At 48.1% G+C, this 48,945-nt stretch carries 39 protein-coding genes and 1 rRNA gene; 25 read left to right on the top strand and 15 right to left on the bottom strand.

Going from position 1 to position 48,945, the window contains the following annotated elements; genetic code table 11:
- The first annotated feature begins 318 nt into the window (after positions 1–318).
- The 13 genes from LQ229_RS20895 (at position 319) to LQ229_RS20955 (ending at position 12,596) form a co-directional block, all read left to right on the top strand.
- Positions 319–2,127 carry a hypothetical protein gene (locus LQ229_RS20895; RefSeq protein WP_230192806.1) on the top strand — a complete coding sequence of 603 codons (1,809 nt, stop codon included), beginning with the start codon at positions 319–321 and terminating at the stop codon, positions 2,125–2,127.
- A 392-nt stretch (positions 2,128–2,519) separates the two neighbouring features.
- A complete protein-coding gene (locus LQ229_RS20900) occupies positions 2,520–2,873 on the top strand; it encodes a hypothetical protein (protein ID WP_230192807.1) in 354 nt (117 codons plus the stop codon).
- Positions 2,874–2,886: 13 nt separating this feature from the next.
- Positions 2,887–4,005, top strand: coding sequence for an FAD-dependent oxidoreductase (locus tag LQ229_RS20905; RefSeq protein WP_230192808.1), 1,119 nt, complete (start codon positions 2,887–2,889; stop codon positions 4,003–4,005).
- Positions 4,002–4,979 carry a glycosyltransferase gene (locus LQ229_RS20910; protein ID WP_230192809.1) on the top strand — a complete coding sequence of 326 codons (978 nt, stop codon included), beginning with the start codon at positions 4,002–4,004 and terminating at the stop codon, positions 4,977–4,979. Before LQ229_RS20905 ends, LQ229_RS20910 begins: the two co-directional genes overlap by 4 nt.
- Positions 4,980–5,003: 24 nt before the next feature.
- Complete coding sequence (locus LQ229_RS20915) at positions 5,004–5,768, top strand: pyridine nucleotide transhydrogenase (protein WP_230192810.1); 765 nt, start codon at positions 5,004–5,006, stop codon at positions 5,766–5,768.
- The gene (locus tag LQ229_RS20920) at positions 5,769–6,578 is read left to right on the top strand and encodes a sugar phosphate isomerase/epimerase family protein (RefSeq protein WP_230192811.1); all 810 of its coding nucleotides are present in this window, start codon (positions 5,769–5,771) and stop codon (positions 6,576–6,578) included. It abuts the gene before it with no gap.
- Between the two features lie 21 nt (positions 6,579–6,599).
- The gene (locus LQ229_RS20925; protein WP_230192812.1) at positions 6,600–7,457 is read left to right on the top strand and encodes a glycosyltransferase family 2 protein; all 858 of its coding nucleotides are present in this window, start codon (positions 6,600–6,602) and stop codon (positions 7,455–7,457) included.
- A gap of 94 nt (positions 7,458–7,551) precedes the next feature.
- Entirely contained in the window at positions 7,552–8,295 is a 744-nt protein-coding gene (locus LQ229_RS20930; protein WP_230192813.1) for a sugar phosphate nucleotidyltransferase, read from the top strand.
- A gap of 11 nt (positions 8,296–8,306) precedes the next feature.
- Positions 8,307–8,855 (top strand): dTDP-4-dehydrorhamnose 3,5-epimerase, encoded by a 549-nt coding sequence (gene rfbC / locus LQ229_RS20935; RefSeq protein ID WP_230192814.1) that lies wholly within the window; start codon positions 8,307–8,309, stop codon positions 8,853–8,855.
- A 13-nt stretch (positions 8,856–8,868) separates the two neighbouring features.
- Positions 8,869–9,876: a dTDP-glucose 4,6-dehydratase gene (gene rfbB, locus LQ229_RS20940; protein ID WP_230192815.1), complete on the top strand. Its 1,008-nt coding sequence runs from the start codon at positions 8,869–8,871 to the stop codon at positions 9,874–9,876.
- Between the two features lie 9 nt (positions 9,877–9,885).
- Positions 9,886–10,740: a dTDP-4-dehydrorhamnose reductase gene (gene rfbD / locus LQ229_RS20945; protein WP_230192816.1), complete on the top strand. Its 855-nt coding sequence runs from the start codon at positions 9,886–9,888 to the stop codon at positions 10,738–10,740.
- A gap of 12 nt (positions 10,741–10,752) precedes the next feature.
- Positions 10,753–11,682: a glycosyltransferase family 2 protein gene (locus tag LQ229_RS20950; protein WP_230192817.1), complete on the top strand. Its 930-nt coding sequence runs from the start codon at positions 10,753–10,755 to the stop codon at positions 11,680–11,682.
- Between the two features lie 50 nt (positions 11,683–11,732).
- Positions 11,733–12,596, top strand: a complete 864-nt coding sequence (locus LQ229_RS20955) for a glycosyltransferase family 2 protein (RefSeq protein WP_230192818.1) — start codon at positions 11,733–11,735, stop codon at positions 12,594–12,596.
- 51 nt (positions 12,597–12,647) lie between these two features.
- On the opposite strand, the gene LQ229_RS20960 is transcribed toward LQ229_RS20955, so the two are convergent.
- Entirely contained in the window at positions 12,648–14,141 is a 1,494-nt protein-coding gene (locus LQ229_RS20960; protein ID WP_230192819.1) for a sugar transferase, read from the bottom strand.
- A gap of 140 nt (positions 14,142–14,281) precedes the next feature.
- On the opposite strand from LQ229_RS20960, the gene LQ229_RS20965 reads away from it, so the two are divergent.
- The gene (locus LQ229_RS20965) at positions 14,282–15,421 is read left to right on the top strand and encodes an acyltransferase (protein WP_230192820.1); all 1,140 of its coding nucleotides are present in this window, start codon (positions 14,282–14,284) and stop codon (positions 15,419–15,421) included.
- Here LQ229_RS20965 and LQ229_RS20970 read toward each other — a convergent pair.
- Positions 15,377–15,799: an HI0074 family nucleotidyltransferase substrate-binding subunit gene (locus LQ229_RS20970; protein ID WP_230192821.1), complete on the bottom strand. Its 423-nt coding sequence runs from the start codon at positions 15,797–15,799 to the stop codon at positions 15,377–15,379. The genes LQ229_RS20965 and LQ229_RS20970 overlap by 45 nt on opposite strands.
- Complete coding sequence (locus LQ229_RS20975; protein WP_230192822.1) at positions 15,726–16,082, bottom strand: nucleotidyltransferase domain-containing protein; 357 nt, start codon at positions 16,080–16,082, stop codon at positions 15,726–15,728. Before LQ229_RS20975 ends, LQ229_RS20970 begins: the two co-directional genes overlap by 74 nt.
- A 251-nt stretch (positions 16,083–16,333) precedes the next feature.
- Between LQ229_RS20975 and LQ229_RS20980 the strand changes: the two genes are divergently transcribed.
- From LQ229_RS20980 to LQ229_RS21005, 6 genes are all read left to right on the top strand, one after another.
- Positions 16,334–17,020, top strand: coding sequence for a heptaprenylglyceryl phosphate synthase (locus LQ229_RS20980; protein WP_230192823.1), 687 nt, complete (start codon positions 16,334–16,336; stop codon positions 17,018–17,020).
- Positions 17,021–17,246: 226 nt separating this feature from the next.
- On the top strand, positions 17,247–19,586 hold the full coding sequence (gene pcrA, locus LQ229_RS20985) for a DNA helicase PcrA (RefSeq protein ID WP_230192824.1): 2,340 nt from the start codon (positions 17,247–17,249) through the stop codon (positions 19,584–19,586).
- A 58-nt stretch (positions 19,587–19,644) separates the two neighbouring features.
- Positions 19,645–21,642 carry an NAD-dependent DNA ligase LigA gene (gene ligA / locus LQ229_RS20990; RefSeq protein WP_230192839.1) on the top strand — a complete coding sequence of 666 codons (1,998 nt, stop codon included), beginning with the start codon at positions 19,645–19,647 and terminating at the stop codon, positions 21,640–21,642.
- Positions 21,643–22,228: 586 nt separating this feature from the next.
- On the top strand, positions 22,229–22,777 hold the full coding sequence (locus LQ229_RS20995; RefSeq protein ID WP_216540143.1) for an ECF-type riboflavin transporter substrate-binding protein: 549 nt from the start codon (positions 22,229–22,231) through the stop codon (positions 22,775–22,777).
- 9 nt (positions 22,778–22,786) lie between these two features.
- Positions 22,787–24,514 (top strand): ABC transporter ATP-binding protein, encoded by a 1,728-nt coding sequence (locus LQ229_RS21000; RefSeq protein ID WP_230192825.1) that lies wholly within the window; start codon positions 22,787–22,789, stop codon positions 24,512–24,514.
- A complete protein-coding gene (locus LQ229_RS21005) occupies positions 24,507–25,334 on the top strand; it encodes an energy-coupling factor transporter transmembrane component T (RefSeq protein WP_230192826.1) in 828 nt (275 codons plus the stop codon). Before LQ229_RS21000 ends, LQ229_RS21005 begins: the two co-directional genes overlap by 8 nt.
- 127 nt (positions 25,335–25,461) lie before the next feature.
- On the opposite strand, the gene LQ229_RS21010 is transcribed toward LQ229_RS21005, so the two are convergent.
- The 7 genes from LQ229_RS21010 to LQ229_RS21040 all read right to left on the bottom strand — a co-directional run bounded on the left by LQ229_RS21010 (position 25,462) and on the right by LQ229_RS21040 (position 34,862).
- A complete protein-coding gene (locus LQ229_RS21010; RefSeq protein WP_230192827.1) occupies positions 25,462–26,655 on the bottom strand; it encodes a hypothetical protein in 1,194 nt (397 codons plus the stop codon).
- 206 nt (positions 26,656–26,861) lie between these two features.
- On the bottom strand, positions 26,862–27,866 hold the full coding sequence (arcC, locus tag LQ229_RS21015; protein ID WP_230192828.1) for a carbamate kinase: 1,005 nt from the start codon (positions 27,864–27,866) through the stop codon (positions 26,862–26,864).
- A 90-nt stretch (positions 27,867–27,956) separates the two neighbouring features.
- Positions 27,957–29,318 (bottom strand): ankyrin repeat domain-containing protein, encoded by a 1,362-nt coding sequence (locus LQ229_RS21020; RefSeq protein ID WP_230192829.1) that lies wholly within the window; start codon positions 29,316–29,318, stop codon positions 27,957–27,959.
- Between the two features lie 54 nt (positions 29,319–29,372).
- Entirely contained in the window at positions 29,373–30,920 is a 1,548-nt protein-coding gene (locus tag LQ229_RS21025; protein WP_230192830.1) for a xanthine permease, read from the bottom strand.
- A 116-nt stretch (positions 30,921–31,036) separates the two neighbouring features.
- Entirely contained in the window at positions 31,037–32,464 is a 1,428-nt protein-coding gene (locus tag LQ229_RS21030) for a DUF1116 domain-containing protein (RefSeq protein ID WP_230192831.1), read from the bottom strand.
- A 1-nt stretch (position 32,465) separates the two neighbouring features.
- Complete coding sequence (gene fdrA, locus LQ229_RS21035; RefSeq protein WP_230192832.1) at positions 32,466–34,010, bottom strand: acyl-CoA synthetase FdrA; 1,545 nt, start codon at positions 34,008–34,010, stop codon at positions 32,466–32,468.
- Positions 34,011–34,013: 3 nt separating this feature from the next.
- Positions 34,014–34,862, bottom strand: coding sequence for a DUF2877 domain-containing protein (locus LQ229_RS21040; protein ID WP_230192833.1), 849 nt, complete (start codon positions 34,860–34,862; stop codon positions 34,014–34,016).
- Between the two features lie 33 nt (positions 34,863–34,895).
- Here LQ229_RS21040 and LQ229_RS21045 point away from each other — a divergent pair, with 33 nt between their 5' ends.
- Together LQ229_RS21045 and LQ229_RS21050 are read left to right on the top strand one after the other, a co-directional pair.
- The gene (locus tag LQ229_RS21045) at positions 34,896–35,186 is read left to right on the top strand and encodes a hypothetical protein (protein ID WP_216540101.1); all 291 of its coding nucleotides are present in this window, start codon (positions 34,896–34,898) and stop codon (positions 35,184–35,186) included.
- A gap of 99 nt (positions 35,187–35,285) precedes the next feature.
- Positions 35,286–36,974 carry a PucR family transcriptional regulator gene (locus LQ229_RS21050; RefSeq protein ID WP_230192834.1) on the top strand — a complete coding sequence of 563 codons (1,689 nt, stop codon included), beginning with the start codon at positions 35,286–35,288 and terminating at the stop codon, positions 36,972–36,974.
- A gap of 885 nt (positions 36,975–37,859) precedes the next feature.
- Here LQ229_RS21050 and LQ229_RS21055 read toward each other — a convergent pair.
- The 5 genes from LQ229_RS21055 to LQ229_RS21075 all read right to left on the bottom strand — a co-directional run bounded on the left by LQ229_RS21055 (position 37,860) and on the right by LQ229_RS21075 (position 44,885).
- On the bottom strand, positions 37,860–39,638 hold the full coding sequence (locus LQ229_RS21055; RefSeq protein ID WP_230192835.1) for an alpha-glycosidase: 1,779 nt from the start codon (positions 39,636–39,638) through the stop codon (positions 37,860–37,862).
- A 20-nt stretch (positions 39,639–39,658) separates the two neighbouring features.
- Entirely contained in the window at positions 39,659–41,332 is a 1,674-nt protein-coding gene (locus tag LQ229_RS21060) for an alpha-amylase family glycosyl hydrolase (RefSeq protein WP_230192836.1), read from the bottom strand.
- Positions 41,329–42,177 (bottom strand): sugar ABC transporter permease, encoded by an 849-nt coding sequence (locus tag LQ229_RS21065; protein WP_216540098.1) that lies wholly within the window; start codon positions 42,175–42,177, stop codon positions 41,329–41,331. The genes LQ229_RS21060 and LQ229_RS21065 overlap by 4 nt, the downstream gene beginning before the upstream one ends.
- A complete protein-coding gene (locus LQ229_RS21070; protein WP_230192837.1) occupies positions 42,174–43,487 on the bottom strand; it encodes a sugar ABC transporter permease in 1,314 nt (437 codons plus the stop codon). The genes LQ229_RS21065 and LQ229_RS21070 overlap by 4 nt, the downstream gene beginning before the upstream one ends.
- Before the next feature lie 84 nt (positions 43,488–43,571).
- Positions 43,572–44,885, bottom strand: a complete 1,314-nt coding sequence (locus tag LQ229_RS21075; protein WP_230192838.1) for a maltose ABC transporter substrate-binding protein — start codon at positions 44,883–44,885, stop codon at positions 43,572–43,574.
- A 463-nt stretch (positions 44,886–45,348) separates the two neighbouring features.
- Between LQ229_RS21075 and LQ229_RS21080 the strand changes: the two genes are divergently transcribed.
- From LQ229_RS21080 to LQ229_RS21090, 3 genes are all read left to right on the top strand, one after another.
- Entirely contained in the window at positions 45,349–46,380 is a 1,032-nt protein-coding gene (locus LQ229_RS21080) for a LacI family DNA-binding transcriptional regulator (protein ID WP_216540095.1), read from the top strand.
- Positions 46,381–46,385: 5 nt separating this feature from the next.
- A complete protein-coding gene (locus LQ229_RS21085; protein WP_230192840.1) occupies positions 46,386–48,347 on the top strand; it encodes a glycoside hydrolase family 15 protein in 1,962 nt (653 codons plus the stop codon).
- Positions 48,348–48,845: 498 nt separating this feature from the next.
- Positions 48,846–48,945 (top strand): 16S ribosomal RNA (locus tag LQ229_RS21090); the annotation flags it as partial.

Below are 48,945 nucleotides of genomic sequence, written 5' to 3' on the forward strand. Positions count from 1 at the left end.
TGCCGGAAAGTCCAGTCCCAGATGAAATTTTCAAAGAACGAGCCTGGAAATTTCGAGGCCGTTTTCCATCCCCCTCAGGGGATGGAAACTAACCTATAAGAGCTTTCAAAAGATACTATACGAGGAGTTTAATTAATGAAATCTAAAAAATAAAGAGTCTTATATAAAATTAAGCATAGATTCAACTATGCTATCACTTATAAAAAGTATCTTTATGGGACAGCAAAAATTGAGCTATATATCTTCATTGCTTTGTTTGGAAATAAGTGGGTTTAAAATAGTCAATGAATTTCATGCACAGGGAGCTGAGAGAGAACTATGCCAAGAATTTCCAAAAGATCTTTTGCTAAAAGGGATATAATGACTTTATTTAGTTTTTTATTAATGGGTATTACAATATTATTTTTGATTCGTTATCAAATCTTATTGCTAAATTATCGTGAGTTTGGGGATGAAAGTGAAACAATTGTCGTAACTAAAATGATGGCCAATGGGAGCTTATTATATAGAGATATTTTTAATCATCATGGCCCGTTGACTTTCCTTTTTGGATATATTATAGAATTATTTGGTAGCTTTGGGGTTAGTGTTCACAGGATACCGATAATGATTTTACAATGGTTGGCATTAGCAGCGATTTATTTCTCGCCTATTGTGAATAATAAAGTTAATAAAAATTTTAATTTTATTATTGTTGCCACTATTATTGTCGTTTTTTTTCCGGATATATTTGGTCACATGTACATGTATCAAACATTAGCAGGTATTTTTTCTGTTATTATATTCTCACAGTTCACGTTGCCAAGTGTATTGGGATACTCACAACCAAAAGTGATTTCATGTATAGGGGCGGCGTTAGCTGTCTCGTTACCTTTTTTGGCTATCACATATTTACCAGCAGCATTACTATTTCTTATTGCATCCATTAGAAAAAACAACTTTAAGATCTCGCTAATAGGAATTTTTATAGGATTAGTTTTCAATATATTATTTTTATCTATATTTGGATCAATAAACGGTTTTATAGCTTATCACATATATTTGAATTTGAATATCTTATCACCTGGTCAAGGAATTTTAGAATTAATTCTTAACGTATTAAAATTTGCAACAGGTAGTTTTTTTGATTTCTTCACAATTATTTATATATTAATTATAGCAAGTATGATAAATAAAAAATCTACTGAACCATTATTTTGGAGGGGATTAATTGTTTCATTTATTATAGTAAGCTTTTGTGTAAGAGGAGCAGGTTTCGGTTTCTCGGGACTACCGTATTATTACTCCTTACTAGCTGTTTCACCAGTATTATTTATGTGGGATTTGAAATTCAAAACAAATGAAGGACCTAATCCATTTTCCAAACAGTTGGATGCTTTGTTTAGGTTTATGCCGGTGATAATCATTTCTATCATTTGTATTATTAAAGTAACTCTTATTTTGCCTAACGATTTATCCCGAATAAAGTCGACTACAGCTCCCGAAAAAACAGATTTTAGTGTTTTAGCTAAATCAATAACTGAAAAAGATGATAAGATACTAGCACTTACCTTTGCCAATTATGAATATATTGCGGCAGATCGCCTTCCAGCAAGTGCTCATTTTTTCTATCTACCTTGGCAAGCAAAGTATAATGAAAATCCGATTTTGAATATTTATTCGAGTTTATATGATGATATTTTAAATAAAAAACCCAAAATAATATATGCGGATAAATGGAAAGTTTGGGATTTATATGAATGGGAAAGTTATGCTAGTGATATAAATGAACTGCTAGAAACATACTACTATAAAATAAATGATAAACCTTACTATATACGTAAAGATATTAATTTGGAGGATTTTGGTATAGATAAGGAGACAGGTATAAATCTAAAAGACTTTTTTGTTACAGACGAAAATTGGGATAACGGGCTCTTAAGACAAAAAGCGGGTTTTATGATGCCTAATTCTAAATATAATGTTGATAAATATAAAATTGGTACCAAGATTAAAGTATCGAATAACGATATAAGGAAAGTAATAGATGTAACTCCAAATGGAAAGTACCTAATGATTTATATTGATGGAGAACCTCTTGATTATTATATAACAGGTCTACCGACACAATTCTCAGTTTTGGAATAACAAAAGTAAAAGATTATGCATAGAAACGTTGGATTTGGACCGAACTGGCGATAACTTTGCCCCTCTTCTTTGCTATCGCAGTGGATGCGCGGGCCAGCAGAGGAGGTCGCTTTTGTAACGTTTTGATTTTTTTGTAGCAAGAACATCAGGTTTATTGGTAAATATGGAAAAAAGGTTGCGACAGAAATCATGCTTGAACTTGTTTCCGTGATCTTAGGGTTTTCGAGTTCGAGAAATTAATATTGTTTCCTTTCTTGCTTGTTTTACGTGACACTTGGAAACTGGCCAAATGAGGAGACAATGCAAACACACAACGACGAAGAAGTTGTACAATAGTGATAAGACCTGGCCAAGGCCGAGAAGGAAATTTACCAAAAAGAAGGTAATTTATAATGATTTTGATTTTCTTATTGATCTTAGCAATGATTTTTAATATATTTGCCCAAATTACATTAAAATACGGAATAACTGCAATTCAATTGAATGGTATTTCGGTTCAATCATTATTCAAAATGATTTCATCGCCGTATATATGGATTGGTGCTATACTATATGGAGTAAGTTTTATAGTTTATGCTTTTGCTTTATCAAAAGGAGAACTAAGTCGTGTGTCCCCTGTATCTCAAGCATTAACAACGATTGGAATAGTTACTATATCTACTTTAATTTTTCATGAACCAATCACAGCCTTCAAGATAATAGGTGTATTACTATTAGTGGCGGGGACGATTATTATTTTCTTTTAAACGGGGTTTTTACATGAATACTAAAAAATATGATTATGTCGTGTTTGGAGCCGGAATATACGGACTATATGCAACTCGATTATTAGCAGAACGTGATTTGAAGGTCGCTTTAATAGAGGTTGATTCCAAAGCTATGCAAAGAGCTAGCTATATTAATCAAGCACGGGTTCATAATGGTTATCATTATCCAAGAAGCGTTTCAACAGCTTCAAAATCAGCAAGATATTATGAAAGATTTGTAAATGATTTTTCATTTGCGATTAATAATCGTTTTAGAAAAGTTTACGCGATTTCAGCTACGGATTCACTCACAAACGCTGAGCAGTTTGTGAAGTTTTGCGAATATGTTCATATCCCTGCGTTTGAAATAAACAGTCGTCAATATTTTAATCCAGGTGCGGTTGAGGCTGCTTATGAAACAATCGAATATAGTTATGACGCAAATATTATTAGAAACTGGTATGTTGAAGAACTAAAGAAATTTAAAAACGTTGATCTTTATTTCAATACTAACTTAAACGAAGTCATAAAAAATGATCGTTTTTTATTGTTTTTCTCAGATTCTTTAATATTGGAAACACCCAAAGTTTTAAATGCTACATATGCTAGTATAAATCAAATTCTAGGGAAATTTGGATTTGGGCTGTTTACAACTAAATATGAAATATGTGAGGTAATATTAACAAATGTTAGCACCAACCTTAAAAATGTTGGGATCACTGTAATGGATGGTCCTTTTTTTTCAGTCATGCCTTTTGGATTATCAGGCATGCACTCGTTGACTTCAGTAGGGCATACGCCACATGAATCTTCTTTTGATGAACTTCCTAACTTTTCGTGCCAACAAAATAATAGGAGTTGTTCATCACGTCAGTTGCAAAATTGTAACCATTGTAGCGCAAGACCTAATTCTGCTTGGTCGCGAATGAATCAATTAGCTAAAAAGTATCTTGCTCCTGATATATCAATTCAGTACAATAAATCCCTATTTGCGGTAAAAGCGTTAATCAGTTCTTCCGAACTGGATGATTCTAGACCAACTATAATAAAACAGTTTTCAACAGAACCTTCTTTTGTTTCTGTTTTTTCGGGTAAATTCAATACGATATATGATTTGGAGGAAGTACTATGAAAGAACAAACCTTTGCTTCCGTTGTTTTATATGCCCATAATGATGAGCAATTTATCGCTGATTCTTTAAGGAAAATTGATAGTGCTATGAATAATCTCTTTAAAGATTATGAGATTATAATCGTTAATGATTATAGCCAAGATCGAACCTTAGAAATTACTCGTAAGGCAATTGACGATCTAAGAGGAGATATAACGATTATCAACTTATCTCGCAAACATGGGGTTGAACATGCAATGATGGCAGGATTAAATAGGTCAATGGGCGATTTTGTGTATGAGATTGAAACAGCAATTATCGATTTTAAAACGGATATGTTTCGTACACTTTATGAAACTGCTACACAACAACGTTCTGATATTGTTGCTGCTTCCTCTGATCGTACGTCAATTACCTCTAGTTTATTTTATAAATTAATAAATAAATTATCGTATTTGGATTTATGCTTATCTACCGAACCCGTCCGATTAGTTAGTCGAAGAGCGTTAAACGCTATGTTGGGTTTGAAGGAAAAAGTGAGATACCGAAAAGCACTATATAGTTTTACTGGTTACCCAAAACAAGTTGTCCACTACGAGGCCGATCGTTCTGTTCCATTAAAGTCGAAAAAAATAAATCGCGAAAACATCTCTCTAGCCTTAGATGTTATTGTTTCGTTTTCGAATGGTGGGTTAAAACTTGCTCATTACTTATCCTTCTTCTTCTTTTTATTTTCGATTTTTATGGGTGGATACGCTCTTTATAATTATGCCTTCAACAAATCAGTAGTACAAGGTTGGACAACTCTAATGATCTTAATATCCGCTGGATTTGCAGGTCTTTTCTTTATTGTTGGTTTAGTTGGCGAGTATATTTCAAGAATATTGATTGAGATTCAGAATCGACCTTTTTATAGTACACACTCTGTTGAACTATATAAAGAAAAACAACCCAATTTGCAATTAGTTAAAAAAAATGAAAAAATTCCACAATAAACGAGTTAGCAAAAGGAGAAAAAAATGAAAACCTGTTTAATAGGACATACTGGATTTGTAGGAAGTACTCTATTAACACAAAACCAATTTGATGATTTATATAATTCTCGAAATATCGATCAGATTAAAGGTAAATTTTACGATATGGTTGTTTGCGCTGGAGCTCCTGCAGTCAAATGGAAAGCAAATCAGGAACCTGAAGAGGATTTGGAGAATATAAACTATTTAATCAATAATTTACAGGAAATCAATACCAAGTTATTTATACTAATCTCCACGGTAGATGTTTATAAGCACCCAGTAATGGTCGATGAAGACACTGTGATTGTACCAGAGGATACAGATCCATATGGTCGGCATAGGTACTATTTGGAGAACTTTGTTTCAAAAACATTCGATAACTATTTAATAGTTCGTTTGCCTGGATTATTCGGAGATGGATTGAAAAAAAATTTTATTTATGATCTGATTCATAATAATTGTTTACATTTGACCCATGGTGACAGCGTCTTTCAATTCTATCCATTGCATCGATTGTGGTCAGATATTCAGACTGCGGTAGATCACTCTTTACGTGAGGTTAACTTTTCTACAGAACCTGTTCAAGCGAAAGAAGTAGCCCGTCATTGTTTTAATTTGAACTTTGACAATAGGACAGAAAAAGCACCCGTTCATTATAATATGCTAAGCAAACATCATAGAATCTTTACATCTTCGGGCTCGTACATGTTAAGTAAAGAAGATGTGTTACAACAGATATCGGATTTTGCGAGGAGGCAAACTTTCTGAATGAAAATTTCTATTTCTAATATCGCTTGGGATTTTAATGAAGAATTGGATGTTATAGGAATTCTCCATGAATATAACATTAAAGGTGTGGAAATTGCTCCGACAAAAATTTGGGAAAAGCCATTAGATTGCCCTCAACAAGACATCGTTAATTATCGGGAATTTTGGAGCAGACATGGGATTCAGGTTGTAGCCATGCAATCCTTATTATTTGGAAGAAACGATTTGCAATTATTTGAAGATGAAAAGAAAAGGGAAGAAATGAAGTTTTTTCTCTCCAAGATGATTATGTTGGCGGGGAGGCTAGGCATAAAAGTTTTAGTTTTCGGTTCCCCAAAAAACAGGTCAATCGGTTCGTTAAAACTAAATGAAGCTCTAAATATTGCAATACCTTTTTTTCGTCATTTAGGTGAAGTAGCGTGGCAAAATGGTGTCTATTTTTGTATTGAGCCTAATCCTCCACAATATGGATGTGATTTTATCATGAATGCTGACGAAGGAATAGCACTTATCCGGGAAGTAAATCACCCAGGGTTCGGATTGCATTTAGATGCCGCTCAAATGACCCTTTCGGAAGAGAATTATTTTGCTATTATTGAAAAATCATTTCCATATATAAAGCATTTTCATATTAGTGAACCATATTTAGATTTAATAGGAAGTACGGAGACGAATCACGAGGAGATCTCCAGATGTTTAGAAATGTTACACTACGATAATTGGGTCTCAATCGAAATGAAAAACAATGTGATGCCTTCAAATCTAGATAGTGTCAAAAGAGCACTTGAGTATGTTTCTAATATTTATTAAAAATCAAGGGGACATTATTAGATGAATAACAAAGTGATAACCAAAGATTGGCGAATCCCCAAATTTGTGTCTAGCGAGTTTCGGGAAAAGCGTACGAAATATTGCGTTTGTATACCGGTAATCAATGAAGGCGAAAAGATAAAGAAACAATTGGAGAAACTGTCCTCTTTTTCACATTTAATTGATATTATTATTTTAGATGGTGGGAGTACTGACGAATCTGTAAAGCCAGAATTTTTAATAAAAAATGACGTAAGAACTTTATTAACAAAACAAGATACAGGTAAATTAAGCAGCCAACTAAGAATGGGATTTGCGTATGCTATTCAACAAGGTTATGAAGGGATAATAACTGTTGATGGAAACAATAAGGATAGTATGGAGTCAATCCCTGATTTTATAGAATTGCTTGATCAAGGATATGATTTTATACAGGGTTCCAGGTACGTTCCTGGCGGGAGAGAAATTAATACGCCATTTTCCAGAAAATTTGCAATTAAATTAATTCATGCCCCTTTCATTTCGATCATATCCGGTTTTCGGTATACAGATACAACCAACGGTTTTCGCGGGCACTCATCAAAATTTTTACTTGATGAGCGAGTACAACCATTTAGAGAAATATTCAACACTTACGAACTACTTGCCTATTTATCGGTAAGAGCTCCAAAATTAGGATATCGTGTTATAGAAACTCCAGTAATGCGATCATATCCAAAAGGTAAAATCCCTACGAAAATTAGTCCTCTAAGGGGAAATATTTTGTTATTAAAAATATTGTTTCAATTGGCGACTGGTAGATTTGATCCGAGAAATTCTGCTCATAACTTAGTTAATAAACAAGATTCAGATAAAATGGGCCATAGCAATTCGATGTAACTATACTTCTATAGGTTGAAAAAAAATTATATTTCTAAATTTTGTTTTGCAAAAGTAGGGGATTCTAAAATATATGTAAAGGATGTGTGATATTTTGAAAGGTATCATACTTGCTGGTGGTACAGGCTCACGCTTATACCCCTTAACGAAAGTCACAAATAAACATTTACTACCTGTCGGTAAATATCCAATGGTTTTTCACGCTGTTTATAAACTTAAAGAGTCAGGAATAGAAGATATTCTTATTGTCACCGGCAAAGACCACATGGGTGATGTTGTTAATTTGCTCGGCAGCGGCCATGAAATGGGAATTACCTTCACGTACAAAGTCCAAGATGAAGCTGGGGGGATTGCACAAGCGCTCGGATTGGCCGAACAGTTTGTCGGTGACGATCAGATGGTTGTTATACTCGGGGACAATGTTTTCTCCGACGATATCGCATCGTACGTTCAAAATTTCCGTGAACAGCAAAAAGGCGCGAAGATTCTTATCCAAAAGGTTCACGATCCGCAGCGTTATGGTGTCCCCGAACTTAATGGAGATAAAATTGTATCCATCGAGGAAAAGCCTAAAAATCCAAAAAGCAGTTATGCTGTGACGGGTATCTATATGTATGATAATTCCGTTTTTGATATAATTAGAACCTTAGCACCTTCTGCTCGTGGAGAGTTGGAAATCACAGACGTTAATAACGCATATATTAAAAGAAATCAACTCACTTATGATATTCTCCAAGGTTGGTGGACCGATGCGGGGACGCATGCTTCTTTAGCGAAGGCGAATGAGCTCGCGAAAGAACTCGTTTTCAGCGAGGAATTTGGAAAATTAAAATTGTAAGAGGTGTAATCATGCAAGTTACTCGAACAAAACTTGACGGAGTTTTTATTGTTGAACCAGTTGTACATGGGGACAGTCGCGGTTTTTTTATGGAAACATATAATAGTATAAAATTTAAAGAATTTAAAATCGATTTTCCGTTTGTTCAGGATAATCATTCTTTATCGGCCGAACCAGGTGTCCTGCGAGGACTACATTATCAGTTAAATCCAAAGGCGCAAACAAAGCTGATACGTGTCATACAAGGTGCAATATATGATGTAGCGGTAGATATTCGCAAAAATTCTCCTACCTTCGGTCAGTGGGTAGGTGTTATTATAAGTGCGTCAAATAAACGGCAGTTACTTGTTCCACAGGGCTTCGCCCACGGCTTCTGTACCCTCGTTCCGAATACGGAAGTAATTTACAAAGTGGACGATTACTACTCCCCCGAACATGACCGCGGCATCGCTTGGAACGATCCTGCACTTGGGATCGATTGGCCGACATCAAACCCGATCTTATCGGCTAAGGATCAGACGCATCCGCTTCTTAAAGATGCCGAGATCAATTTCGATTAAAGGAGATGATACCTTGAAACTACTCGTCACCGGCGGAGCCGGTTTTATCGGCAGCAATTTTGTTCATTACATGTTGAATAAATATCCCGACTATGAAATCATCAACTTTGACGCCTTGACATATGCCGGCAATCTGGAAAACCTTGCGAGCGTGCAAGACCACCCGAAATATAAGTTTGTGAAAGGCGATATTGCCGACGCTAAAGTTGTCGACGAAGTATTCGAGCAGGGGATTGATTACGTCGTTAATTTCGCTGCGGAATCGCATGTCGATCGGAGTATTATGGATCCGGGCATCTTTGTGCGGACGAATGTGATGGGGACGCAAGTGTTGCTGGATGCCGCCAAAAAATATCAAGTGAAAAAGTATCTCCAAGTTTCAACCGACGAGGTATACGGGACGCTTGGGGATACCGGACTATTTACGGAAAATACGCCGCTTGCGCCTAACAGTCCTTATTCGGCAAGCAAAGCCGGGGCAGACATGCTAGTACGCTCCTATCACGAAACGTTTGGGATGCCGGTGAATATTACACGTTGTTCGAACAACTACGGGCCGTACCATTTTCCAGAAAAATTAATTCCGTTAATGATCTCCAACGCCTTAAACGATAAGCCGCTGCCTGTCTATGGCGACGGTCTCCATGTTCGCGACTGGCTATACGTAGAAGACCATTGCAGTGCTATCGATCTGGTTCTTCATAATGGCAAAGACGGCGAGGTTTATAACGTAGGAGGAAACAACGAAAGAACGAATGTTCAAATCGTAAAAACAATTCTGCAGGAGCTCGGCAAACCGGAATCGTTAATCACGCATGTTACCGATCGGCCAGGCCACGACAGACGTTACGGTATTGACGCCACAAAATTGACGACAGAATTGGGATGGCAGCCGAAGCATAACTTTGAAACAGGCATCAAAGAAACGATCAAATGGTACCTTGAAAACCAACAATGGTGGACCCGGATTCAAACTGGGGCTTACCAAGAATACTATCAGTTGCAGTACGGTTCTCGTTAAGGTGCTGCCATGAAGGTGATCGTTACGGGAGCAGGGGGGCAGCTAGGAACCGATGTCGCGGCTATATTTAAGCAAAATGGCCATGACGTGATCGATCTGGATCGTTCGAAATTAGATATTGCCAACCAACAGGCATGCAATGATATCATCAGTGCGTCTCAACCGGACGTCATCGTGCATTGCGCCGCTTACACAGCTGTCGATGCGGCGGAGTCCGAAGAGGATCAAGCATACCTTGTTAATGCGGTAGGTTCGCGAAATATCGCTGTTGCAGCGGAAAAAACGGGCGCAAAAGTATGCTATCTCAGCACGGACTACGTCTTTGACGGAACATCGACAGAGCCGTATCGTGAATACGACAGCACCAATCCGAAAACCATCTATGGCAAGTCCAAGCGGGCAGGGGAACAACTGGTGCAAACGTTGTGTTCTCGTTATTTTATCGTCAGAACTTCTTGGGTTTACGGGAAGAACGGGAATAACTTCGTGAAAACGATGCTAAAGCTCGGACGAGAAAAGCCTTCCCTGCAGGTGGTGCATGATCAAATCGGCTCTCCAACGTATACGGTGGATTTAGCGACTTTTTTATTAGAACTGGTTGCTACTGAAAAATACGGTGTCTATCACGCCTCCAATACCGGAAACTGTTCATGGTATGAATTTGCGAAAGCGATTTTCGAGGAAGCAGGTATGGAGACCGAGGTTCGTCCATGTACGACGGCGGAATTCCCGCGTCCCGCCCCGAGGCCGAAAAACTCCGTGTTGGATCACGGCTCGATTCGCACGAACGGATTCGAGGACTTGAGGCAGTGGCGTGACGCATTAAAGGAATTTATCGTCGAGTTAAAAAAAATAAAAGTTTGAGGTCATGCCATCATGCCAACCGTTAGCGTTCATATCGTCACATACAACAGCGCCCAATATATCCGCCGGTGTTTGGAGTCTGTTTTCCAACAAACGCATCCGATTTCGCAGGTTATCGTAATTGACAATGCCTCGACGGATTCGACAGTTGAAATTGTGAAAACGATGGGCAATAACATTCGTCTCGTACGCAATGAAGCGAATACCGGCTTTGCCCCGGCGCATAATCAGGCGATGGCATTGTCCGATTCCGACTATTATCTTGTGTTAAATCCGGATGTCGTACTGCATCCGGATTATGTCGCTTCGATCGTTATACAGATGGAAAAAGACGACAAGATCGGCAGCGCGACAGGAAAACTGCTCTTACAATCCGATCCGACTAAAGTCGATAGCACCGGCATTGTCATGAATAAAGCACGCAGAGCATTCGACAGGGGGGCGGGCGAGGACGCAGAACGATGGAACGACTCGGGCGAGGTGTTTGGCGTATCAGGCGCTGCGGCGCTCTATGCAAAGCGGATGGTCGACGATATTCGGGTGCAGGGGGAGTTTTTCGACGAAGATTTCTTCGCCTACAAAGAAGATGTCGATGTTGCGTGGCGGGCTCGGCTATTAGGGTGGAAAGCCTACTACGTTGCGGATGCAATCGCCTATCATGTTCGCGGCTGGAAACAGGGAGCGCGCAGCAAGCAGCCTTTATTCGTGCGCAGACACTCCTACATCAACCGCTATAAGATGATGTATAAAAACGATTCCCTGTCGCAAATTGGCAGAAACGTACTTCACATCATTCCCTATGAAATAGCCGGCTTTGCTTTCGCGCTGTTCACGGAACCCGGGCTACTCGGAGCATGGCGTTCCTTCTTCAAAGAACGTCCGAAACTCAAACAAAAACGCACACATATCCAACAAAGACAAAAGGCTAGAATCAAATTCTAGTCTTTTTCATGTTATAATAACTGAAACTAATAAATCACAGAGGTAAACCAATGGATGTCAGTATCCTCATTGTAAGCTACAATACATGCAAATTAACGCTAGACTGTCTCCAATCCGTCTATGCATCGGAGACCCAATACAGTTATGAAGTGATTGTCATCGACAATGATTCCAAAGACGACAGCGTTCGGCAAATCGAGCAATGCTATCCGCAAGCCAGATTGATCCGTAACGAAGAAAACACCGGTTTTGCCAAAGCGAACAACCAGGGCATGGAGATTGCACAAGGGCGATACGTGTTATTGCTTAACTCGGATACGGTCATTCAACCGGACACGCTAGAGATCATGCTGTCCTTCATGGACTCAAGGCCCGATGTAGGAGCTTCGGGGTGTAAGGTCATCCTGCCCGACGGATCGCTGGACAAAGCGTGCAAACGCGGATTTCCGACGCCATCGGCTTCGTTTTATTATGCGTTCGGGTTTTCCAAACTGTTTCCGAATAATCCCCGGTTCAATCAATATCAACTAGGATATTTGAGCCCGGACGAGGAATACGAGATCGATTGTTTGGTCGGCGCTTTTATGCTTGTCCGCAAAGAGACGATCGACGAGGTGGGGATGTTGGATGAAACGTTCTTTATGTATGCCGAAGACACTGATTGGTGCTACCGCATCAAGCAAGCCGGCTGGAAAAACTACTATTACCCGCGAACAACCATCATGCACTACAAAAGAGCCAGCAGCCGCAACGAGCCGCTTAGAATCACATACGAATTTCATCGTTCCATGGTCATCTTTTACAATAAGCATTATAAACAAAAGTACCCGTTCTGGGTAAGTTGGTGCATCTATGCGGGAATTGCCGTTCAATTCGCGCTGGCCATTATCAAATCCAAGCTTCTGAGCAGATAAAACTTCTTCGAACGCAAGAAAAACCCGGATATCCGGGTTTTTTTCAAGCCGTCAATACGCTCCTTCGCCCTTCAGTACGACGGGGATCGTCTTGAGCAGTATTTTAATATCCAGCGAAACGCTCCATTTCTCTATATAATAAATGTCCAAATTGACCCATTCTTCAAAAGTTAAATCGCTTCTGCCGCTTACTTGCCATAATCCCGTAATCCCAGGCAGCACATCGAGCCGGATCCAGTGCTGGTCCGTATATCGCTCCACTTCTTCCGGCAAAGGAGGGCGCGGTCCGATCAAGCTCATTTCTCCACGAAGTACGTTGAACAATTGGGGCAGCTCATCAATGGAATATTTGCGAATAAACCGTCCGATGCGCGTCACCCGAGGATCGTTTTTCATTTTGAAAACCGGACCGGTAGCTTCGTTATGCCGCTCCAGCTTCTTCTTCATTTCCTCGGCATCGTAGATCATGGAACGAAATTTATACATATGAAAGGTGGAACCGCTTTTGCCGATTCTCTTTTGCTTGAAAAATACCGGCCCTTTCGAATCGATTTTGATTAGTAGCGCGACTATGCATAACAATGGCGAGAGCAAGGCCAAACCAACTCCGGATAAAATAAAGTCGATACACCGTTTCAGAACTAAATTCACTCCGCGCAGAGGCGTTTTCACAATTTCAATATACGCATAATCGTAGGTCTTATCGAAATTAACCGTTGTCGCGACAAGCTCGAACATTTCCGGAATGACTTTGATTTGAATATCGTATTTGCGTATCGTCGATATAATACGATGAATTAAGGCCCGCTCGGAAGGAATCGTAATATAAATTTCATGCACTTTATTTCTTTGAATGACTTTTTCCAAATCCCGCGTTTGCCCGAGAATGTTGCCGCCCTTCTTATAATCGTCCAAAAATCCGACAAAATGGTACCCGATCGTCTTTTTACCGGTTAATTTATGGCTTAAATCCGCTCCAACTTTGCCGGCACCGATAATGAGGACATTTCTCGTATGCATCTTCGATTTTTTCAATTGGACGACGATGATCAATTTTAACGATCTGATAAGCATCGCCGATGCGAGCATAGAAACGGAAAACATCAGAATGACGACCCGGGAATATAGAAAACTCGTTTTCAGAAAAAAGGCAAACCCGAGCGCGATGAGGAAAGAGATGGCGATCGCTTTGACGATCGTGCTCATATCGTCGATCAGGCTGGCCGACCGGTTGAAACGATAGAGTCCTTTCTGAAACATAATGACGGAATAAATGATAAAAATAAAACCTAGCAGAATCATATAATCGTTCAGAACGGTAATTTGCGAAAGCCCGCCGATAAGGTTATCCGCATCAACGCCAGGGTAATCCGGCATAACACGCCACATAAACAGCACAATAAAACAGGCTATGTATAATACGTACTCTAGTCCTATTAACGCTGCGTTAATCATTCTCTCCGTGCGGACGATTTTCTTTTTATGACTGGCGATATGCTCTGCGAGAATGAGATTGGTTTTGTTTATTTGAACTTGCGCATTCATTCCATGTGACCCCTTTACTTCAATTGCCTACTTTTCGATTATAGCATAAGAATGGGGGGAATTCAGTTGATTCGACAAAAGAAGGCGGCAGGAGTTGGCGGTCGATTGACAGAGGGGACCTTTTCGATTTTAATGGAACTATGAAACAGCACAATGAAACATTGACCGGTTTAAGGGGGCTTTTAGCCCTTTCTGTCGTTTTATATCATATCTACGAATCGGCCGTCCTGGAAAACTATATTACGGCTCTTCCAAAAAACAACATATTATATCTAATCCACTACGCCGGTTCGATCTCCGTGAATCTCTTTTTTGTTATAAGCGGATACTTGATCACGAGAAGTCTGATCTCGACAAGGACCGTCAAAGCCTTTTTCATCAATCGCCTATTGCGTATTTATCCTGTTTTCATTGTGATTCACCTCATGATCTTCGCTGTTGGGCCGTTCCTGAAATACAAATGGATGGACGGAATCGGAGCAGGGGAGTATATGCTTCATTTCTTCTCCAATCTATTGTTGCTTCCAGGCATGTTTCCTCTTCCGATCGCACAGATCGTAGCCTGGTCGCTCAGTTATGAGTTTGCTTTTTATATTTTAGCGGGATTGGTCTTTATCGTATGGAGCAAGGAGTCTTATCACCGCTTTGTAAAATATTTTTGCTTCTTCCTATTAGCTGCTGTCTGCCTCACTGTTGTATATTGGCATCCTAATTTTCTGTTTTTCCTCGTTGGGATTGCCGTATTTATGAGCGAGAACAAAATCAAAGCAAGTTGGAAACCTTCCAAATTGTTTAGCTTAGGCGGGTTCATTTTACTTATATTCATTTTTTTATCGTATCAGCTGAAACAGTTCTATTTAATTATTCCGTTATTGCTTAGTTATCTGTTTTTTCTTACGGTCGCGATGGAGCACGGCTTCTTTTCCCGATTTCTGCGAACGCGTATGATGCGTTACATAGGGCAGATTAGTTTTAGTTTATATATGTGGCATACGGTCATCATGTTCCCGCTCAAAAGAGTCGTTCCACGGATTGGATTGGGCGTACCCGAGTATGAATTTGCGATTTATGCGGTGCTGTCTCTGGCATTGTCTATTGCCGTTTCGCATGTATCGTACCGGTATATTGAAATCAAATTGACGGATTTCATCAAGAAAAGCTTCCGGACTAGAAGATATAAAGCCAATAAAAAGGCCGGCACATTGTACCCGATATACGGGAACGGCCGGCTTTCTTTATTCATCTTGTTTTTGAACATCTACTTCGTATCTTTGCATTAACCGTCGATATACTTGTTCGAACTCTTCGAAATTTTTTTGTATATGATGGAAAATTCTAAGCGCTGTATCCTCGTCGTAAATGTGGGAGGTTGCGTTCCGATTTTTCAGAAATTGAAGCCACAAGGTTTCGTTATCAATGAAGCGGGAGGAATATGCTTGCTGCAACGCTTCCCGAGGAGTCGATGTTTCGATTCCCTCGTAAGCGAGAATTCGTTTAAATGTTTTCCAATACAGTTCGATCACAAACTCAAATCTCTGAATCGTCGCGTCGACGACCAGACTGTTCGTGCCGGAATGATCCGACTCAATCGCTTCCTTTAACCGCATGATCGCGTTGCCTAAGTTCGTCAGGCTTTGTTTCACCTTTCGGCTGTTCATAAACAATTTGACCCTCCTTATATATCACTTCGCGCAAGGAAGAGGAGGCTTCATCTAATCGGATAATATCCATGGCAAGCAATGTTTCAAAGTCCTCTAATTGATGCATAATTTCAAGCCACTCTCTTTCATCCGCTTCGGGCGCTTCGACCGCCAGATCGATGTCCGAACGCTCGTCGGCATCTCCTTTGGCTCGCGAGCCAAACAGGAATACGCGCCGAACGTTGCGATGCTCCGAAGCAGTCCGCATAAAATGTTGGCGTATGGAAGGATCTAGCAGCAAAAAAATCGCCTCCTCCGGCAAATGATCGATAACGTCCGTTTACCCCGATGGTATTATTATTTTAGCATGTTTCATGGGGGTTATAAACATTTCAGCGGCCAGCAAACTTCGCTTGCGAACACACATTCCCTCTGGTATCATCAAATTGACAGCATTCCTCGCGTGGACTAGACTTATTCTGTTAGGATATTTATGCACTTCAAATAACTCATTCATACGATCCAACAACGTAAACAACGGAGGAACTCCCCTTGAAACCATTCTACTCACCCTGGCGCCATGTGTTCAAACTCGATCCCGACCGCACGCTTTCGGACGAAGCGCTCGACCGCGTCTGCATGTCCGGAACGGATGCGATCATGGTCGGCGGGTCGACCGGGGTCACATACGACAATACGGTGGAACTGCTCTCGCGCGTGCGGCAATATGAAGTGCCTTGCGTGCTGGAAATATCGAATCATGAAGCGGTGGTGCCGGGATTCGACTTATACATGATCCCCATGGTGCTCAATACGACGCGCGCGGAGTGGCTGATCGGACATCATCAGCGGGCAATCCGCGATTACGGCTATATGATGCCTTGGGATCAGCTTGTGCCGGAAGGCTACATTATTATGAACGGCGACTCCGCGGTCGCGAGGCTGACCGAAGCGCAGACGGACTTAACGGCCGAAGAGGCCGTTGCTTATGCGCAGGCGGGGGACCGGCTTCTGTCGCTGCCGATCGTTTACCTCGAGTACAGCGGCACATTCGGCGACATGGAGCTGCTGGGCCGGGTGAAGCGCAGCATGCATCATTCGCAGCTGTTCTATGGCGGCGGGATCGACAGCGCTCTGAAGGCGCAACAGGCCGCGGCCTTGGCCGATACGATTGTCGTTGGCAACATCATCTATGAAAATATGGAGCGGGCTCTTGAAACAGTCCGGGCGGTAAAATAGAACGATTACTGCGACGTAAATTTAAATTGGAAGTTCAAAAAGTAAACTTTTCAGCACCAAGAAGGTTGTATGAACCTGAAGAAGGAGAAGCGCAGTGTAGGCAAAACCTACATGAGCATCGGACTTCGAAGGTGAATACAAGATTCGATGCCGAGTATACTTCTTGGTATGCTTCGTGATCAAAAGGGTACTTTTTGAACCACCTCACCGGAAAGGAGCACTCATCATGCATAAATCCATTGACATACACGAAGCGATCAAACGCCTCAATCCGCAGCAGCGCGCGGCGGTGGAAGCGACCGAAGGGCCGCTGCTCATCATGGCCGGCGCGGGCAGCGGCAAGACGCGCGTGCTGACGCATCGCATCGCTTACCTGATCGCGACGCGCAAGGCCGCGCCGTGGAGCATCCTCGCGATCACGTTCACGAACAAAGCGGCGCGCGAGATGCAGGACCGCGTCTCCAAGCTGGTCGGACCGGAAGGAGGCGACATTTGGGTATCGACGTTCCACTCGATGTGCGTGCGTATTTTGCGGCGGGATATCGAGCGGATCGGCTTCTCGTCCAATTTCACCATTCTCGATTCGGCGGACCAGTTGTCGGTCATCAAAGGCTGCATGAAGGATCTTAACATCGATACGAAAAAGTTCGAGCCCAAAGCGGTCCAAGCGATGATCAGCAGCGCCAAGAACGAGCTGATCTCGCCGAAGCAGTACGAACAGCGAATCGGCGATTATTTCCAGGGCATCGCGGCCAATGTATATACCATGTACCAAAAACGGCTCAAAGCCAACAACTCGCTCGATTTCGACGACCTCATCATGACGACGATCCAGCTTTTCAAGGACGTGCCGGAAGTGCTCGAATTTTACCAGCATAAATTCAAATATATCCATGTCGACGAATACCAGGATACGAACCGGGCGCAATATATGCTGTGCCGCATGTTGGCCGATGAGCATCACCGCATTTGCGTCGTAGGGGACAGCGATCAGTCGATATACAGATGGCGCGGAGCGGACATAACGAATATTATGAACTTCGAAGAAGACTATCCGGAAGCGCAGACGATTCTGCTTGAGCAAAACTATCGTTCCACCGGCAATATTCTCGCCGCGGCCAACGCCGTGATCAAGAATAATACCGGACGCAAGCCGAAGAAGCTGTGGACCGACCAGGGCGAAGGCGCGAAAATCATCGTCTATCAAGCCGATTCGGAGCATGAAGAGGGATATTTTATTACATCGGAAATTAAAAAGAACCGCGAGCAAGCCAAAGCGTACCAGGATCATGCGATTTTGTACCGGACGAACGCGCAGTCGCGGGTCATCGAGGAAATTTTGATCAAATCCGATATTCCTTATCAAATCGTCGGAGGCATCAAATTCTACGATCGGAAAGAGATCAAGGATCTGCTCGCCTACTTGCGGCTCATATCGAACCCGGACGACGACATCAGCTTGACGCGCATCATTAACGTGCCGAAACGCGGGATCGGCGACACGACGCTCGGGAAATTGGCCGATGCGGCAGCCCAGCGGGGGGGCTCCATCTTTCGCACGATCGATGAGATGGACGATCTCGACATCAACGGCAAAACGAAAGCGGCGCTGCTCGAATTCCGCACGATGATCGGGCAGTTGCATCAAATGCTCGAATTTCTGTCCGTCACCGAGCTGACCGAGAAAATGCTGGAAATGACCCAATACAAGCTCGAATTGCAGCGCGAGAATACGTTGGAATCCCGTTCCCGCATGGAGAACATCGACGAGTTTCTATCCGTGACGCAAGAGTTCGAGAAAAATAACGAAGACAAATCGCTCGTTTCGTTTCTGACCGATTTGGCGCTGATCGCGGATATCGACTCGTTGAACAAAGACGAAGAGGAGGCGAAAGACGCGGTCGTACTCATGACGATGCATAGCGCGAAAGGGCTGGAATTTCCGGTCGTGTTCATTATCGGCATGGAGGAGGGCGTGTTCCCGCACACCCGCGCGTTCCAGGACAACGAGGAGCTGGAAGAAGAACGCCGCCTCGCTTACGTGGGCATTACCCGGGCGGAGAAGCAGCTGTTCCTGACCTGCGCGCGGATGCGCACGCTGTTCGGACGGACGACGGCGAATATGCCGTCCCGCTTTCTGAATGAAATTCCGGCGGAGCTGAAGGAAGAATCGGCGATGACGCGCGATCGCTACGGACGCAATATGTCGGCCGGCGGATTCGGATTCGGTTCGCGCGGCGGCGCGGGCGGCGGCATCGGCTTCGGCGCAAACGGCGGCAGAGCCGCAAGCCCGACGGGCGTGCAAGGCAACCGCGGTAGCGCGACTTGGACGCCTGGGGCAAAAACGACCGTCTCGACGCCGATGGATGCGGCTCGTTCCCAAACGGGCGGCGCGGCAGCGGGCGAGTTCAAGACCGGCGATAAAGTATCGCACGGCAAATGGGGCGTCGGCGTTGTCGTCGCGGTCAAAGGCAGCGGCAACGACACCGAATTGCAAATCGCTTTCCCGGCGCCGGTAGGCGTGAAACGGCTTCTGGCCGGGTTTGCCCCGATTACAAAGGTGTAAAAGTAAAAATTGAAATGATGGAGGGACGACGGTGACGGTCTCGGATCAATTGGAAAAGATGCAACGTTTGGTTGCAGAATTGAATCAACACAATTACCATTATTACACCTTGGACAAACCGCTAATTAGCGATAAAGAATATGACGCATTGTACGATCAACTGGTCGAACTCGAACGCGCAACGGGTACGGTATTGCCCGATTCTCCGACACAGCGCGTCGGCGGGGAACTGCTGAAAGGCTTTGCCGAGCATCGTCATTTATCGCGGCTGTGGAGCTTGGACAAGGCGCAGGACGAGGCCGATTTGCGCGCCTGGAACCAGCGTGTCGTGAAGCTGGTGAACGATTATAACGCCAATCATCCGGACGAGCCGTTGCCGCCGCCTTCTTATGTGGTGGAACTGAAATTCGACGGACTCACGTTGAATTTAACTTATACGGACGGCCGGCTTGTTCAGGCGGCGACGCGCGGCAACGGCGTCGTCGGGGAGGGCATTCTCGCGCAGGTCAAGACGATTCGCTCCGTACCGCTTACGATTCCGTTCGCGAACGGCACGATCGAGGTGCAGGGAGAAGGCATCATGAACCTGTCGACGCTCGAAGCGTACAACAAGACGGCAGTGGAACCGCTCAAGAATGCGCGCAACGCCGCGGCCGGCGCATTGCGCAATTTGAATCCGAAAGTAACGGCGGAACGGAAGCTGAGCGCCTTTTTCTACAATATCGGATATGCGGACGGCATCGGGTTCGCCAATCATCGCGAAATGATCGAGTTTCTTAAAGACAATCATTTCAAAGTCAATCCGTATATTACTTATTTCGATGAGATGGACGGCGTGATCGAAGAATTGGCCAAGGTGGAGGAACAGCGGAGCCAGCTTGATTATTTGATCGACGGAGCGGTCGTGAAAATCGTCGATATGCGCACGCGCGAAGCGCTCGGCTACACGGATAAGTTCCCGCGCTGGGCCGTCGCTTACAAATTCGAAGCGGAAGAAACGACGACCGTGCTCGAATCCGTCTCTTGGGAAGTGGGCCGTACCGGCAAAATTACGCCCGTCGCCCGCGTCGAGCCGGTCGAACTGGCCGGCGTCACCGTGCAGAACTGCACGCTGAACAACATCGGCGATATCGAACGCAAAAATTTGAAGTTCGCGCTCGGCACGCGCGTAATGATTCGCCGTTCGAACGACGTCATCCCGGAAATTCTCGGCAAGGTGACAGAGGAGAACGACGGAGCCGAGATCGTCTATCCGACGAATTGTCCGGCATGCGGATCGCCGCTCGAGCAGAGAGGGGCGCATCTGTTCTGCAACAACCGGCTCGGCTGCAAACCGCAGCTGATCGGCCGCATTACGCATTTCGCCTCGCGCGACGCGATGGACATCGAAACGTTCAGCGTGGCAACGGCGGAGCAGTTATACGACGAAGTCGGCGTACGGGATCCGTCCGATCTGTACACGATTACGTACGATGACATCATCAAGCTGGAGCGGTTTGCGGAGAAGAAAGCGAATAACTTGCTCGAGGCGATCGAGCGAAGCAAGCATTGCGATCTGGCCGCATTCCTGTTCGCGCTTGGCATTCCCAATACGGGCAAAGCGACAACCAAAATGTTGGCCGATCATTTCGGCAGCCTGGACCGCCTGATGGAGGCGACGGCGGAGGAACTCGTCACCCTGCCGGATGTCGGCGGCATTGTGGCCGACAGCATCGTATCGTTCTTCGCCGATCCGGTGATCCGGCAGAGCATCGACCAAATGCTCGCCCACGGCGTCCGGCCGACCGCGCCGGAACGCCCGGCCGCGCCGAAGACCGACACCGTCTTCAGCGGCAAGACGGTCGTGCTTACCGGCACGCTGCCGAACATGACGCGCGACGAAGCGGCGGCGAAGCTCGAAGCATGCGGCGCGAAAGTGACGGGCAGTGTGTCGAAGAAGACCGATTTCGTCATTGCGGGCGAGAACGCCGGCAGCAAGCTGGCCAAAGCGCAGCAGCTCGGCATCCGCATTATCGACGATGAGCAAGAACTGCTGAAGCTGTTGGGCGAAGCATAGCACGCGAAGCGCAAGGCACTCTGCAACCCAACCCAACGCAACTCATAACGAAGCCGGCCCAATCGGGTCGGCTGTTTCGGTTCAAGCAATGTCAGACTGTTAACCGGACAGGAAATCCGCTATTTTGCCGAAACGGCCCCTTTTTCGACGGAACACGGACAGAGGAGCCGCTATTTTCCACAAATCGGCCGAATTCCCCTCGTCTCAAGGCGAATAGCGGAATGTCTGTCCTGCAAACCCAAGAAAAAGCCCGTTTATCCCAAAATAACGGCTTCTGTGTCCTCCCGAGATCGAAACGAGGCCGAAAGCGAAGCGAAATGCGGTGGTATCCGAAATACGCCCAGCATTTTGCATATTATTGTTTACAAATCCACCGTTCCTTTTTACAATTAGATTGATTCGAACGGTGTCGAATGCGCTCACACCCCCAAATCGTATCAAAAATCCTTATATTTCCCGAGCGATTCAACCAAAATGTTCGTATTGAAAGATGGTTTCATCTGTTTTAACATGGGAGTAGAACGATCAGGGCGTGTGCTTCAATAAAATTTGAGGAGGAGTAAGTAGAACGATGAATCAAAAATCGATTTTTCAGTTCAACACCAAAAATGTCGTGGCGATCGGGATCGGCGCGGCGTTGTACGGATTTCTCGGATTTTTCGGATTTCCGATCGCACCGGAGACGTGGGTGAAGCCTGCGGTGGCGTTTCTCGTCATTTTCGGCGCGATGTTCGGCCCGGTTGTCGGCTTCTTGATCGGTTTCATCGGCCATACGATCACCGACCTGATCATCGGCGGCGGCGTATGGTGGGGCTGGGTGCTCGGCTCGGCCATTATGGGCTTGTTTATGGGCTTCATCTTTATGAGCAGAGATTTCAGCGTCAAAGACGGTTCCTATTCCGGCAAGCACGTATGGCTGCTGCTTCTGTACGGAATTCTCGGAATCGTTGTCGGCATGGGCGAAGCGACCCTATTCGATATTTTCCTCATGAACGAACCGTTCCAGAAAATGATGGTCCAATTCGGCACGTCGATTGTAGCCAACGTATTGGTGCTCGTCGTTTTAGGCTTAACGATTGTGCTCGGCATTTTGCAAGTCAACAAGAAAAACTCGAACTTAACGGTAGACAAATAGGAGCAACGAATGATTCGATTTCAAGATTTCAGCTTTCAATATAAAAACGTAACCGAACCGACACTCAAAAATATTACCCTGGACATTCATCCCGGCGAGAAAATATTGATCGCCGGCCCGAGCGGTTCCGGCAAGTCGACATTGGCCCATTGTATCAATGGGCTAATTCCATTTACGTACGAAGGAAAGTTCACCGGTACGTTTACGATCGACGGAAAAAGCACGACCGAACAGAGCATCCACGAAATCAGCAAGACGGTCGGCACGATTTTGCAGGATCAGGACGGGCAATTTATCGGCTTGTCCGTGGGCGAAGACGTCGCTTTCGGGTTCGAGAACGACGGCGTGCCGCAAGCGGCCATGATCGAGGCGGTGCGGCGCGCGCTCGACACCGTCGACATGCTCGATTGGATTGAGCAAAGCCCGCATGACTTGTCCGGCGGACAGAAGCAGCGGGTGTCCTTGGCCGGTATTTTGTCGACGCAGGCCAATGTGCTGCTGTTCGACGAGCCGCTCGCCAATCTCGATCCCGCCAGCGGCCGCAAAGCGATGCAATTGATCGAGGAAATTCATCGGCAAACGAACAAGACGATCATCATTATCGAGCATCGCATCGAAGACGTGCTTGAGCAGCCGATCGACAAAATCGTCGTCATGGACGGCGGCGAGATTCGGGCGGCAGGCAAGCCGAACGACCTCCTGGCTACCGACGCCCTGCGCAGCCACGGCTTGCGCGAGCCGCTATATATCGAGGCGCTGAAATATGCGGGATGCAAGCTCGATCCGTCCGCGGCGCTTACGCCGCTGGCCAAGCTGGATCTGGCGCCGCATCGGGCCGCCTTGCTCGAATGGTACGGCGAGCCGATTCACCCGAATCGCACAGCCCCCATCGATCCCGCCACCGGCCAAGCGGACGCCAAACCTGCGCTGCTGTCCTTAACGGACGTCAGAGCGTCCTATGACGGAACGCATGAAATCATCCAAGGCGTCTCGTTTGATATGCAAGAGGGAGAAGTTGTCGCGCTGCTCGGAAATAACGGAGCCGGCAAATCGACGTTAAGCCATCTCATTACAGGCATTATGCGTCCGACGGCCGGGGAGATCAAATTCGCGGGCGAGAGCATGAACGATTGGAGCGTTCGCTGCCGCGGGGAACGGATCGGATATGTGATGCAAAATCCGAACCAGATGATTACGCAGCATATGATCAAGGATGAAATCGGAATCGGCCTCAAAGTGCGGGGAGTTGCGCAAGACCGGATCGACGCGAAGGTGGAGGAGTTGTTAAAAATATGCGGCTTGTACCGTTACCGCAACTGGCCGATCTCCGCGTTAAGCTACGGTCAGAAGAAGAGGGTCACGATCGCCTCGATCCTTGCCATGGAGCCGAAGCTGATTATTTTGGACGAGCCTACGGCCGGACAAGATTTCAAGCATTATACCGAATTTATGGACTTCATCGCCTCCTTGTCCGCGAACGGCTTATCGTTCTTGTTCATTACCCACGACATGCATTTGGCTTTGGAATACACGGAGCGGGCGATCGTGCTGTCCGGCGGACAAGTAATCGCCGACGATCGTGTCGCCGACGTCCTCACGGACCGCGGCGTGATCGAACGGGCCAATCTGAAGGAAATGTCGTTGTCGAGGCTGGCCGAAGCGGCCGGATTGCCGTCTTCCTCCCGGTTTGTGGAGCATTTTATTATGCATGAAAAAAAGGTGAAGCAACATGAGTAAAATGGGTACATTATATACGCCTGGGGACAGCATTTTTCACCGGATGGACGGCAGTGTGAAAATTATTCTGTTCGCGGCCTGGACCGTCACGACGTTTCTGTTTCTCGATTTGCGGGTATTTCTCGTCATGCTCTTCGTGAGCTCCGTCATGCTCGCCTCGGCCCAAATTCCGTTTCGCCGCATTCGCGTGCTGCTCTGGTTTATGACCGTTTTCAATATATTCAATGCCGCCTTTATTCTCGTCATCACACCCGTGCACGGCACGGAATTGACAGGCACGAATACGCCGGTAATCAATATCGGTTATAACTGGATCAATGCGGAAACGTTGTTTTACGTCTTAACGTTATCCGCCAAATATTTGACTTTGCTGCCGATCAGCATCGTCTTTATTTTCACGACGCATCCGAGCCAATTCGCCAGCAGTCTCAATCGGCTCGGCGTACCGTACAAGATCGCCTATGCGGTCAACATCGCCTTCCGCTACATTCCCGACATCCAGTCCGAATTCCGCAACATTACGAATTCGATGCAGATGCGGGGCATCGGCTTCCGCAAAGGAGAGGCGCCGCTGCTGCAACGGATCAAAAATATATCGTCCATCGCCGTTCCGCTCCTGTTCTCCTCGTTGCAGCGCATCGAGGTCGTATCGAACGCGATGGAACTGCGCGGTTTCGGCACGAACAAACGCCGCACCTGGTACAACGCCACGAAGCCTGCCGTTTCGGATTATATGGTCGCCGCCGTTTGCATCGCCGCGGTTGCGCTGGCGGTTTGGCTTAAGACGAGTGTGCTCACATCGTTCTGGTATCCGTTCTGAACCGGCCGCTTTTTTTACCGTAATCGATTAGCCAAACAAAGAGGGAACGAACATGCATCTATAGCGACTTTTTTTATCCGCCAATAGAGCGCATTCGCTCCCTTTTTTCTTTGCGCAACGATGTTTCTTATCGAATTTTTTTCCAGTCGATTCCGTTATTCGAAATGGCTATCCTTCCGTCGTCGCCGTAGCCGACTAACGTGTTATCGTTCGCCTGAATGACATCCATGGAATTAGGCACATTTTTATCAAGATTGATTTGTTTCCATTTCGCTCGATCGGTTGAGACGAGCGCTTTCGAACGGATCACCCCGGGGCTATGCCAATATTGCGTGAAAATGATATAGTTTTTGCCTGCTTTGAATGTCGGAGTACGGTGATAGTTGGTCGGAAACAAATCCCGTCTGCTCTGAATGGTAAAGCTTTTTCCATCCTTCGAAGTCAAAATATTCCCGTAATAATCGTATAATGTGATGACGCCATCGGCGGTGTACTTCTCGACATCATAGTAATAATTGGTGGACGGAATATCGTTGACGACAAATTTATAGAGCATTCCGGATTTCACCTGGCCCGATTGCATGGTCCAATCTTGCAGATTGTTCGAGCTATAGACAATCATCTCGGCATATCGTTTATCCTTGGAATCGACCAAAAACTGATTTCTGCCGAATGTTGCCGGTTTATTGTAAAATATATATCCGCTGCCGTAAGCGGTGTAGACCGACCCGTTCCATGTAAGAAAGTATACGGTCGACGGAATGTTTGCCGTTTCGGACCAAACCATACCGTCCGCAGAAGTGAACAGGATCGATCCGTTTTCCGTTCGATACTGTTTCGCGATCAGGATGTATGTTCCATTGACATACTGAACATTTACAATAGTAACGGCCGGAGCGCCGTCAGGAGTGAGATGCAAGATAGACCATTGATCGCCGTTATCGGAGACGTAGATCGGGATCTCCTCATACTCTTTGTTCACATGCATTTTGGACAAATAAAATTTGCCTTGAGCATACATGACGGAGTACATGTCCGACGTTGGGGTCTTGCTTGTCGTCCACGTTTTTCCGAAATCGTGCGTGACGTTAATATAATCGTAAGTAACGGCAATGATGGTTCCTTTTTCATCCGCGGCGAGAGAAATAATGGAGTCGCCGGTAGCGCGTTGAAATACGACCGGGAATACGATCGGGTCTTGATCCGCAGTGTTCTCAGACGCATTTTCTAATCCGGGCGTTTTTTGACCCTCGGCTTGTATGATTCCGGGGGAGACGAGCAATAGAACCATCATGTGCACTAGCAAAAGAAACTTCTTCAACAATAATCCCTCCAAATGATTTTCCAAATTCCTTTATAGAATATATCGGACATGTCGGCTGTTGCGATTAATTTGATCAAGATGTCCGTTTGTCGATATCCCCTTCATTCAGCAAACCAAAGGCCGGCTATTTAATGTTAAGCACACGACGACACTTCACCAAAAAAATAAGCCAACCGGATCGTCCCGGTTGACCTATTTCACCTTTAGAGGCCGGTTACATGCCGTCCGGCTTCCACCTGTTCCTTTCCGCCTTTGCCTTGATTGACAATATGCGTGCCGGCCTTGTTCCGGATCGCATCCCCCAGATGTTCCGGATTCGTAATGATCACTCTGCGGCCCGGCTTTTCCAGGAAGCGGAGGCTGGCTTCGATCTTCGGCAGCATGCTTCCCGCCGGAAAATGCCCTTTCTCCATAAACGATCGGGTCTCCTCGACCGTAATTTCCTCGAGCGCTTGCTGATTCGGCTTGCCGTAATGAATGAAGACTTGGGGCACGCCCGTCGTAATGATCAGCGCTTCCGCATCGATTTGGCCGGCCAGCAGACTGGTCGCGAAGTCTTTGTCGATGACGGCGTCGATACCGTTATACGTTTGCCGCTCCGTTTTGACGACCGGAATGCCTCCGCCGCCGACGGCGATCACCACATAACCGGATTCGAGCAGCGATTTGATGACATCCTTTTCCACAATATCGATCGGTTGCGGCGACGGAACGACGCGGCGGTATCCGCGTCCGGCGTCTTCGGCCATGATCCAATCCGGATTCTCGCGCTTCATCTCTTCGGCCTGCTCGAACGTGAAGAAGGAGCCGACCGGCTTGGTCGGATGGCGGAAATTGGGATCGTCGCCGCTAACCTCCACCTGCGTCACGACTGTGGCGACCTTCTTGTCGATATTACGGCGAATGAATTCATTCGTCAGCGCTTGTTGAATTTGATAGCCGATACCGCCTTGCGTATCCGCCACGCAATTGACGAGCGGCACGGCATCCATGCCCGCGGCTTCATGGGCCAGTTCGCTTCTTCGCAGCGCAAACCCGACCTGCGGACCGTTGCCGTGGGTAACGACAACGTCGACGCCTTCCTGCACCATATCGGCGATGTTGGCGGCGATTTCACATACGGCTTCGTATTGATCTTGAACCGATTCGCGGCCGTGATCCTTCACCAAGGAGTTGCCGCCGATCGCTACCACAACAAATTTCCCCACTGTACCCCTCCTAAGCGATGAATGGTTCTATTTTTGCAAAAGTGTATTCGACAGTGTTAACGCACAGCGTTCGAACGAAGCGTATTGCAGTTAACGTTCGCCAAGCAATTCCCGGCGCATGCGGTTCGCCCGGCCGTGACCGGGATCCGCGGATAACGCCAGACTGATGGCGGCCAGCGCTTCTTCCTGCCGCCCCAACGCATGCAAGGAATGAGCTTTCTCGCAGTAATAATCCGCATTGGCGGGATTGTAGCCGATCGCGGTCTCGATCTCCTTGACGGCCTCTTCATAGCTTCCCAGCAAGGCGAGCGATTGCGATCGGTGCAAATGATATAAAGGATTGGTCGGGTCGGACGCAATCGCATTCTCGATCGCCGCGGCCGCTTCCCGATGCCGGCCAAGCGATCGGAGGCTGTTCGCCTTATGGAACGAGAAGTCGTATCGATGAGGTTGCCGGGCGAGCAGACGATCCATTTCGCCGACAGCCTCTTCATGCCATCCCAATTCGCGCAAGTAATTCGATTTATGATAGCGGTAGAACGTCTCGCCCGGGTTCAGCGCGATCGCTTTATCATATTCCTTCAGCGCTTCTTCGGGCTTTTTCATCATCCGCAAGGCGTTTGCCGTATAAAAATAGAAATCGAGATCGTCCGCGTCCGCTTCAAGCGCTTGACGATAAACGGCGAGCGCTTCTTCATACTGCTTCAACTCTCCCAGACAAAAGCCCTTGTAATACAATAAATCCGTATTGCCGCTGTCTGACGCCAGCGCCCGATCGATTTCGGCAACAGTTTCATCGTACCGGCCGGCGAGCGCCAAACGGCGCGCTTCCCGAACGGCCGGCCGATCCTCCGCATACTGCTTCCGCAATATCGCCGCAACCTTGTCTTGCTTCATTTCTTCCGCATGCTGCAGCGCCGATTTGCCGTCGCGATCCGGCATATCAATATCCGCGCCTGCCTCGACCAGCAACTGGACGATATCGGAGTACAGGCGTCCGCCGTTGCCGAGAACGACCGCCTCCAGCAGCGCGGTCCAGCCCAACTGGTTGGCGTGGTTGACCGCAATTCCCGCCTCCAGGCATACTTGAACGGTTCGCAAATAGCCTTTTTCGCTGGACGGCAGCAGCGCCGTTCCTCCAAAGCGGTTGACGCTTGCAATATCCGCTCCGGCAGCCAGCGTCAAACGCAATATTTCATGAAACCCGTTCGCCCCGGCACAGAGGTAAGGGGTTAACATCGTAATATCTCTCGCGTTCACGTCGCTTCCCGCCTCGATCAGCCTTGCGGCCACATCGATCCGGTTGGCTTGCGTCGCCGCCATCAAGGCGGTGCGGCCGTTTGCGTCCTGCGCATGGACGGAGGCTCCTTTGTCCAATAGCCGCTCGACGATTTCCATATTTCCTTGTTCGCTGGCATGAATCAACTCGATATCCCATGATTCGTTATTCATGCGTGTAGCCCCCTTTTTCCGTAAATTCATGATCTATGCAACCTATGAAGCCCCTTAAGCCTCTGAAGCAGCCAATTGCTTCTCCGGGTCGTTGCGGTCTGCAAAATGTTTATAAACGAACAGAGCGGCAACCATCAAATAAGCATATACGAACGGCATCAGCGCTTCCTGCGCAAATCCGACCGTCGGCGCATGGATAATGCCGAAGAGCGACAATCCCGCCGCAATGACGGCGAACGTAGCGGCGCGCAGCGGCCGGTTCAAGATGGCGAAGATGGCGATCGAGCCCCACATAATGCTGCTCAGCGGCGCGCCGTTCCCCAAATGAACCAGACCGTTGTAATAAACGCCCTTCGCGCTCAGCGTATCGATGCCGACTTTGGCCGCTGTCGTTTGCGCCGCCGTCAACACGTTATTGGCCAGCGACAACGCCCAGTTCGCAATCCAAGGGAATAAGGTGATAAATATGACCGGCACTTCGATTTTAGGCGTTTCGCGCACGACTTGGTTCGCCGTTACGACGCCTACGTAGACCAATATCGGAACGATGGCGACGACCGGAATGACCGCCAGCAGCAGCGCTCCGATCCCGAAGAGGGCGATAATTAACATGGATAAGCCGGATGCCACCGTATACCCGATTCCGGCGCCGATCGATTTCCAGCCTGCATGCCCGATATAGACGGTTACCGGGAAGGGATTGCCGGCAAAGGCGCCGATGCTCGAGGCAATGCCGTTTCCTAGCATGACTTTGCGGGTATTGTAGGAATCGCCCGCAGCATGCGCGCTCTCGATATTTTCCAAGTCGAAAATATAGTTCGCCAGTCCGAGCGGAACGGCCGATGCCAGATAAGGAAGGGCATGCGGGATCCCTTGGAACAAGCTGACGACATGCACTTCAGGCGGGTTGAACCCGAGCGTATGCAGCGCCGCTGTAATCGCTTCCGGGCTTTGTAAGCCGAAGATCCAGGCTAGAGCCGTACCTACCGCCAGCAGGAGAAAGCCTGTCGGTATTTTTTTGAATATCGGAGATTTGCCGAACCAGTTAATAAAAATAATGATCAAAACGACAAATGCGACAACAGGCGTTTCAAAAGATTGCAGCATCGGATTCATGGCGAGCAGCAGCAGTCCGAGACCGGATAAACAGGACAGCAATACGGTTCTCGGAACCATTTTGCGAATAAAGTCGCCGAGGAACGAGCCCGCAATTAAGATGAGCGCTTCGAAGAAACACCATACCAATGCGATCTGGAACGCAAATTGCGCGTTATTGGTTTGCTGGTATACCGGCAAAATAACGAGAAATGTAACGGTAAAAATGGAAGGAGCGCTAGGACCGGACGGCAAAGCCGTCACGTCGAGTCTCCCGCTTGTCTTGGCAAGCTTGTACCCGAAGTAGCCGTAAGCCATGCTGGCGAGAAAGATCGAGAGACCGAAAGCGGGCACGATTCTGCCGTAGACCATATCGTCGGGAAAACCTACTACAAATAACAATAATGAAGCCATTGTCAACAGATTGGTTAAATTGTTGGCGAGCAAGCCGAAGTAGGCGGCCCAATCGCCTCGTTTCCATAACAATCCCTTTAATGCTTTGTCCATGTCATTGCCTCCTTAAGGTAGGTCGGTGAATAGTAGGTCAAATGCCGGGAATGCGATTCTCTCTCCCGCCGCAGGCGAACCGGCGGCAGGGGAGAGGGGCGATGCCAGGGAATCCGCTACCCGATCCGTTCGCTTAACGCAAGCAGCGCTTTCTCGAAGCAATCTGCCGGCGGATGGGTAATGCCGGCGCCGATCATGCCGATTCCCGGTTCTTTATGCGCAATCGCCGTATTAATGACAGGCATAATGCCCGTTTGGACGACCTTGCGAATATCGATGCCTGTCGGAACGCCTTGGAAATTCAATAGCGGGATCGTGACGTTCGGATTTTCGGCCGTCGTAATTTCCTTCATTTGCGTAGAATAGTTAAGCGCTTCGTCGACCGTTCCGCCGACCAGCGCCACGATCGCCGGCGCGGTTGCCATCGCGAACCCGCCGATGCCGTACGTTTCCGTAATGGCGCTGTCGCCGATGTCGAGCCCCGCATCTTCCGGCTTATAGCCGGCGAACATCGGTCCGACCACCTTCTGGGCGGGACCGGTAAACCAGACGTTGCCCGGCGCGCCGCTCACGCGGATGCCGAATTCCACGCCGTTGCGGGCCATGGTCGTGACGATCGTGCTGTTCTCGATGCCATGCGCCGCGTCGAGCGCGCATTTGCATAATGCCATCCAAGTCGGCCCGGAGAAATAATCGCTGCTTGCGACGAATTGGAATACGTCAATTTTGTCCTGCGTGCTGTAATTCGTTTGCAAAATAAGCGGCGTCAACGCCTGGATAAGCAAGGTCGTCCCGGCATTGTTCCGGTTATGGCATTCGTCGCCCATATGAAGCGCCTGCGCCAGCATCAGGCGCAGATCGATGCCGTTCTCGGACAGCTTCATCGCGTCCCGCAGCATAGGGCCGAGCACGTCTCTCATCCAGTTGAGCCGGGCGATGACCGTCTCGTCATTGGCGCCCATCCGCAAAATTTTGGACAATTGTTCGCTTAGATTCGTGTAGGCGACGTTGCCGTACGTTTTGTTCTCGACGATATGCATGAACATGGAGGCCGAAGTGACGCCCGCCATGGAGCCGACGCAGTTATGCTCATGGCACGGCGAGAACGTAATTTCCCCGGATGCGGCAAGCTGCGCCGCTTCCTCCAAATTGCTCGCGAGCCCTTCGAACACGAGCGCGCCGGTAACGGCGCCCTTCATCGGACCGCTCATACGTTCCCAATCGATCGGCGGTCCGGCATGCAGAATCGTCGTTTTGGTCATGCCCGGCACGACATTGATCGCCTGGTCGAACCCGGTCAATACCGGTTGCGACCGGATAATCCGTTCCACCGCCAACTTGTTGGCCGCTTCGATTTTCGCCAAGATATCGGGCCGTTCCAGCTTGTCGAGCGCGGCGATCAATTCGGGCTTGCCGCCGCCCGGCGGTTTCCACTCCAAATGCGTAACCTTCGTTTTTTGCTTAATCAAATCGTCCTTGAACATTTCCAAACCGACGTTGATGACGTGAAGTTCGCGATCGAATAGTTGGTTAATGTTGTTCATATTATACTCCTTTCTCAACGAAGCCTCTGGCCAGAAGTCCGGCGTTCGTACTGCTGCTGGCATAGGTAACTCCCGCGGCAACCAGCTTTTCCAATTGCTCGCCGACCGAAGGGGTGTCCAGATCGGTGCCTAACACATAGCCGACAATTTCGAGATGCCTTCCTTCTTGTTCGGCCAGCCGCTTCGCTTCCGTAATCGCAGGGAGCATGACGCCGACAGGATCTTCATGCGATCCGAAGCCCAGTACGAAGTCCATCAGAATGACGCCGACCGACGGGTCCTTCGCTTCCTGCATAAATCGTTCGATCCGCGTGGACGGGTCGATCATCGGATGCGGCTTGCCGTTCGTAAATTCGTCGTCCCCGAAGTCGATAAACGTATGCGCCTGGCTCGTATGAATATCGGCAAGCCGGTATTCCGGGCTTTTCGGAATATTGCTGTAGACGTCCGCATATTTCTCCATGGCCAAGTACATCGCCTCGTCGCAGAGCGTACCGCCGCAGAATAATCCGCGGATATATTTCTGCTCCGGCTTCAGCTTGGCTTTGATCTCTTCAATCAGCGGCAGATTGAGCGGATGCTTATCGATCGTACTTTCATCGACGCCCGATAAAATAACCGCCTTCAGCGCCGCTTCTTTGGTCGTCTTGGCGAAATGTCCGCCCGCTTGAACGACAGCTTCTTCGGAACCGCCGATAAAGCAGACGACGACCGGTTTGCTCATGCTCTTGATTTCCGCCAGCACTTTCTGTTCCACGCTCTTGGCAGGCGGTTTGGAGACGAGTACGATGACTTTCGTCGCCTGATCCTCGTTCAACGCTCTCATGCCGTCGAGCATCATAATGCCGCCTACGCGTTCGCTCAAATCTCTGCCGCCCGTGCCGATCAATTGCGACACGCCGCCGCCGAAATCGTGAATGCGCACGCTCACTTCCTGGCTACCGGTGCCGGAGGCGCCGACAATGCCGATGCTCCCTTTCCGTACGGCGTTGGCAAAGCATAATCCGGTATTGCCGATTATGGCCGTGCCGCAGTCCGGGCCCATCATGAGCAGCCCGCGTTCATGCGCGATCGTCTTCAACTCCACTTCCTCGTCCACGCTGACATTGTCGCTGAACAGCATGACATGCAGGCCGCGTTCCAACGCTTTCTTCGCTTCACGGGCCGCGTAAGCGCCATTGACCGAGATGACCGCCAGATTGGCGTCGGGGATCGCGCTTGCCGCCGAGTCGAGCGTGGAATACTTGATTTCGCTCGTTCCTGTGCCGGCGTCCTTTTTGTCGAATAACCGCTCGACCTCTTCGTAAACGCTTTCCGTCAGCTCGACGGATACCGTCTTGACGACGATCATCAAGTCGCTGTTTTTCGCTTCCTCCAGCTCAGGAGTCATTAAACCGACATTTCGCAATACTTCTTTATTCATTTCCGTTCCCATCGCGATAAAGGCTTGATCCACGCCTTCAATCCGATTCGCTTTCGTCGACAACGACATGAGAGAGACGGAATCAAAGTAAGTGTTCTTTTTAATTACAATTTTGGTCGCCATATCTTACCTCCATCTATGTTGTGCTATCAGTTCCAAACCGTGTATCAGTCCCATCGCGATATCCGTTCCGGACGAGGATCCGATGTTTAGCACCGCCTTCAAACAGCGAATCGCTTGTTCCGGATCGCCGTCCGTTAACGAGCGGAGCAGTTCGACGACGGACTCCCTTACTTGGCCGGCCGCCGCTTTGATCAAACCCATATGGCTGATCGGATTCGTCAGCCCGGCCGCCTCGTTTGCGATATCCGCGCAGAGCGGCCGATACCGCCGAAGCGGGCTGTTCGGCAAGTTGACAATGGTAAACAAACCGAGCAAATAATCGTCGCCCGAAGGGGTCAGCCCCGGACCGAGACCGATTAATGTTAGCGCATGGTCCCTTGCGCCTGCCGTATCGCCCTTCGATAAAGCGAAGAGAAGAGAGGAGGAACGTTCCTCCAACCGTTTGGAGACTTCCGCATCGAACAGATTGTCTCGGGCTGCCGCTCGTTTCATGCCGCCGTTTTTGCCTTCCAGTTCTACAAATGCTTTCGCGGCGATCAGATTGCGCCTGAGACGCCGATCGTCGAGCGGATAGTTCGGGAGCGCGCTTTTCCATGCTGCGGCATCAGCGATCGAGACGGCCAGTTTGCGTTCCACGTACAGCATCGCACGATCCGCATAGACTCGATCGCCGGTGGCAATGCCCAATCCGGATAAACGGCCGGCCCGGATCACGATCGTATTGGGCCCGTTATCGATCGTGCAAGCCGCAATCGTGTACAATTCGCCGTTTTCAGTACATTGCACGTTAACGGTTCGATCGAACCGGCTGTGGACGGATCCAAGGAATGCGGAATTTCGTATACGTTGCATGAATGCCGCGTCTCCGGACGTTGCAGCGCTTACATGAAGCGTTCTGTCGACCCGGCTTGCTTCGCGATTGATGATCAGGCGGATTTCCCCTCCTTTGCATGTGATGAAGTAGCTTTTCCGGTCAGGCGCAATTCCTATCGAAAGCCGCTTGCACCTTTTTGGATCAGTGAAATCTATTGCCCGAGCATGGGCGAAGGTGCTAGAATAAAAGCAGATACATGGCAGAAACTTGGTCAGCTCTCTTTACTTTTTGAAAACTTTGTGAAATATTACACAAAATCTTTCGCGGTCTTTCACAAACCGTGCCTGACACCATTATTGTAGATGTTTATCAGCGTAATCGTCATTGTACAGCGAGACTAAAAAGAATCGATTTCCACTGGGCATATTGCACAATGGGGAAACCGAAGGAGCGTGCGATGGATGTTGACGGTAAGAGAACTGCTCAAAATTAAAGCGATCGACGGCATCAAAATCGTTGCGGGGGAGAAGGGGCTGGACAACGAAATTTCGATAGTCAATATTATCGAAAATCCGGATGTCTTCGACTGGCTCACCTCGAACGAACTGCTGCTATCGACAGGGTATATTTTTAAAGACAGCGAAGAATTGCAAAATAGAGTCATTAGAGAGTTGGCGGAAATTAATTGCGCCGGCTTATGCATCAAGATGAAACGTTATTTTGACCGACTTCCTAAGAACATGATCGATTTGGCGAACAAGTACGGGCTTCCGCTGCTGGAATTGCCTTTCGAATATACATTGTCGCGGGTGATCGCAATCATTAACGAGAAAACGAATGCGGATTACGACGCGCTGAACCGCAGATCGCTCGATCTCCATAACGATTTGTTTCGAATCGCCCTGGAAGGAGGGGGGCTCGAGCAGATTTCGGCGGAATTGTCGGATACGATCCGCAATCCGGTCGTCATTCTGGATCGGGATTGGAATTTGCTTCATTATACGGACCGTAAAGACAACGGTACGCCGCTTGCGCAATTTCTGCATCTGGCCAAGAACAGGCCGGCGTTCCCGCTCGCTTTCACGGATACGATCCCTAAATATATCAGCGACATCAAAAAATCGATCAAACGCATGTACTGCGCGAACGGGCTGGAAATCAAATGCCATATTATGCCGATCGCCGTAACCGATTATGTATACGGTTATATTGTCGTGCTGCAAACGGTGCGCGGGTTGGAGGAGTTCGATTATGTGGCGTTGGAGCACGCGGCGACCATCTTGGCGCTCGACCGGATCAAGGCGAGGGAGATTACCGCAGTCAAACTGCGAATCAGGCAAGATTTCTTCGACGATCTGCTTACCGGCAAAATTACATCCGCGGAAACGCTGCAAAGCTTGTCCGATTTGCATGGCCTGAAGGTAGACTATTCCTATTATTGCATTGTCGTTCATATCGAACCCGATGCAACCTATGAAGATATGGTCCATCGCAGGTACGAACTCGAGCATACGGCCAAAAAATGCGCCGATCTCATCTACGGCATATCCGGCAAAGCGGCAGGGGAGTTGACTTGCTACTACAAGAACAATCAGATCATCGTTTTGATCGGTCGAAACGAGAACAAACCGCCCGTCCCGATCAGCGAATCGAAATCTTTCGCTCAAGAACTGTACGGCCTGCTTGCCGGGAAAATAAACAACACGACGTTCCGCATCGGAATCGGCCGGGAGTACCCGTCGATCTATTCGCTGCACAAGAGCTTCTCCGACGCCCATGAGACGATCCGGCTGATGTTGAGGTTTAAGGATACGAAAGCGGTCTCCCATTTCGATGACTACGGCGTATATCACCTGCTGGATACGAATATGAAAATTCCGGACATGGAAAGCTTCTTCCTGCAAACGTTGGGAGCGGTGCGCGATTACGATCAAGAGCACGGCGTCAGCCTGATCGACACCTTGGAGTATTACTTCGCCCATCAACAAAATGTAAGCGCGGCCGCCAAAGCGATGTTTATTCACCGCAACACGTTTATTTACCGCATCGACAAAATCAAGGAACTATTGCATACCGATTTGAAAAATGCGGAGGAACTTCTGCAAATCCAATTGGCGTTGAAAATTTTCCGTTTGTTGAATAAAGGATAGGGATAGGGGGAGGAGGGATTAGTTTTCGTTATAGCAATTTATACGATTGCTTTTCCTCCTTTGTCGACATCCCCTTTGTTCAGTCTCATTCCGTTCGTCGATATCCCTTTTGCTCAGTATCGTTCCATTCGTCGACATCCCTTTTGCTCAGTGTCAACCCGTTCGTCGATATCCCCTTTGTTCAGTCTCATTCTGTTCGTCGACATCCCTTTTGCTCAGTGTCTTTCCGTTCGTCGATATCCCCTTTGTTCAGTCTCAATCCGTTCGTCGACATCCCTCTCGTTCAGAGAGCCGGTCGCAACGATTTTGTTGTGAACATGCCGGCATAAACAGCAATCCCATTTCTTGTCCCGGGTTCGCCGGCCAAACTGGCGATTCGTTCTTTATTAACTTTATAGCAATTGATGCGCCCCTCAGGCCTGAGCGAGAGGGATTTTGACAAAAGGCGTAAAAAAGAGGTCACTTCGGAGTTCGCGAGCACGCCAAAAGGTTTTTCGCAAGGTTTACACTTTTGAAAAAACTATTAAAGGTAAAATATGGAGTTAATTTGTTGATTTGGACCGGTGAGAGAGAAATAGCGGTATTTCCTGGAGCTAAATTTGGCAGGTTTGGCAGATGTATAGATTTTCCATGAAATAGCGGTAGTTTTTGGCGATAATGAGGTGATACAGCCGTTTAGCTACAAATTAACGCCGGTTTTTGGAGTTAGTTAGAGTGTGGGAAGTGTAGATCGCCGTGCACCGGTTAGTTAGATTGAGGAAGTGTAGATTGCCGTGCCCGGTTAGTTAGAATGCGGAAGTGCAGGTCGTCACGCCGTGCCCCGGTAAACGGAGCAAAAAGGAGCCATCAGAGATATTTCTTCAGACAGCTCCTCATTATTTTCCACTAAACTTTATGCAAAATCCTGTAACCGTACGGCGGCAGCGATAATTTAGCCTTCCGCCCTTCGACGGCAATCGCTTCTCCGCTCAATTCGTCGTTCCATACTCCTTCCGGCAGCGCCATGTCGATCGTGCGCGCACGTTTGCCGGCATTCATCGCAATGACGAAATGATCCTGGTCGTTCCAACGTTCGTACACGAGCCGCGAGTCGTTCGCTTTGGCATGCAGGAAGCGGAATTCCCCGTTGCGCAGCGCGGCATACCGATGTCTCAGCGCGATCGTCTGCCGGTAAAACGCATGCAGCTCGCGATCCTGCTTCGACTCGTCCCATTCCATGCATTTGCGGCAACCCGGATCGTGTCCGCCGGTCAAACCGATTTCATCGCCGTAATAGATGCATGGCGTTCCAAGGAACGTGAACTGGAACGCCGCCGCCAGCATCATTTTGCGCTTGTCGCCTTCGCATAGCGTCAATAAACGAGCGGTGTCGTGGCTGTCGAGCAGATTGAACGTGGCCTCGTTCGCTTGCAGCGGATAACGGAACAGCTGCGAGTAGATATGGCCCGCGAATGTCGCGCCGTCGGTCCGGCCCAGCGCGAAGAAGTCCAGCACCGCGTTCGTAAACGGATAGTTCATCAAGGCGTCGAACTGGTCTCCTTGCAGCCACATCATCCCTTCGTGAAACAGCTCGCCCAATATATAAGCGTCAGGATTAACGCCCTTCACAACTATACGGAACTCCCGCCAAAATTGGTGATCCACCTCGTTGGCGACATCCAGCCGCCATCCGTCGATGCCGACTTCCTCGATCCAGTAACGGGCCACCTTGAGCAAATATTCCTTCACTTCCGGATGCTCCGTGTTCAGCTTCGGCATATGCGGCTCAAAGGCGAAGGTGTCGTACGTCGGCACCTTGTCGATCACTTCGAGCGGGAATTGCCGCACATGGAACCAGTCTTTATATTTCGAGTGTTCGCCTTTCTCCTTCGCATCGAGAAACGGCGCGAACGTGCCGCCGCTATGATTGAAGACCGCGTCCAGCAAGACGCGTATGCCGCGGCGATGGCATTCGGACACTAACGTTTTCAACGTTTCGTTCGAGCCGAAATGCGGATCGACCTTGAAATAATCGCGCGTATCGTATTTATGATTCGTTGTCGCCTCGAAGATCGGCGTGAAGTAAATTGCGGTAATGCCCAAATCCGCCAAATAATGGAGATGATCGATCACGCCTTGCAAGTCACCGCCGAAGAAATTATAAGGCGTCGGTTCGCCGCCCCAAGGCTCCGCGCCTTCCGGATCGTTAGCCGGATCTCCGTTCGCGAAGCGTTCGGGGAAAATTTGATAGAAGACCGCATCCTTGACCCAGGCCGGCGGTTGGAATACGTCGCCCGGGTTAAGGAACGGGAATTCGAACAGCCCGAGGTGCATGTCCGGAGCGGCTTCGCTGAACCCGCGCTCGGTCATCCAAACGGTCTCGCCCGTATCGCGCTTCTTGGACCGCGCACCCCCGGCCGGCCGCGCTTGCAGTTTGAATCCGTAGCATAGCCGGCGGAAGGGAGGCTTCACCTCCGCTTGCCAATAATCGAACAGTTCGTCGGAACCGATGATGCGCATGGGAACGGTTTGCATTTGATTCCACGGCAAGTATTTGTCCCCATAGATGACTTCGGCGTTTTGCACGTCCGCACGCTTCGTCCGCAGCCGTAAATGGATCGTTTGCGGGTCGTATGCGTAGGCCCAATTTTGTTTCGGACGATGATAAACCGCTTCTAGGAACATAGATATCCTCCTCAAATGTGTTATTTTAATAGGACGGTAGAGTAGGGCGGAAGATCCAACTGCCCGTCGGATAACTTGGCACCCGTTCCGCTGGCCAGGGCAAGCGTAGAGAATGAAGTATCCCGTACAGCGACCGATTGCCGCTCGCCCGATAAATTATGCAGAACGAGCGCCTTTTCTTGGTTCGTTATTCTTGCATAGGCGAGCACGCTCGCGTTGTTCGCGTTATAAGATACGATATCGCCGTTTTGCAAGACGGCATGTTCGTTGCGCCATTGAATCATTTTGCGATAATGATGAAGAAGCGAATCCGGATCCTGCAATTGCGTCGAAACCGAGCTTCCCCCGTCTTTATTGTAGAAAGCGGGCATCCACGCCGTTTGTCCCGTTCCGGCAGAACTGTCGTCCGTCTCCGCCCAAACCATCGGTTCGCGAATGCGCTCGTCCGGTTTCATGCCAAGCATGCCGATTTCCTCGCCGTAATAAATAAATGGATTCCCAGGCAGAGTTAATAAGATCGAAGCGGCCATTTTGGCGTGCTCTACCTTTCCGTCCAATTCGGACATGACCCGATTCTGATCGTGATTCGTAAGGAAAATAGCGTCGATAAACGTTCCTTGAGACGATTCCTTGTAAAATTGGTAGCTTCGGCTTAACGCAAACCCGATATCCGACGCTTTCTCCGAGCGGGCGTTCGACAGAATCGTTTTCGCTAGATCGAAATTGAAACAGGAATCAAGCGCTTGATTGAGATAAGGCCCGATCGTAGCCGTCGTATCCCATACTTCGCCGACCAGATAGGCGTTCGGATTGACTTCGTTCAAGCCGGCGCGGAATTCCTGCCACCACGCCTTGTTTTTCTCTTTCACTTCTTGGCTTGCTGCGTTCGATTTGAAATCCTCATAGATATGTTTGGCCGCATCGAGCCGGAAGCCGTCAAACCCTTGCTTAAGCCAAAATTGGCCGATCTTGATCATTTCCGCCCGTACTTCAGGGTTGTCGAAATTCAAATCCGGCATTCCTTCCCAGAACACGCCCAAGTAATGGTCGTTCCCGGAGGAATGCCAAGGGTTCGAGCCGGTAGCCCCGTCGGTGGCAAGTTTCTGTCCCGGTTCGGCCCAGGTGTACCAGCTCCGGTAAGGGCTGTCCGCATCGGCCGCGGCCGCTTGAAACCATGGATGCTCCGAACTTGTATGGTTGACGACCAGATCCATCAGCACTTTGATGCCGCGGCGATGCGCCTCGTCCAGCAATTCCTTCAAATCCTCCATCGTGCCGTATTCCGGGTTGACCTCGTAATAATCGGTTACATCGTAACCGTGATAGCTGGGCGACGGTTGAATCGGCATGAGCCATATGCCTCCAATCCCCAATTCCCGCAAGTAGTCAAGCTTCTCCGTCACCCCCCGCAAATCCCCGATTCCATCGCCGTTCGAATCGTAAAAACTCCGCACGAAAATTTCATAATAGACGGTAGAAGGCTGTTCGTGAAGATCGGCTGCCGCAAGGAGCCCGTCGAAAGCCGGCACATTCCCGGAAGCCGTCCGCTCACTCTGAACACCGACATTTCCTCCGGCGGGTTCGACGTTCGAACATGCGGCAGTCGTAACAACGATCAGCACAACAGCCCATAATATTGGGAAGACGCTGCGCCCCATCCGCGAATGGCGTCTTTTTGTCCGCCGGTAATTCATCCTTTCGACGCTCCCGCCGTCAGGCCTTCAACCAGGAAGCGCTGCAGGAAAATGAATAGAATCGTAATCGGCAGGGCGATCAAAACGGCTCCGGCAGCGAATGTCGTAAAATTGCTATTTTGAAAATTCGCAACCATATCCCAAAGGCCGACCGCTACCGTCCATTGTTCTTTGGAACGAAGTACAAGGCGCGCAAAAATAAAATCGACCCAGCCTCCGACAAAGTTCGTTAAGGCAACGTACGTGAGCATCGGCTTGGACAATGGAAGCATAATCCGCGCAAAGATCGTCAAATGGCTCGCTCCGTCGATCCGCGCCGCTTCTTCGAAGTCTTTCGGAATCGAATCGAAGTAGCCTTTCAATACAAAAGCGCCCAGCGAAGCCCCCGCCGTATACACGATAATCATAGCCGCATGCGTGTCGAGCAAGTTCAATTGCATCAGTAAAATATAAATGGCGATCATGCTCATAAAACCGGGGAACATCCCTAGCACAAGCAGCACCGTTAACGACAACTTGCGTCCTTTGAAACGGAAGCGCGATAATGCGTACGCCGTCATGGTAACTAATAACGTGCCGAAAATCATGCTTAACGTCGTTATTTTTAACGTGTTCAAATACCATTTGCCGAACAAAATGCTTTTGGACGTGAACAGTTCCTTATAATGCGCAAGCGTAAATTGTTCCGGAATTAAAGTAGCGCTAAACAAGGACGTTCCGGGGCGGAAGGAAGACAGCAAAACCCATAAAGCAGGATAGATGCAGCAGATGGCCGCGATAATCAGAAAAACGTAACTGGCCGTCAGCCGCAATGTCGATTTCCCGGTCCGGTTTGATTTTTTCATCGGATCATATCCTCCTCTTTAAATGAACGTGACCTGCTGTAGCTCCAAATGGACAAGGAAGCGATAATTAGGAAAATAATAATGCCGACTGCGGACGCCATGTTGTATTTATTGTTGTTCAGCGTTAATTTAAACAACCAGGTAACCAACAAATCGGTGCTTCCCGCGTACTGGTAATTGCCGTTGACAGGATCGCCGTTCGTTAGCAGGAAGATCACGTTAAAGTTATTGATGTTTCCCGCGAACTGCATAATGAGAATAGGAACCGTCGTAAATAAAATATACGGCAGCGTAATCGATTTGAATTTCATCAACGGACTAGCCCCGTCGATTTCGGCCGCTTCGTACAAATCCTTCGGAATTGCCGTCAACACGCCTAGAATAAGCACCATGGAGACCGGTATGCCGACCCACATATTGACAATAATGACCGTCACTTTCGCCCAGAACGGGTCGGTAAGCCAAGGCAGCTTTTCCAAACCGAAATAGCCTAAATATTGATTGATCGGCCCGAATTGCCCGTTGAACATATTGCGCATGACCAGCAGCGAAATTAATTGGGGAATGGCGTAAGGAATAATGAAAATCGTCCGCCACAGCGTTTTGAAACGGATTCCCGCCTGTTGAATGACGATTGCCACGAACATGCCGCCGAAGTAAGTCGTTACCGTTGCGATTACCGCCCAAATGACCGTCCATTGCAGCACGCCGAAAAACGTCCTGCTCCACGATTTCAACTGCATCAGATTGATAAACGTATCGAATCCGACCCAACTGACCAGCTTCATGGGCGGGACATATTCGGGAGACGAATAGTTGGTAAAAGCCAGCAAAACCATAAAAATGATCGGCATAATCGTTAGGAACAAAATTCCGATCGCAGGTACGGTTAACAATACTTGCGGGAAGTTTTTATCCATCAGACTCGCTATATTTTTACGGAAAGAAGGGGCCTTCCCGCCTTTCTCGCGCAATTTTCCCATATCGTAAGCGTCTTTGACTGCATAAATGTAAAATGCGATAAAGATCAATAACGCCAAAACAGTGATCAATCCGCCGATCAGCAAATAAATGGAGTGGTCTCCAGCCACGTTGACGACTTTTTTGCCGACTCTTTCGAATTTGCTCGGCGTTTCTCCGAGCGTCGTAAGCCCCCATAGCGCATGCCCGAGATTGGCGATGAAATAATATAGTCCGAACGCATCGATACATAGGAACAGCAATCCTTTTATAAACTGTTTATTGTAGATTTGTCCCAAACCAGGCGCGAGCAATGATAACAAGGCTGCTTGCTTACGATGATTGCCCATTCTCATCCGGTCTCCTCTCTAATGGAATCACCCGTCGCCGGAGCGGCAGCGGGTGAGAGATCCATTATTCATACTTAAACTAGGTTAATTTGATGCGCCAATTGACTCATTGATTTGTTTCACTGCGTTATCGAGAGCTTCTTTCGGATCTTTTCCTTCGTTCCAAACGGTCGACATAGCGGCTTTAATCGGATCCCATACGCTTCCCATTTCCGGAATGCTTGGCATCGGCTGCGAATTTTTGAATTGCTCCAAGAAGCCTGCTACGATTTCATCGCCCGTCACGCTCGGGTCGGCCGCAGCTTCCTTATTGGCCGGCAACGCGCCCGTTAATTGGAAGTCAAGCAATTGCGCTTCTTTCGTGGAAGCGAAATGAGCGAACAATCTTGCCGCATTTGGATATTTCGAGTAAGAGTTAACATACCATGCTTTGATGCCCGAGAACGATACGGAAGGTTTTCCGTCAATCGAAGGGATGGGAGCGACTCCGAAATTAATGCCGGATGCGCGAATGTCGCCGATCGCCCAAGGGCCGTCAATATTCATCGCCAGCGTTCCGCCGGTAAATAATCCCTTTTTAATGTCGTACGTTACGTCACCGGATTTGACCGGCAGCACGTCTTTGCTTAACGAAGCGTACACTTTAGCGCCTTGCACGGCTCCTTCGTTGTTCAGACCGATGTCGGTTTTATCCGTTCCGTTGTTTCCGAACACATAACCGCCGGTTGTAGCCAAGAATGGATATGCGAAATAGAAGTTGTCAATTTCCCACATAAAGGCGTATTTATTGTTTTTGATATCGTTAAATGTTGCTGCGAATTCTTTAACCTCATCGTAAGATTTCGGAGGATTCGGCACTAAGTCTTTGTTGTAGAACATCGCATAGGTCTCAATGGAACGAGGATATCCGTACAAAATTCCGTCATAGGAAGCGCCTTGAACCGCAATTTCCGAGTTGGCGCTGCGCGCTTCTTCTTCAAAAACGTCATTAGGAAGAACAAGACCGGCTGCGACCGCTTTGCCCAAATTGTCGTGAGGGAAAAGTACAACGTCCGCACCGAGGCCGGCAGGCCCGTCATTTGTCAGCTTCGTCACTTGATCTCCTGCTCCGACCTCATCCATCTTCACAGGAATTCCGTATTTTTCTGTAAACTGTTTCGCAATTTCTTCCACGAAAGGTCGTTCTTCTTTACTTTCCCATACAAGCAAAGTCGCGCCCGGTTCAGGTTCAAGCCCTTCAATGTCTTCCCCGGCTTCGCTATCCCCGCCTGTTTCCGGTGCCGGCGCTTCCGTTTGCGTTCCCGAATTCACGGGCGGTTCCGCCGACTTTCCGCCGCCGCATGCAGCCAAGGTAAGCACCATTGTAAGAGTTAGAATAAGTACTAGCATTCTTTTCATTTTTCGAACCCCTCCTGAAAATTGTTGGTTTCCTTTGAAACGAATTCGTTTTCTAAGCTAACGATATTTCGCCTTCGAGCCTGTTCGGGAAGAGCAAGCATCTGAAGAAACGCAGCTTGTAAAGGCGACAGCGCTTTGTGCAAACGTTTGTACTAATATGCGGAAAGGCCAACTTTTTTAGCCGAAAGCATAAAGAAATTGACGCTGCAAACGCTATCTTTATGGTTTGATCATACATGATATCGATTGATGTGTAAAATCGTTTGCACAGATGGTTTTTACGGAAAAAACGTATAATTTCTTACCTTTCCTCCCGATTACGGCAAATATCAAATGAATTGAACGAATTTACATTGCTGTTTTCGCGATGATGTGCACTTGCTTTTCGTATTTACATTTCAGCGTATTTGCGCTAACATGGAGAAAACAGTTGGTTCAAACGGTTGCACTGTGGAGGGATAATATGTCTGTTACGATTAAAGATGTAGCCAAAAGAGCGGGGGTCTCGCCTTCAACCGTGTCTCGCGTTCTTTCGAATCATCCGAGAATCAGCAGAGAAACGGTTGCGAAGGTCAAACGCATCATGGAGGAAATGGGCTACCACTCCAATATTATGGCGAGAAGCCTTGTTTCCAATAAAACTTTTACGCTCGGGATGATTTTGCCTCGGCCGGCGGAGGAGTTGTTTCAAAACCACTTTTTTGCCGAAAATATTCGCGGTATCACGACTCAAGCCTCCCGGAACGGATATGACGTCCTGATGACGTCCGGCAGCAGCGAGAACGATGAAATCGAAGCGATTACGCGATTGGTAAAGGGGCGTAGAGTGGACGGCATTATTTTGTTGCAGTCGCGCAGGAACGATCCGATCGTGCAATTTTTGCAGGAACACAAGTTTCCATATGTCTTGATCGGAAAAAGCGAGGACGTTCCGGAAGCATATTGCGTCGACAACGACAACGTGCAAGCGGCATACGATGCGACTTCGCATTTGATTTCGCAGGGACACGAACGAATCGGTTTCGTCAGCGGGCCGCCTAATCTAACCGTTTCCTCGGATCGGCTTGCCGGGTACCGCCAAGCGATGGAACAGCATAAGCTCCCGATGAATCCGGAATGGATCGTGGAAGTGGAGTTTTTGCAGGAGAGCGGATACCGGGCCATGTCTTTTTTTATGAATCAACCGGAACGGCCGACGGCGTTGGTTGTCATTGACGACAGCGTCGCGTTCGGGGTGATGCGCGGATTGACGGAGCTTGGCTTTCGAGTTCCGGAAGATTTGGCGTTGATTAGTTTCAACAATATATACTTGTCGGAGCTTTCGAGCCCGCCGCTAAGCAGTGTCGATATCGGCATTTATCAGTTAGGGTATATGGCTTCGCAATTATTGATCCGTTTAATTCAGAACGAAGCGGTTCAGCCGAACCGAATGATCGTACCGCATCGTTTGGCGATCCGCGAATCGACATTACATCATATTTCGAAACGGAGTTGAACTTAGTGAACACTTACTTGGACAAAAAGCCTTACTTGATCGATGCGGTTATTGGAAATTCCCGTTTTCTCGCCTCTTTGACGAAGACGGGAAGGATGGTACGGTTATGGTGGCCGCATGTTGATATCGCTCAGCATGTCGAAACGATCCGCAGCGGAATTCGGTTGGACGGAGTGGGTGGCAAGACGAGTTGGTTCGACGGGGAGGAAGACGGCTGGAAGCATGCCGCCCGATACGTACCTCAAACGAATATATTTGCCGTTGCGGCAAATTCGGACAGATGCCCTATTTCGGTCGAGACTCATTATTATGTCGTACCCGGGCAGGATATCGTTGTTTTCGATTATCGATTCACAAATCGAGGGACGGAGCCGGTTCGTTTTTCGTTTGTTTTTTACAGCTCGTTAATGATCGGGGAAAACCCGTTCTATCATACAAGCCGCTTTGACGATGAGAACGATGCGATGGTTCACTTTCGGCATCAAGTTTTTTTTATGGCTTCGGGTGCAAACGTATGCACAAAATATCAAGCTTGCGATGCGTGGGATAATGCGCAGAACGGCGCTTTAAACGGGAATAACATCCAAATGGCCCCGGACGGAGCGATGGAATGGGAATTTGCCGAGCTTGCGCCGGGACAAACGGTGACGATGCCGGTTTATTTGACCGCCGGCAGCAGTTTGGCCGCCGCGGCCGCTGCGTTGCAGCATGCGAAGAGCCGTACGGCGGATCAATGGGCCGAGCAAACGGCAGCCTATTGGAAGCGATTTTTGCAATCGGCCAAGCCTTGTCCGCTTCCCGGAGTTGAAATAAACGATCTGTACGAACGCTCCTTGCTGGCGATGAAACTGATGGCCGATGAACAGAGCGGCAGCATTATTGCGGCGCCTGAATTCGACGAACATTTTTCGCGATGCGGGGGATATGCCTTTTGTTGGGGACGCGACGCCGCATTTATTACTACCGCGCTGGATAAGGCGGGATTGACGGATTTATCAACCCGTTTTTACGATTGGGCGTTAACGGCGCAGGACCCAGACGGCTCGTGGCAGCAGCGCCATTATCACGACGGCAGCCTTGCCCCGTCCTGGGGGCTGCAAATCGATGAAGGCGGCTCGATCCTATGGGGTATGTTCGAACATTATCGCGCATTGCCCGAACGGGAGCGGGATTCGTTTGCGCGCAAAGTATGGTCGGCGATCAAGGCGGGCGCGCAATTTTTGGCCGAATTTATCGATGAGGAAACGGGGTTGCCAAAGCCGAGCAACGATTTATGGGAAGAACGGGAAGCGGAACATACGTATTCCGCCGCCGCGGTATACGCCGGACTAAGGGCGGCTTCGCGTTTCGCCGAACTGATGGAAGAAGAGGAACTTGGCGCACAATGGCGCGCGTCGGCCGGGCGCATATCGGAGAGCATCGTCCGTTCATGTTGGAATGATGACAAGGGCATATTTTACCGGGGAGTAAAAAGGAAGATCTCGCGGGAACAATACGAAGAGGCTTTATCGCGGAATGTGCCGGTTTCGCTTGCGGAAGACGGCAAAGGATATCCGATTTGCCGTTTGCAATACGATGATGTAGTCGACGTCAGTCTTCTTGGCGTCTCCATGCCGTTTGCGGTGATTTCTCCGGACCATCCTTATGCCGTTCGAACGGCCGACACGATCGAACAAAGCTTAACCGTTTCCGGAGTCGGAGGAATTCGGCGCTATGAGGATGATGTATATATAGGAGGAAACCCGTGGATTTTAACCACGCTTTGGCTCGCCCAATACCGTGCCGTCAACGGTCAAACGGCGGAAGCGCGGGCTTTGCTTCAATGGGCTATCGACCACCGCACGGAGATGGGGTTGCTTCCCGAGCAAGTCGATCGCGAGACGGGGGAGACGGCTTGGGTCGTTCCGCTTACCTGGTCGCACGCGATGTTTATTTTGACAGTTCACTTACTGGCGGAACAAGAATGATGTCGGGATCGCCCACGCAATATTATTAGTTGTAACATTTTTTTAATTCGCAAGCTTTAATTCGCAAGCCGTACCCGCAGAATGCAATATGCTCCAGCGCATTGGTTCTGCGGTTTTTTTTGCCGATCATTTCGTAATTTCCAATTGTAAAAAATTGTGTGTTGAAATGCGGCGCGGATTTGTGATAAATTATTTCTTGTCGCTTCGGCGGCGCCAACGAAGTTCAGGCGAAGCTTGAACGGATGATGGTATCTATTCCGACCAACATTTTGGAAGGAAGTAGAAGTTGACTTTTATAGAACGATTTGATATGATGAAATTCCTGTTCGACGTGATTCGACGTTAACGAGTGCGAATGAAGTCGACGGGGTAAGTTCTTTGAAAACTGAACAAATGGATCGCGTTAATCAATAATTGAGAACGACAAGTTCTCGTCAGCAACGAAATTTTGAGCTATTCGGCTCTTTCATTTTGATTTTCTTATTCTTAAGAAAATCTTTCATGGAGAGTTTGATCCTGGCTCAGGACGAACGCTGGCGGCGTGCCTAATACATGCAAGTCGAGCGGAGTTCGTTTTGTAGCTTGCTACGAAGCGAAC

Source organism: Paenibacillus sp. CECT 9249 (assembly GCF_918697855.1).
In the GTDB taxonomy this organism is placed as follows: domain Bacteria; phylum Bacillota; class Bacilli; order Paenibacillales; family Paenibacillaceae; genus MSJ-34.

Bases quoted from the DNA above. Each gene is read 5' to 3' on its own strand.
- LQ229_RS21000 (WP_230192825.1), top strand. From the start codon at position 22,787: ATGATTCGATTTCAAGATTTCAGCTTTCAATATAAAAACGTAACCGAA.
- LQ229_RS20900 (WP_230192807.1), top strand. From the start codon at position 2,520: ATGATTTTGATTTTCTTATTGATCTTAGCAATGATTTTTAATATATTT.
- LQ229_RS20970 (WP_230192821.1), bottom strand. From the start codon at position 15,799: ATGAACAGCCGAAAGGTGAAACAAAGCCTGACGAACTTAGGCAACGCG.
- rfbC (WP_230192814.1), top strand. From the start codon at position 8,307: ATGCAAGTTACTCGAACAAAACTTGACGGAGTTTTTATTGTTGAACCA.
- pcrA (WP_230192824.1), top strand. From the start codon at position 17,247: ATGCATAAATCCATTGACATACACGAAGCGATCAAACGCCTCAATCCG.
- LQ229_RS21040 (WP_230192833.1), bottom strand. From the start codon at position 34,862: ATGCAACGTATACGAAATTCCGCATTCCTTGGATCCGTCCACAGCCGG.
- LQ229_RS20960 (WP_230192819.1), bottom strand. From the start codon at position 14,141: ATGAATGCGCAAGTTCAAATAAACAAAACCAATCTCATTCTCGCAGAG.
- LQ229_RS21070 (WP_230192837.1), bottom strand. From the start codon at position 43,487: ATGGGCAATCATCGTAAGCAAGCAGCCTTGTTATCATTGCTCGCGCCT.
- LQ229_RS21050 (WP_230192834.1), top strand. From the start codon at position 35,286: ATGTTGACGGTAAGAGAACTGCTCAAAATTAAAGCGATCGACGGCATC.
- LQ229_RS21065 (WP_216540098.1), bottom strand. From the start codon at position 42,177: ATGAAAAAATCAAACCGGACCGGGAAATCGACATTGCGGCTGACGGCC.
- LQ229_RS20910 (WP_230192809.1), top strand. From the start codon at position 4,002: ATGAAAGAACAAACCTTTGCTTCCGTTGTTTTATATGCCCATAATGAT.
- LQ229_RS20905 (WP_230192808.1), top strand. From the start codon at position 2,887: ATGAATACTAAAAAATATGATTATGTCGTGTTTGGAGCCGGAATATAC.
- LQ229_RS21045 (WP_216540101.1), top strand. From the start codon at position 34,896: ATGAAGCGTTCTGTCGACCCGGCTTGCTTCGCGATTGATGATCAGGCG.
- LQ229_RS20920 (WP_230192811.1), top strand. From the start codon at position 5,769: ATGAAAATTTCTATTTCTAATATCGCTTGGGATTTTAATGAAGAATTG.
- LQ229_RS21080 (WP_216540095.1), top strand. From the start codon at position 45,349: ATGTCTGTTACGATTAAAGATGTAGCCAAAAGAGCGGGGGTCTCGCCT.
- LQ229_RS21020 (WP_230192829.1), bottom strand. From the start codon at position 29,318: ATGAATAACGAATCATGGGATATCGAGTTGATTCATGCCAGCGAACAA.
- LQ229_RS20950 (WP_230192817.1), top strand. From the start codon at position 10,753: ATGCCAACCGTTAGCGTTCATATCGTCACATACAACAGCGCCCAATAT.
- LQ229_RS21060 (WP_230192836.1), bottom strand. From the start codon at position 41,332: ATGAATTACCGGCGGACAAAAAGACGCCATTCGCGGATGGGGCGCAGC.
- fdrA (WP_230192832.1), bottom strand. From the start codon at position 34,010: ATGGCGACCAAAATTGTAATTAAAAAGAACACTTACTTTGATTCCGTC.
- LQ229_RS21030 (WP_230192831.1), bottom strand. From the start codon at position 32,464: ATGAACAACATTAACCAACTATTCGATCGCGAACTTCACGTCATCAAC.
- LQ229_RS21055 (WP_230192835.1), bottom strand. From the start codon at position 39,638: ATGTTCCTAGAAGCGGTTTATCATCGTCCGAAACAAAATTGGGCCTAC.
- LQ229_RS20915 (WP_230192810.1), top strand. From the start codon at position 5,004: ATGAAAACCTGTTTAATAGGACATACTGGATTTGTAGGAAGTACTCTA.
- LQ229_RS20965 (WP_230192820.1), top strand. From the start codon at position 14,282: ATGAAACAGCACAATGAAACATTGACCGGTTTAAGGGGGCTTTTAGCC.
- LQ229_RS21005 (WP_230192826.1), top strand. From the start codon at position 24,507: ATGAGTAAAATGGGTACATTATATACGCCTGGGGACAGCATTTTTCAC.
- ligA (WP_230192839.1), top strand. From the start codon at position 19,645: ATGCAACGTTTGGTTGCAGAATTGAATCAACACAATTACCATTATTAC.
- LQ229_RS21075 (WP_230192838.1), bottom strand. From the start codon at position 44,885: ATGAAAAGAATGCTAGTACTTATTCTAACTCTTACAATGGTGCTTACC.
- LQ229_RS20895 (WP_230192806.1), top strand. From the start codon at position 319: ATGCCAAGAATTTCCAAAAGATCTTTTGCTAAAAGGGATATAATGACT.
- LQ229_RS20955 (WP_230192818.1), top strand. From the start codon at position 11,733: ATGGATGTCAGTATCCTCATTGTAAGCTACAATACATGCAAATTAACG.
- rfbD (WP_230192816.1), top strand. From the start codon at position 9,886: ATGAAGGTGATCGTTACGGGAGCAGGGGGGCAGCTAGGAACCGATGTC.
- LQ229_RS20925 (WP_230192812.1), top strand. From the start codon at position 6,600: ATGAATAACAAAGTGATAACCAAAGATTGGCGAATCCCCAAATTTGTG.
- LQ229_RS21025 (WP_230192830.1), bottom strand. From the start codon at position 30,920: ATGGACAAAGCATTAAAGGGATTGTTATGGAAACGAGGCGATTGGGCC.